Annotated in this window: 40 protein-coding genes and 1 riboswitch; of the genes, 32 read left to right on the plus strand and 8 right to left on the minus strand. The window is 39.6% G+C overall.

Features of this window, described 5'->3' with window-relative positions:
* Positions 1 to 93: 93 nt before the first annotated feature.
* The 17 genes from NHH15_RS12820 to NHH15_RS12900 all read left to right on the plus strand — a co-directional run bounded on the left by NHH15_RS12820 (position 94) and on the right by NHH15_RS12900 (position 18,065).
* Positions 94 to 1,284, plus strand: a complete 1,191-nt coding sequence (locus NHH15_RS12820) for an acetyl-CoA C-acetyltransferase (RefSeq protein ID WP_262067051.1) — start codon at positions 94 to 96, stop codon at positions 1,282 to 1,284.
* Positions 1,285 to 1,287: 3 nt separating this feature from the next.
* Entirely contained in the window at positions 1,288 to 2,043 is a 756-nt protein-coding gene (locus NHH15_RS12825) for an enoyl-CoA hydratase/isomerase family protein (protein WP_262067052.1), read from the plus strand.
* 16 nt (positions 2,044 to 2,059) lie between these two features.
* Positions 2,060 to 2,893, plus strand: coding sequence for a 3-hydroxyacyl-CoA dehydrogenase NAD-binding domain-containing protein (locus NHH15_RS12830; RefSeq protein WP_262067053.1), 834 nt, complete (start codon positions 2,060 to 2,062; stop codon positions 2,891 to 2,893).
* Positions 2,894 to 2,904: 11 nt separating this feature from the next.
* Entirely contained in the window at positions 2,905 to 3,336 is a 432-nt protein-coding gene (rpiB, locus tag NHH15_RS12835) for a ribose 5-phosphate isomerase B (protein WP_262067054.1), read from the plus strand.
* A gap of 15 nt (positions 3,337 to 3,351) precedes the next feature.
* Positions 3,352 to 4,575: a 6-phosphofructokinase gene (locus NHH15_RS12840; protein WP_262067055.1), complete on the plus strand. Its 1,224-nt coding sequence runs from the start codon at positions 3,352 to 3,354 to the stop codon at positions 4,573 to 4,575.
* A gap of 16 nt (positions 4,576 to 4,591) precedes the next feature.
* The gene (gene fba / locus NHH15_RS12845) at positions 4,592 to 5,527 is read left to right on the plus strand and encodes a class II fructose-1,6-bisphosphate aldolase (RefSeq protein ID WP_262067056.1); all 936 of its coding nucleotides are present in this window, start codon (positions 4,592 to 4,594) and stop codon (positions 5,525 to 5,527) included.
* 156 nt (positions 5,528 to 5,683) lie between these two features.
* Positions 5,684 to 7,165 (plus strand): sugar ABC transporter ATP-binding protein, encoded by a 1,482-nt coding sequence (locus tag NHH15_RS12850; RefSeq protein WP_330639240.1) that lies wholly within the window; start codon positions 5,684 to 5,686, stop codon positions 7,163 to 7,165.
* A 9-nt stretch (positions 7,166 to 7,174) separates the two neighbouring features.
* Positions 7,175 to 8,137 (plus strand): ABC transporter permease, encoded by a 963-nt coding sequence (locus NHH15_RS12855; protein WP_262067057.1) that lies wholly within the window; start codon positions 7,175 to 7,177, stop codon positions 8,135 to 8,137.
* Between the two features lie 48 nt (positions 8,138 to 8,185).
* Positions 8,186 to 9,157 carry a substrate-binding domain-containing protein gene (locus NHH15_RS12860; protein ID WP_262067058.1) on the plus strand — a complete coding sequence of 324 codons (972 nt, stop codon included), beginning with the start codon at positions 8,186 to 8,188 and terminating at the stop codon, positions 9,155 to 9,157.
* Positions 9,158 to 9,172: 15 nt separating this feature from the next.
* Complete coding sequence (locus NHH15_RS12865; RefSeq protein WP_262067059.1) at positions 9,173 to 9,940, plus strand: GolD/DthD family dehydrogenase; 768 nt, start codon at positions 9,173 to 9,175, stop codon at positions 9,938 to 9,940.
* Positions 9,941 to 10,041: 101 nt separating this feature from the next.
* Positions 10,042 to 11,805, plus strand: coding sequence for a sensor histidine kinase (locus NHH15_RS12870; RefSeq protein ID WP_262067060.1), 1,764 nt, complete (start codon positions 10,042 to 10,044; stop codon positions 11,803 to 11,805).
* Between the two features lies 1 nt (position 11,806).
* Positions 11,807 to 13,345, plus strand: a complete 1,539-nt coding sequence (locus tag NHH15_RS12875; protein WP_262067061.1) for a response regulator transcription factor — start codon at positions 11,807 to 11,809, stop codon at positions 13,343 to 13,345.
* Positions 13,342 to 14,280 carry a substrate-binding domain-containing protein gene (locus tag NHH15_RS12880; RefSeq protein WP_262067062.1) on the plus strand — a complete coding sequence of 313 codons (939 nt, stop codon included), beginning with the start codon at positions 13,342 to 13,344 and terminating at the stop codon, positions 14,278 to 14,280. The genes NHH15_RS12875 and NHH15_RS12880 overlap by 4 nt, the downstream gene beginning before the upstream one ends.
* Positions 14,281 to 14,384: 104 nt before the next feature.
* Positions 14,385 to 15,380: a dihydroxyacetone kinase subunit DhaK gene (locus NHH15_RS12885; protein WP_262067063.1), complete on the plus strand. Its 996-nt coding sequence runs from the start codon at positions 14,385 to 14,387 to the stop codon at positions 15,378 to 15,380.
* Between the two features lie 12 nt (positions 15,381 to 15,392).
* The gene (gene dhaL / locus NHH15_RS12890; RefSeq protein ID WP_262067064.1) at positions 15,393 to 16,022 is read left to right on the plus strand and encodes a dihydroxyacetone kinase subunit DhaL; all 630 of its coding nucleotides are present in this window, start codon (positions 15,393 to 15,395) and stop codon (positions 16,020 to 16,022) included.
* 159 nt (positions 16,023 to 16,181) lie between these two features.
* A complete protein-coding gene (locus NHH15_RS12895) occupies positions 16,182 to 17,381 on the plus strand; it encodes an AAA family ATPase (RefSeq protein ID WP_262067065.1) in 1,200 nt (399 codons plus the stop codon).
* On the plus strand, positions 17,382 to 18,065 hold the full coding sequence (locus NHH15_RS12900) for an RloB family protein (protein ID WP_262067066.1): 684 nt from the start codon (positions 17,382 to 17,384) through the stop codon (positions 18,063 to 18,065). It begins immediately after the preceding gene.
* 79 nt (positions 18,066 to 18,144) lie between these two features.
* Here the strand turns inward: NHH15_RS12900 and thiE are convergent, their stop codons facing one another.
* From thiE to NHH15_RS12920, 4 genes are all read right to left on the minus strand, one after another.
* Positions 18,145 to 18,792 (minus strand): thiamine phosphate synthase, encoded by a 648-nt coding sequence (thiE, locus tag NHH15_RS12905; RefSeq protein WP_262067067.1) that lies wholly within the window; start codon positions 18,790 to 18,792, stop codon positions 18,145 to 18,147.
* Positions 18,776 to 19,600, minus strand: coding sequence for a hydroxyethylthiazole kinase (thiM, locus tag NHH15_RS12910; protein ID WP_262067068.1), 825 nt, complete (start codon positions 19,598 to 19,600; stop codon positions 18,776 to 18,778). Before thiM ends, thiE begins: the two co-directional genes overlap by 17 nt.
* Positions 19,601 to 20,416 (minus strand): bifunctional hydroxymethylpyrimidine kinase/phosphomethylpyrimidine kinase, encoded by an 816-nt coding sequence (gene thiD / locus NHH15_RS12915; protein WP_262067069.1) that lies wholly within the window; start codon positions 20,414 to 20,416, stop codon positions 19,601 to 19,603.
* A 57-nt stretch (positions 20,417 to 20,473) separates the two neighbouring features.
* Positions 20,474 to 20,573, minus strand: a riboswitch (TPP riboswitch).
* 85 nt (positions 20,574 to 20,658) lie between these two features.
* Positions 20,659 to 21,270: a PBECR4 domain-containing protein gene (locus NHH15_RS12920; RefSeq protein WP_262067070.1), complete on the minus strand. Its 612-nt coding sequence runs from the start codon at positions 21,268 to 21,270 to the stop codon at positions 20,659 to 20,661.
* Positions 21,271 to 21,618: 348 nt separating this feature from the next.
* Between NHH15_RS12920 and ade the strand changes: the two genes are divergently transcribed.
* From ade to NHH15_RS12945, 5 genes are read left to right on the plus strand one after another with little or no spacing between them, the layout of a single operon-like run.
* Positions 21,619 to 23,307, plus strand: coding sequence for an adenine deaminase (gene ade, locus NHH15_RS12925; protein ID WP_262067071.1), 1,689 nt, complete (start codon positions 21,619 to 21,621; stop codon positions 23,305 to 23,307).
* Positions 23,308 to 23,325: 18 nt separating this feature from the next.
* Complete coding sequence (locus NHH15_RS12930; protein WP_262067072.1) at positions 23,326 to 24,024, plus strand: TIGR00266 family protein; 699 nt, start codon at positions 23,326 to 23,328, stop codon at positions 24,022 to 24,024.
* 29 nt (positions 24,025 to 24,053) lie between these two features.
* Entirely contained in the window at positions 24,054 to 25,406 is a 1,353-nt protein-coding gene (locus NHH15_RS12935) for an APC family permease (RefSeq protein ID WP_262067073.1), read from the plus strand.
* Positions 25,396 to 26,304, plus strand: coding sequence for a helix-turn-helix transcriptional regulator (locus NHH15_RS12940; protein WP_262067074.1), 909 nt, complete (start codon positions 25,396 to 25,398; stop codon positions 26,302 to 26,304). The genes NHH15_RS12935 and NHH15_RS12940 overlap by 11 nt, the downstream gene beginning before the upstream one ends.
* 60 nt (positions 26,305 to 26,364) lie before the next feature.
* Positions 26,365 to 26,817, plus strand: a complete 453-nt coding sequence (locus tag NHH15_RS12945) for a GyrI-like domain-containing protein (protein ID WP_262067075.1) — start codon at positions 26,365 to 26,367, stop codon at positions 26,815 to 26,817.
* Between the two features lie 53 nt (positions 26,818 to 26,870).
* On the opposite strand, the gene NHH15_RS12950 is transcribed toward NHH15_RS12945, so the two are convergent.
* Positions 26,871 to 27,587, minus strand: a complete 717-nt coding sequence (locus tag NHH15_RS12950) for a pirin family protein (RefSeq protein ID WP_262067076.1) — start codon at positions 27,585 to 27,587, stop codon at positions 26,871 to 26,873.
* Between the two features lie 129 nt (positions 27,588 to 27,716).
* Between NHH15_RS12950 and NHH15_RS12955 the strand changes: the two genes are divergently transcribed.
* Positions 27,717 to 28,031, plus strand: coding sequence for a winged helix-turn-helix transcriptional regulator (locus NHH15_RS12955; RefSeq protein WP_262067077.1), 315 nt, complete (start codon positions 27,717 to 27,719; stop codon positions 28,029 to 28,031).
* Between the two features lie 60 nt (positions 28,032 to 28,091).
* On the opposite strand, the gene NHH15_RS12960 is transcribed toward NHH15_RS12955, so the two are convergent.
* A complete protein-coding gene (locus NHH15_RS12960; protein WP_262067078.1) occupies positions 28,092 to 29,474 on the minus strand; it encodes a hypothetical protein in 1,383 nt (460 codons plus the stop codon).
* A gap of 224 nt (positions 29,475 to 29,698) precedes the next feature.
* Here NHH15_RS12960 and NHH15_RS12965 point away from each other — a divergent pair, with 224 nt between their 5' ends.
* Positions 29,699 to 30,901, plus strand: coding sequence for an MFS transporter (locus NHH15_RS12965; protein WP_262067079.1), 1,203 nt, complete (start codon positions 29,699 to 29,701; stop codon positions 30,899 to 30,901).
* On the opposite strand, the gene NHH15_RS12970 is transcribed toward NHH15_RS12965, so the two are convergent.
* Together NHH15_RS12970 and NHH15_RS12975 are read right to left on the minus strand one after the other, a co-directional pair.
* Positions 30,898 to 32,262 carry an ABC transporter ATP-binding protein gene (locus NHH15_RS12970; RefSeq protein ID WP_262067080.1) on the minus strand — a complete coding sequence of 455 codons (1,365 nt, stop codon included), beginning with the start codon at positions 32,260 to 32,262 and terminating at the stop codon, positions 30,898 to 30,900. The two genes, NHH15_RS12965 and NHH15_RS12970, sit on opposite strands and share 4 nt — an antisense overlap.
* The gene (locus NHH15_RS12975) at positions 32,259 to 32,870 is read right to left on the minus strand and encodes an energy-coupling factor transporter transmembrane component T family protein (protein ID WP_262067081.1); all 612 of its coding nucleotides are present in this window, start codon (positions 32,868 to 32,870) and stop codon (positions 32,259 to 32,261) included. Before NHH15_RS12975 ends, NHH15_RS12970 begins: the two co-directional genes overlap by 4 nt.
* A gap of 23 nt (positions 32,871 to 32,893) precedes the next feature.
* Here NHH15_RS12975 and NHH15_RS12980 point away from each other — a divergent pair, with 23 nt between their 5' ends.
* From NHH15_RS12980 to NHH15_RS13015, 8 genes are all read left to right on the plus strand, one after another.
* A complete protein-coding gene (locus NHH15_RS12980) occupies positions 32,894 to 33,697 on the plus strand; it encodes a helix-turn-helix domain-containing protein (protein ID WP_262067082.1) in 804 nt (267 codons plus the stop codon).
* A gap of 109 nt (positions 33,698 to 33,806) precedes the next feature.
* On the plus strand, positions 33,807 to 35,576 hold the full coding sequence (locus NHH15_RS12985) for an ABC transporter ATP-binding protein (RefSeq protein WP_262067083.1): 1,770 nt from the start codon (positions 33,807 to 33,809) through the stop codon (positions 35,574 to 35,576).
* On the plus strand, positions 35,557 to 37,260 hold the full coding sequence (locus tag NHH15_RS12990) for an ABC transporter ATP-binding protein (RefSeq protein ID WP_262067084.1): 1,704 nt from the start codon (positions 35,557 to 35,559) through the stop codon (positions 37,258 to 37,260). Before NHH15_RS12985 ends, NHH15_RS12990 begins: the two co-directional genes overlap by 20 nt.
* 44 nt (positions 37,261 to 37,304) lie before the next feature.
* Positions 37,305 to 37,436 (plus strand): hypothetical protein, encoded by a 132-nt coding sequence (locus NHH15_RS12995; protein ID WP_262067085.1) that lies wholly within the window; start codon positions 37,305 to 37,307, stop codon positions 37,434 to 37,436.
* Positions 37,437 to 37,531: 95 nt separating this feature from the next.
* A complete protein-coding gene (locus tag NHH15_RS13000; RefSeq protein WP_262067086.1) occupies positions 37,532 to 37,891 on the plus strand; it encodes a metal-dependent transcriptional regulator in 360 nt (119 codons plus the stop codon).
* An 18-nt stretch (positions 37,892 to 37,909) separates the two neighbouring features.
* Entirely contained in the window at positions 37,910 to 39,283 is a 1,374-nt protein-coding gene (locus NHH15_RS13005) for a sodium-dependent transporter (protein WP_262067087.1), read from the plus strand.
* Positions 39,284 to 39,308: 25 nt separating this feature from the next.
* On the plus strand, positions 39,309 to 39,602 hold the full coding sequence (locus tag NHH15_RS13010) for a hypothetical protein (RefSeq protein ID WP_262067088.1): 294 nt from the start codon (positions 39,309 to 39,311) through the stop codon (positions 39,600 to 39,602).
* Positions 39,603 to 39,685: 83 nt separating this feature from the next.
* Positions 39,686 to 40,195, plus strand: a complete 510-nt coding sequence (locus NHH15_RS13015) for a CarD family transcriptional regulator (protein ID WP_262067089.1) — start codon at positions 39,686 to 39,688, stop codon at positions 40,193 to 40,195.
* The last annotated feature ends 314 nt before the right edge of the window (positions 40,196 to 40,509 follow it).

The raw sequence follows: 40,509 nt of genomic DNA on the forward strand, positions 1-40,509 counted from the left end.
TGTAGCAGACTATGGAATTGTAGGAGACTACAGTAAGATTGTTCCAATGCTGACAGAACGAATAAAAGCAAAGGCAGTAATGGAGGCGTAAGTATGGAAAAGAAGATTGTAATTGCAGGAGCGGTAAGAACGGCGATTGGCAGCATGAGTGGAAGCTTAAGTACTGTTCCGGCGGCAGAGTTAGCAGGAATTGTCATCAAAGAGGCAATCAAGCGGACAGGAATCAAGGAAACAGACGTGGATCATGTCTACATGGGAAATGTAATCCAGGCGGGACAAGGACAAAACGTGGCAAGACAAGGGGCAATGAAAGCAGGAATACCAGTAGAAACACCAGCAGTTACAATTAACGTAGTGTGTGGTTCAGGTTTGAACTGTGTGAATATGGCAGCCCAGATGATAAAAGCAGGAGAAGCCGATGTAGTGGTAGCAGGAGGAACGGAGAACATGTCTCTTGCTCCTTACTATCTGGAAAAGGCAAGGACAGGATATCGTCTGGGAGATGGAGCAATAAAAGACTCCTTAGTAAACGATGCACTATGGGATGCGTTTAATGATTACCATATGGGAATTACTGCAGAGAATGTAGCAGAGAAGTGGAATATCACGAGAGAGATGCAGGATGAGTTTGCTTACAAAAGTCAATTGAAAGCATCTAGATCCCTTGCAGAAAATGTATTTAAAGATGAGATTGTACCAGTTGAGGTAAAAAGAAGAAAAGATACAGTGGTATTTGACAGAGATGAAGGTCCAAGAGTCGATGCGACATTAGATAAAATGGCAAAGCTCCGGCCTGCATTTAAAAAGGACGGAACTGTTACAGCTGGAAATGCCTCCACCATTAATGATGGGGCGGCAGCTCTTATTGTAATGAGTGAGGAGAAAGCAAAAGAATTAGGGGTTACTCCAATGGCTACCTATCTTTCTGGTGACCTGGCGGGAGTGGATCCTTCTATCATGGGAATTGGACCAGTTGCTTCTACAAAGAAGACCTTAAATAAGTTGAATTTGACTATAGAAGATATGGATTTGATTGAAGCAAATGAAGCCTTTGCCGCACAGGCATTAGCAGTAAAGGAAGAGCTTCAGATATCGGAAGATAAGTTAAATGTAAACGGTGGAGCTATTGCACTGGGACATCCGGTAGGTGCATCAGGAGCCAGAATCTTAGTATCTCTGCTTCATGAAATGAGACGGAGAAAAAGTAAAAAAGGACTGGCAACCCTGTGTATCGGCGGTGGCATGGGATGCAGTGTGATTGTGGAGGAATACAAAGAGGGTTAAAATATGAAGTATATCAAAATACAGAAATTTCCAGAGGAAAAGACAACGTTGCTAACTATTTCAAGAGAATCCGCTCTAAATGCTTTGAATATGGAGGTTTTAAAAGAACTGGATTTGGCTTTGAATGAGGTTGATACGAATACGTGCCGTTCCATCATTATTACTGGAAAGGGAGAAAAATCCTTTGTAGCTGGTGCAGATATTGGTTATATGCAGAACTTCTCGAAAGAGCAGGCCCAGGATTTTACGATTTTTGGCTCTGGTTTGTTTAAAAGAATTGAAAGATTTACCATTCCCGTGATAGCAGCGGTGAATGGATATGCTCTAGGCGGCGGTCTTGAACTGGCTCTTGCCTGTGACTTCCGGATTGCCTCAGAAAATGCAATTTTCGGACTTCCGGAGCTGGGACTGGGAATCATACCAGGGTTTGGGGGGACGCAAAGACTGATGCGTACCATACCAACAGGAAAAGCCAAGGAAATGATTTACACAGGAGCAAAAATCGATTCTACTATGGCAAAACAGCTAGGGCTGGTAAATGGGGTTTATCCCATAGATGAGCTGATGGAGCATGTTAAAATGCTGGCAAAACGTATTGCAAAAAATGACGCGGAAGCAGTTAAGATTGCAAAGAAAGCCATGAATGAAGGGATTGATCAAACGATTTCCACAGGACTTGAAATTGAATCCATTATGTTTTCTCAGTGCTTTGAGCGAGAAGAGCAGCAAAATCGAATGAAACGCTTTTTAGAAAAATAAGGAAGTAGGTGTGCATATGAAGATAGGCGTAATCGGAGCAGGGACAATGGGGCAAGGCATTGCACAAGCTTTTGCTCTGAATCAAGAATATCAGGTTGTACTTTGTGATATTTCGGAGGAGTTTGCTAAAAAAGGGAAAACCTTGATTGAAAAACAATTAAGAAAGCAAGAAATGAAGGGACGATATACAAAGACCGAAGTAGATGGTATTGTAGGGCGTATACAATATGGATTAGTAAAAAAGGTATCGGATTGTGATTTGGTCATTGAAGCTGCAGCAGAAAATATGGAAATTAAGAAAAACGTATTTGTGGAATTGGATGAGCTGTGTAAAGAAGAAACCATGTTTGCTACCAATACCTCATCTCTTTCTATCACAGAGATATCCAATCAAGTAACGAGACCAATCATAGGAATGCATTTCTTTAATCCCGTACCGGTAATGAAGCTCGTGGAAGTGGTACGAGGTGTGGATACACCGGACTCTATGGTAGAAGAAATCACTAGGATTGCAGCGAGTATTGGAAAAGTGCCGGTAGAGGTATCGGAGCAGCCAGGATTCGTCGTGAATCGTATCCTGATTCCGATGATTAATGAGGCAATCGGCGTCTATGCTATGGGAGCCGCATCGATTGAAGATATTGATATTTCTATGAAGCTTGGAGCCAACCATCCGATTGGGCCTCTTGCCCTGGGAGATCTGGTGGGATTGGATGTATGTCTTGCGATTATGGAGACTTTGATGGAAGAAACGGGAGATCCTAAGTACCGACCAGACCCACTTTTGAAAAAGATGGTTCGGGGAGGATTACTGGGAAAGAAAAGCGGAAAAGGATTCTATACCTATTAGGAGGGTGAAAAATGATAGCAGTTGGAAGTGACCATGGAGGTCTTGAATTAAAGAAATTCATCATGAAATATTTAGATGAAGCTAAGATTGAATACAAGGATTTGGGCACATATACTTCGGGTTCTGTCGATTATCCAGTGTATGGAAAAAGAGTTGTAGATGCAATCTTAAGCAAAGAGTGTGACAAAGGAATTCTCATATGCGGAACAGGAATCGGGATTTCCATAATGGCAAATCGTTATAAAGGAATCCGGGCAGCTCTTTGTTCCGATTGCTTCAGTGCAGAAGCAACAAGACTGCATAATGATGCCAATGTTTTAGCCCTTGGAGGGAGAGTATTGGGAGAAGAATTAGCCCTTAAAATTGTAAAGACTTTTTTGGAAACTCCCTTTTCAGAAGATGAAAGACACAAACGAAGAGTAGAAATGCTGGAAAACTTTTAAAGGATGGATAAAGAGATGAAAAATATATTAGTAGCGCAATCAGGTGGTCCAACAGCAGCAATCAATGCCACCGTTGCAGGAGTGGTAACTGTAGCCCTCTCCAGCAAGAATGTTGGGAAAATCTATGGAGCAAAGAATGGGATTCAGGGAGTTTTGGATGAAACCTTTATTGATTTGCGGGAAAAGATTAAGAACAATGAAGATTTGGTACTTTTAAGTCATACTCCAGCGGCAGCTTTAGGCTCTTGCCGTTTGAAACTAAAAGATTTAAATAAGGATAAAGCCCAGTTTGAGAAGATTGTAGAGGTACTTCGTAAGCACGAGATTAACTGCTTCGTATACATCGGAGGAAATGACTCCATGGATACGGTGGATAAGCTTTCTCAGTACTGTAAAAATCACAATATTACAGACATCACAGTAGTGGGTGCTCCTAAAACAGTGGACAATGACTTAGTAGGAACGGATCACTGCCCGGGCTTTGGCTCAGCAGCAAAGTACATTGGTGTTACCTTTGCAGAGCTGGAAAGAGACTGTAATGTCTATAAGACAAAGGCCGTTACCATCGTAGAGGTAATGGGAAGAAATGCAGGCTGGTTAACAGCAGCAGCATCCCTTGCCCGGGTGAATGGTGGAAAGGGTCCGGATTACATTTACTTATGCGAACCGGCATTCTCAACGGAGAAATTCATTGAAGATGTAAAAGCAAAGCTGGACAGTCAGGATTCCGTATTAATTGCCATCAGTGAAGGAATCAAAAACGAAAAAGGACAGTACGTATCGGAGCAGGTGCAAAGCGGAGCAGTGGATGCATTTGGACACGCCTATATTGCAGGGTCGGCAAAGGTATTGGAAGATCTTGTAAGGGAAAAAATCGGATGCAAGGTACGTTCCATTGAACTGAACCTCATGCAAAGATGTGCCGGACACATCGCCAGTGCAACAGATATAGAGGAGTCTAAGATGCTTGGGATGAAGGCATGCCAGTGTGCACTGGAAGGTGAGAATGGTGTAATGGCATCCATCAAAAGAATCAGTGATGCCCCATATGTTGTGGAATATGAGGCAGTGCCAGTGAGTCAAGTGTCAAATGAAGAAAAGACGGTTCCGAAGGACTTTATGAACAAAGAAGGAAATGATGTAACAGAGAAGATGATGGATTATCTAAAACCTCTGATTCAAGGAGAAGTAAGCCAGAATTATAAGAATGGTATCCCAAAACAAATGATATTATATTAAAAAAGGAGATGAGAAAATGGCATTAGTAACAACAACAGAAATGTTTAAGAAAGCCTACGAAGGCGGCTATGCAATTGGAGCCTTTAACGTCAACAACATGGAAATCATCCAGGGAATCACAGAAGCGGCAGGAGAGCTGAAATCTCCAGTAATTCTTCAAGTATCCAAAGGAGCAAGAGCCTATGCAAACCATACTTATCTGGTGAAGCTTGTGGAAGCCGCATTAGAGGTCAATGACATCCCAATGGCACTGCACTTGGATCATGGTCCGGATTTTGAAACGTGTAAATCTTGTATCGACGGCGGATTTTCTTCCGTTATGATAGATGGCTCCCATCATGATTTCAAGACCAATATAGAGCTCACCAAAAAGGTAGTAGATTATGCCCATTCAAAAGGTGTGGTCGTAGAAGGAGAGCTGGGACAGCTGGCAGGAGTGGAAGATGATGTGAATGTATCGGCAGAGGATGCATCTTACACAAACCCGGATCAAGTAGAGGAGTTTGTAGATAAGACAGGAGTAGACTCTCTTGCAATCGCAATCGGAACCAGCCACGGAGCGTTTAAGTTTAAGCCAGGTCAAAAGCCACAGCTTCGCTTTGATATCTTAGAAGAAATCGAAAAGAGACTTCCTCAGTATCCAATCGTACTTCATGGAGCATCCAGTGTATCTCAGGAATACGTAAGAATCATTAAAGAGAACGGTGGAAAGATGGAAGATGCAATCGGAATCCCGGAAGATATGTTAAGACAGGCGGCAAAGTCCTCTGTGTGTAAGATTAACATTGACTCCGATTTAAGACTGGCATTTACAGCCGGGGTAAGACAAGCACTGGTAGCAGACCCTACTGCGTTTGACCCAAGAGCATACTTAAAGGTGGCAAGAACAAACATCAAAGAGTTAGTTGCCCATAAGATTACCAATGTATTAGGTAGTAATAACGTATTATAGAATTCAAAAGCACTTATACCATAGATGATTAAAAGTCATGGTGTAAGTGCTTTTCTTTTGTCTTTTTTGAACTTAATTCCAAATAATCAAACCTTTTTCCAAAGGAAAGAACAGTAAGATAAATAAAACAAGGAAAGAGGAAGGAAGTGAGACGGGTTGCAATTACTGGAAATGCAAGGAATAGAAAAAAGTTTTAACTCTGTGCAGGTGTTACAAGGAATAAATTTCTGCTTGGAACAAGGAAGTGTTCATGCTTTGATGGGGGAAAATGGTGCCGGAAAATCCACATTAATGAAGATACTTGCAGGGATTTATAAAAAAGACAAAGGAACAATCAAAATAAAAGAATCAAATGTAGATATTAATACACCGAAACAGTCACAAGAATTAGGAGTAGCTATGATTCATCAAGAGCTTTCTCCAATACCAGAGATGACAGTTGCAGAAAATATTTATCTGGGAAGAGAGCCAGGAAAAGGACTGTTCTTAGACTATAAGGAAATGTACCAGCAAACAGAAGAACTTTTAAAAAGCTTAAAGATTCAAGTCAGTCCAAGAGCAGTAATGAGAAACTTAAAAGTAGCAGATCAACAACTGGTGGAAATTGCGAAGGCCATATCTTTAAATGCGGAGATAATCGTTATGGATGAACCGACATCTGCTATCACTGACAAAGAGGTAAGTAACCTTTTTGAAATCATTGAAGATTTAAAGAAGCATGGAAAAGGAATTATTTACATTTCCCACAAGATGGATGAGATTTTCCAAATAGCAGATGATATAACAGTACTTCGGGATGGCGTCTATGTGAATACATGGAAAGCAAAAGACATTAATCAAAACACATTAATCAAAAGCATGGTGGGTAGAGAACTAACAGAAATCTATCCCAAAGAAATTGTTCCAATAACAGAGGATATGCTGGAATTACAGAATTTTACGAAAAAAGGGAAGTTCGAGGGAATTAATTTCAAAGTAAAAAAAGGTGAGATATACGGTATTGCAGGTCTTGTTGGAGCAGGAAGAACAGAGCTGATGCACGGACTGTTCGGACTGGATAAGTTGGATACAGGAAAGGTGATTTTAGAAGGGAAAGAGGTAGAAATCAAGAGTCCTAAGGATGCAATTGCAAATCGAATTGCCTATGTAACGGAGGATCGAAAGCTGGAAGGGTTAGTCTTAGAGATGAGCGTGGGACAAAATATCACCCTTCCCTCCATGAAGAAGTTAAGCAAAGGCCTTTTTGTCCAAGAGAAAGAAGAAAGAACGATTATAAAGGAACAACGGGAGGCACTGCGAATCAAGTGCAGCAGTGAAAGGCAGCTGGTTAAGCTTCTGTCTGGTGGAAACCAGCAAAAGGTAGTGTTGGCTAAATGGCTGATTAAGAGTCCCAAAATTCTAATCTTAGATGAACCTACAAGGGGAATTGACGTAGGAGCAAAGGCAGAGATTTATAAACTGATGTGTGAGTTTGTTGGTAAGGGGAATTCCATTATCATGATTTCTTCTGAAATGCCAGAAGTAATGGGAATGGCAGATCGGATTTTAGTTCTCAGCAATGGAAAAGCAAGTGGCGAACTGAGTCGGGAAGAATTTACCCAGGAGCATATTATGAAGATGTCAGTGGAGCATATATAGGAGGATGAGATGGAAAAAGACAAGGAACAAAAAATAGGTGTAAAAACCTTTATTGCAAAATATGGAGTAATTGTTGGGTTAGTAATTATCATGGTTTTCTTCACTGTAATGAAGGCAAAGTTTTTAACGGTAGAAAACATGCTAAATATGTTAAGGCAGACATCCATTAACGGATTGTTGGCAATTGGTATGACCTTTGTCGTGTTAACGGGAGGAATTGATTTATCTGTAGGATCAATAGTGGGTGCTTCCGGCATGTTTGCAGCGTTGGTTGCAAGAACAGAGGTGGGGATGCCTTGGTATCTGGCACTTTTGGTGGGCTTGTTGGTAGGCTTGCTGTTAGGGGCGGTGAATGGAGTTATTATTTCTTATTTGAGAGTGCCGGCATTTATTGCAACCTTAGGAATGCTGAGCATAGCGAGAGGAATCACTTTTATGGCCAGTGACGCAAAGCCTGTACCTGGATTGAGCAAGGGCTTCTTAAGTATTGGTGGAGGAAGTGTAGGATTTTTTCCGATACCCATATTGATTTTAATTTTTGTACTTATTATTTGCTACATTACTCTTTACAAGACCAGATATGGAAGGTACGTTTTTGCAACCGGAGGAAATCCAACCTCGGCAAGAGTGTCTGGTATTAATGTGAAACTAATCACTTGCTCTGTGTATATGATTTCAGGATTATTATCTGGCTTGGCAGGAGTCATCCTGACATCCCGTGTGACCTCAGGGCTTGCACAAAGTGGGAACGGATATGAGGTTGATGCCATTGCGGCAGCAGTTATTGGTGGAAATAGCTTAAGTGGTGGAAGAGGAAGACTCTGGGGAACCATCATAGGGTTTTTGATTATGGGTGTTATGAACAATGGACTGGATATGATGGCGGTATCTTCGTACTGGCAGTTGGTTATAAAAGGAATCATAATTATCGGAGCAGTAATGTTGGATTCTCTAAACGAGATTAAGGAATAGGAAATAAAAATATGTAAATATTTTTATAAATAAAAGGAGGATTAAAAAATGAAAAAAAGACTAATTGGGGCACTATTGGTAGTATCTATGGCAGCGACTATGCTTATCGGATGTGGAGCAGCAGACAAGGACGCAAAAAAAGAGAGCAATACCGAAGATACACAAACAGAGGGTAAGGTCAAAATCGGAATGACACTTTACAGTCTGAAGAATGAGTTTACAGTACGTTTGGCAAATGCAGCAGAGGCAAAGGCGGAAGAATTGGGAATTGAACTGGTTGTATATGATGGGAATTATGATCCAAGCACACAAATCAGCCAAGTAGAAACTATGATTTCAGATGGCTGTGACGGAATTATTTTAAATCCCCAGGACGCAGAAGCTTGTGCACCTTGTGTTGATAAGGCGGCAGACGCAGGCATTCCTGTTGTCGGTGTAAATACCCGGGTGAAAAGCGATAAGCTCACCAGCTATGTTGGTTCTATAGACGTAACTGCAGGTGAAATGGAAATGCAGAAAATTGTTGATCTATTAGACGGAAAAGGAAATATTGTTATTATTGAAGGTCCAATGGGACAGTCAGCTCAGATTGAAAGAAGAGAAGGAATCCAAAACATCTTAGACAAATATCCGGATATCAAGGTTCTTGCAGAAAAAACAGCAAACTGGTCAAGATCAGAAGGTATGACAGTAATGGAAAACTGGCTTCAGGCATTTGACAATATTGATGCAGTAGTTGGTGAGAATGATGAGATGGCATTAGGAGCAAGAGAAGCAATTAAGGCAGCAGGAAAAGATATTCCGGCAATTGGTGTGGATGGAATCACTGATGCACTGAATGCAGTAGAAGAAGACAATCTTGTAGCTTCAATTTTCCAGGATGGTGCAGGACAAGGAAGCAAGGCCGTGGAGGTATTGCTGGATGCAATTAATGGAGAAACAGTAGAAGAGAATTACTGGATTGACTTTGAAGAAGTAAACAAAGATAACGTAGAGGAATTCAAACAAAGAGCACAGTAGAAAAAGGAGGAGCTTATGTTAGAGTATTATGGCGCTGACCCGGAGTATTCCTTAGAAGGAAAGACAGCACTCATAACCGGTGGAGCAGCAGGCATTGGTCTTGCTACAGCAGAGTTTTTTGCAAAAAAGGGTGCAAATCTAGTTCTTGCAGACTTAAATCCAAATGTGAATGAGGTGGCAAAGAGGATATCCAAAAACGCAATTGGTGTGGCGGGAAATATCACTAAGCAAGAGGATCGGGAAGCAGTTCTTGAAGAAGGAATAAAAGCTTTTGGAAAAATTGATATATTGGTCAACAGTGCAGGTATTGTTGCTCTTGAGAGTGCAGAAAAGATTGAGGAGTCGGATTGGGATAAAACCATAGAAATCAATCTGAAAGCTACTTTTATGCAGTCTCAGCTGATGGGTAAATATTTTATTGAAAACAAAATCCCAGGTACAATTGTAAACATGGCATCCCAAGCAGGAGTAATTGCTCTTGATAAACATGTGGCATATTGTGCATCAAAGGGCGGCGTAATTGCAATGACAAAGGTTCTTGCCTATGAATGGGGTAAATATGGAATACGTGTGAATGCAGTATCACCTACAGTAGTTTTGACTGAGCTTGGGCATAAAGCCTGGGATGGTCCGGTGGGAGATGCCTTTAAGGAAGAAATGCCATCGAAACGCTTTGCAGAGCCAGATGAGATTGCAGGTGTAATCGCATTCCTCTGCAGTGGAGCAGCGGCAATGATTACAGGCCACAACTTATTAGTTGATGGTGGATTTACAATAAAATAAAATTCGAATTAGCAGCTGCTCTCCCCCATATAAGCAGCTGCTAAATTCTATTTAATTTGCTATACTTAAGGAAGAGAAAAAAGGTTTGAATAGGAGGGGCTATGTTTTCACGATTAATGAGAAAAGGACTGGTAGGGAGAATTACACTGACAATGTCTTGTGTCTTAATGATACCTACATTTTTAGTTTGTGTTTTTTATTACAAATCCTATACGAATTCCCTAAATGAGAATGCGGACACCTCTCTGCGTCAAAGCAATACGCGTATGGAAAATACGATGAGTACAAACTTAAAGTTAGCTGGAGATGTATTGGATCAGTTAGGGTATAGCCAGGAATTTCTTTATTTTTTGGATGGCAATAATATTTTAAGTGAAAGAGAGCAAAGACATTTTTTAAAGGAGCTTCAAGAGGAATGGATTAACATTAGCTATATGTATCCAAGCTTTTTTGAGGAGATGAATATTTATGCCTCTAATAAGCAGCTCCAGTCCAACGCAAGTCTTAAATTCAATATGCACAGCCTTGAAGAATTTCCCCATATGGACCAAATCGAGAAGAATGGAGCTATTTGGTTTGGTGATGTTCAACAGCTGAATGGAAATGCAAGTAACAGGCAGTTTCAGGTGGTTAATGATAACAAATATGTTGTTCCGGTCTGTTTGTTTATTCGAAGTGTCAATACAGAGGAAATAATTGGTGTTGTGGAATTAGATGTTTTGTTTGAAAAGATTATTGATTCCAGAGGATTAATAGATACGAGAGAGATGGAGGATTACATTTTCTTGAATGAAGCAGGAGAGGTGGCATTTCAAACGGGAAACTTTACAGCGAAAGAGATAAAGAATTTAAAAGATCCAGATACTCCAAGTGAATACCGTATCATCAAAAGCAAAAGTCAGAAGGCCAATATTAACAGCTTTGTTCTTATGAAGAACGAAACCATTATAAAAGCAGCGAATAATATGATTTGGCGCGTGGGACTTATCGCTATTTTAAGTGCATTTATCATGGTGTTTTTATCTTATATGGTTGTAAAAGCTTTGCTGAAGCGCTTGGTTGTTATGGATGAGGCGATGAAGCAAATTGAGTTGGGACATTTTGATGTGTTTATTGAAGAGGACAAACAAAATGATGAGATATCAAGGCTTAAGGAGCGCTTTAATCTTATGGCACATAAGTTGAATGAGACGATTCATGAGGTTGTTGAAAAGGAGAATGCGCAAAAAAATGCAGAGCTAAGAGCGCTTCAGGCACAAATCAACCCTCACTTTCTGTTTAATACACTGGAAACAATGCGTATGCAATGTGAGGTGGATCGATACTTTAAGATTAGTTATGCACTTACAGCGTTAGGAGATATTTTCAGATATACCATAAAATGGGATGGAAACACAGTACCTTTTCAACTGGAATGGGCAAACTTGGAAAACTATATTTCTCTAATGACACTTCGACTGGATGATGATTTTTCTTATGAAATGGAGATGGATGAAAGAGCGGAGAATATAACGGTACCCAAGATGTTTTTACAACCCATTGTGGAAAATAGCTTCGGACATGGTTTTAAACAGGTACCTGCACCTTGGCACCTAAAGGTGGAAGCAAGGGTAGAGCATGGAAGACTGCGGATAATTATTACAGATAACGGTGGAGGAATTGAAGAAGGTAAGTTAAAAGAGCTCCAAGACCGTATAAGACACAGAAAGTCCTTTGGTCTGGATACAGAAAATAATCAGTCTATTGGAATCATTAATGTATTAAAGAGAATGGATATGATTTGTTTGGAAGGCAGCAATATTTTCATCCGAAATAATAAGGAACAAGGGGTAAGGATTGAGATATTGATTGTAACGGAGGAATGAGATGTTTCGGATATTAGTAGCAGATGATGAAAAGGTGACGCGAAAAGGAATTGTTACTATTTTAAAAAGAGGAATCAAGGAAGAGATTGAAGTTCTTGAGGCGGCGAATGGGAATGAAGCTTTAGACATTGTTTCGAATCAAATGGTGCATTTAATTGTGACAGATATTTGTATGCCTCTTTGTACAGGCTTAGAGTTTGTCTCTAAGCTTCGGAATAATGATGAGGAGATGAAGGTTATTATTGTTTCGGGATATGAAAATTTTGATTATGCAAAGCAAGCATTAAAGCTAGGCGTAGAAGATTATATTACAAAGCCAATTCAAAAGGAAGAGTTCTTGGGACTTGTAGAAAAATGTCTGGTATCAGTAAAAAATAAGCAGCAACAGGCTAAGCATACTTATATGGAAAAGAGAGCCAGTGAGAAAGTATTGGTGGAAGTGAAAAACGATGCACTTCGAAATATTCTGTTGGGTGAAAAAATGGAGTCATCTCTCAATCGACTGGATACCCTTCGGTTGTCTTTGGAATCAAATTTTTATGGAATTGGGGTTGTGGAGTATGAAAGAAGTGAAGAGCTAGAAGAATTAGAGGACTTTATAGTAAAGAATATTGTGGATGAAGAATTGGAAAAGAGAAATTTAGCAGCATTTATTAGCATTACTATGGATCATGGGAAGCTTGCACTTATTTTTCTCCTCCATTCAATTAAGGAAAAGGCAGAGCTTGAAAGTCAATTGCGCAGATGTACCGAGTTGGTGGAAAAGTATGCACGGATAAAGACCGTTGTTGGCCTTGGAAGTGTGGTATATAGTGTGCAGGAACTAAGCAAAGCTTTTCGCGAGAGCCAGTTGGCAGGGGATTTCAAAATTTATAATAGAGGAGAGAAGATTATTGATTTTGAAAATTTGAAAAATGGAAAGATACCAGACAAACAGCCATTAGATTTTCGGAAAATAGAGAAAGAAAATGAAAAATTTATTCAAGATTATTTTCACAACCTGTTACAAGAGAAGGCGTCAATACAGAGTCTTCAGTATATTAGAGGAGAGTATTCCAATTTATGTAAAAGTATATCTAAAAAGACAGGTTATGCATGTAAGGACTTCTCAGAGTTATGGAGTGAGTTTAATCTTCGGAAAGAAATTAAAGACATGATTCAATATACTTCTAATATTGAAGTCGTCACCAAAGAAAGTGAAAACTCTCAGATTGTAGAGGATATTATTGATTTTACTCTTCAACATGTTACGGAGGATATTGATTTAAACTTTATTGCAGATCAGTTTGGCCGGACCCCTGGATACATTGGAACACTTTTCCGGAAAAGCAAAGAGCAAGGGTTTAATGAATTTGTTACAGAAGAGAGAGTTCAGTTAGCTAAAAATATGCTCAAGGATCACCGACTTTCTGTGCAGGAGGTTGGAGAAAGATGTGGATACCACAATCCAAAGTATTTTTCAGTGGTATTTAAAAAAGTTACTGGAATAAGTCCAAAAACGTTTCAGAAGCAACAAGGTTTCAGTGGGGAAGATGTATGAAAAAGAAGAGACGTCTAATTTTTCTTTTTGTATTTTTGATGCTTATATGCATAGGATGTGTACAGAAGGAACGAAAGGTAGAAGAAGAGGAATCTTCTGCTAAAATTTGTTTGGGTATGAGCCTATATAGTCTGAGAGATGAATATACAAAGCGATTTGCAAATGTGGTAATTCAATACGCAAAAGCAGAAAATATTGAGTTGAAAATATACGACGGAAACTACGATGCGGCACGTCAAATCACTCAAGTTGAAGAGATGATAAAGGCAGATTTAGACGGAATTATTTTGATTCCTCAAAATGCCAATGAATGTATCCCTTGTGTGGATAAGGCTGTGGCGGCGGGAAAGCCGATTATCTCAGTAAACACAAGAGTGAATAGTGACGAAATCACGAGCTACGTTGGTTCTGATGATGTTCAGGCGGGTGAGTATCTTATGGAATATGTGGCTCAAACCTTAGAAGGGAAGGGTAATATTGTGATTCTTGAGGGGCCTATGGGACAATCAGCCCAAATTGAAAGGATGGAAGGAATCAAAAATATATTAACGCAATATCCGGAAATTAAGGTGATTGGCAGTAAGACGGCTAATTGGTCCAGGCTGGAGGCAGATGTAGTAATGCAAAGCTGGATGGAGACTTTTGATCAGATTGATGCTGTAGTTGCAGAAAATGATGATATGGCATTAGGAGCAATTGATGCTTTGGGAAGAAATGGGCAAGAGGTAGTTGTAGTTGGAATTGATGGAGCAGAGAAAGCATTGAGAGCAATTGAGGAGAAGAAACTCTTGGCAACGGTTTTCCAAAATGCAGAGAAGCAAGGAGAAAAGTCAATCGAAATTATGCTGGATTATCTTGAGGGAAAAGAGATTGATAAGAACTATCAGATACCTTTGGAAATTGTAGATGAGAGAAATATTGCGGATTATTTGTAAGGATTCGTATTTTTTAAACCTTTTTAAATATTATTGAACCTAAAAGGGTGGTGTATAAAGCTATAGTAGAGACAAGAACTTTTCAAAAAAAGGAGGAAGAATGAATGCAGCGTATACTAAATGATCCAGATAATATTGTGGATGAAATGTTAGAGGGTTTCTTAAAAGCACATGGAGATATTGTTGAAAAAACTGGAAATAAAAGAGTGGTTAAGGCGAAAAAGATAAAGGCAGACAAGGTGGGGGTTGCCACAGGTGGCGGTTCCGGACATAAACCGGCCTTTATCGGCTATGTGGGTGAAAACATGTGTGATACAGCAGCTGTGGGGGAAATATGCTCTTCGCCAACGGCAGCAGCATTTTTAGATTCTTTTCGGGAAGCAGATCAAGGCAAAGGGGTAGCATGCCTATACGGAAATTACTCTGGAGACAATATGAACGTAAAGATGGCAGTGAAAATGGCAAAGCGAGAAGGTATTACGGTAAAGACTGTAGTAGCGAATGATGATGTGGCATCAGCACCAAAGGATCAGCCAGAAAAGAGGCGGGGAGTAGCGGGTGAGATTTTCATGTGGAAGGCAGGCGGTGCAAAAGCGGCGCTTGGAGGAACTTTAGATGAAGTGATTGCAGCAGCTCAAAAAGCAATCGACCAGACCAGAAGTGTGGGAATAGGATTGACACCTTGTACGCTTCCAGCAGTCGGTCATCCAAACTTTGAGATTAAAGAAGGTACTATGGAGGTGGGAATTGGTCATCATGGTGAACCGGGAATTGAAGTGTGTCCTTTAGAAAGCGCTGATCAAATGGCGAAACGTATGGTGGACATTGTGATTGGAGATGTGCCTTTTGAAAAGGGAGATGAGGTTGCTGTGTTGGTATCTGGTCTTGGAGCTACACCGGTGATGGAGCTTTACGTACTTTATAATGAAATTGAAAAATTAATCGGAGGCAGAGGAATTAAGATTCACAGAAGCTATGTGGGAAATTACTTTACTTCATTGGAAATGATGGGAGCTACATTAACGGTGATGAAGCTGGATGATGAATTAAAGGAATTAGTAGATCTTCCAATTGAAACTATGGGATTGACACAAATTTAGAGGAGAAGAGGAATGGGCACATTTTATAATAAAGATGGAAAAAGTGTATTACAAACAGTGGTTAAGGGAATACAGGAGAATAAGGCATACTTAGGTGAGGTGGACGGTCTGATTGGTGATGGTGACCACGGAATGAATATGAACAAGGGATTTTCCCTGTTTGAAACGCGATTTAAAGAGGAAGAGTTTACTTTTGCAGAAGGTCTTTATGAGCTTGGAAATATCTTGTTTTCTGAGATTGGTGGTTCCATGGGTCCCATTTATGGAACGATTTTAATGGATGCAGGAGAAGCAGGAGAGGATTTTGATGCTATTGGAACCAAGGAATTGGCTCAGATGCTTGAAACCGGATTAGAGGGTCTTTATGATATTGTAGAAGCAAAAGTAGGAGATAAAACCTTGGTGGATACTTTGGCTCCCGCAGTCGAGGCCTTAAAAGCCTCAGATGGAGATTTTAAATCTGCTCTTCAAGATATGAAGGCTGCAGCGGAAAAGGGACGGGATGCCACGAAAGATATGGTGGCAAAATTTGGACGTTCCAGTCGTCTTGGAGAACGTTCCAGAGGTGTACTGGATGCAGGAGCTACATCTTGCTGCATTATCCTGACAGCTATGGCAGATGGAATATTGGAATATTTGTAAGTAGTGTATAAACCTCTAAGCACTGTAAGGAAATTACAGAGTTTAGAGGTTTTATAAAGGGATAATTGAAAATAGAAATATAAAATTACGAAAATCACACAAAAACTTGACTGAAAAAGCTGAAAATGCTATATTTACAACATAAGGAGGTGCTATGGTATGCTTGTACAATTTATGTTGAAAAATGTTTTGTCTTTTAGGGAAGAAACAAGATTGGATATGAGTGCTATTCATGCATATAAAGAGCATGAGAGTAATTTGATTGATTTCGGAGGGAAGGAAAAGATTCTCCGAGTTGCAGCAATTTATGGTGCAAACGCAAGCGGAAAATCAAATTTATATTTAGCGATGTCTTATTTCCAAAAAATAGTCAAGGAGTCTCTAAACAATGTAGAGGATGGGTTTGACTCGGCAATCAAAAAATATTATAACCCCTTCTTTTTTGAACGTGGAGAGGGAGAGGAATCTGAATTTCAAATCATAGAGATTATTGATAATTCAGAGTATAGGTATGGATTTCAGTATGATTCAGAGCGAATCATAACAGAATGGCTCTACCAAAAGAGTTTAAAAACAAATCGAACTAAAATTATTTATGAACGAATGAATGATAGGGTAGAGTTTGGACAATCGGTAAGAAAAGAATGTGAAGTATATAAGGAACAATTACCAAAAGAAACATTGGTATTATCCTTCTTTAATAAACTGAAGTTGAAAACGAGTATATTTAATAATGTATATTCGGGAATCATGGATACTTTTGTTGTTCCACCGGATTTTTGTGAAGATATTGGAATCATGGAAAGATATCTGCCGCTGGTTATAGATCAAGGAAAAAATGATTTAGTAGAGTTTCTCAAGGCTATTGATGTTGGAATTGAAGATATTGAATATGAAGACAATGACGAGAGTGGAATTGAATTTTTTACATTGCATAGAGGGAAAAATGATGATGAGTATTTGCTAAATTTGTTCAATGAATCAGAGGGAACATTGAAAAGTATTATCCTATTTATTTATGCACGAATTGCTATTCTTAACAATCAATCTTTATTTGTTGACGAATTAAATATCAAGCTTCACCCACTACTTTTAAAATTTGTTGTTGATTTATTTTATAATGATGAATCGACAGCGCAATTGATTTACACAACTCATGACACAACGTTAATGGATAAGAGATTTTTCAGACGAGATCAAATTTGGTTTGTTCAAAAGGATGAATTCGGATATTCTGAATTGGTTGCTCTATCTGATTTTAAAGTGAGATCGGATGCATCTTTTGAGAAGGATTATTTATCAGGGGTTTATGGGGGCATTCCCCTTCTTCAAGATTTTAATATGAAAGAAGGGGTGTAGGTGGGAAAAGACGATTTTTTTAAAAAGAAACGATTATCTCAGGAAAAGAGAAAACATGACTATAAAAGACCTAGAGCCAATTCTTTTCTAATTGTAACGGAAGGTAAGCGAACAGAACCACTATATTTCAATGGAATAAAGAAGATTATTCAAGAAAAAAGTGGTGGTGTGATAGATGTGTATGAAAGTCCTGTAATTGAAATTTGTGGACAAGGGTGTTCAACAGGAAAGCTAATTGAAGTAACAGAGAGAATTGTTAAAAATGCAAAGGTGAATTATCAAAATGTATGGGTAGTATTTGATAAGGATGATTTTGAGGATTTTGATCAAGCAATAAAAGAAGGTGAGAAGAAAGGGTATAAGATGGCGTGGAGTAATCAATCCTTTGAGTATTGGCTTTATTTGCACTTTAATTACAGTGATGCGGCACTACACCGGAGTGAATGGAATAAAAAACTCGACGAAATATTCAAACGATACAATCTAGGAACAGGAAAGTATCAAAAAAATTATGATGATATTTATCAAATAGTCAATAGAAATGCCGGCGTTAATGCTGCAATCAGGAAGGCAAAACGCAGAATGGAAAGTATTGAATTAGGGAGATATAAGCCATCTGAAGTCAACCCAGGAACAACAGTATACAAGCTTTTGGAAGAATTAAAGAGATTTATAGATAAGTGATATGAAGTCTCTGGCATATTAAGGTGGAGAATTGTAAAAAGCACTAGACAAAAGTGTGTTTTTGCCTAGTGCTTTAGAATTAGAAGCGGATGCTGTCTCGTGGGTCTCTTATTAGCTGTTTCAATTCTTTCGCCGCAGCGGTCACATCTTTCTTTGCAACAATGGCAGAGACGACAGCCGCCCCATTTATTCCTGTTCCAAAAAAGGTCTGAATAGTATGTTCATTAATTCCACCAATGACGACAATTGGAAGAGGAATTTCTTGGCGAATTAATGCAAGCTCGTCTAAGGTGGTGACGTCGGCATCCGTTTTTGTATTTGTTGCATACATTGCACCGACACCTAAGTAATCGGCACCATCTTCTAAGGCCTTTCTGGCATCTGTTAAATTCCCGGCTGATACGCCAATAATCATATCAGGCCCTACAATCTTACGTATGATATCTGCGGGTAAATCTTCTTGTCCCACGTGAATACCATCAGCTTTCACCGCCAATGCAATGTCAAGGCGGTCATTTATGATGAGAGGAATGTGATATTTATCTGTGATTTTCCGAACCCGAAGAGCCATTTCATAAAAAGTACGGGAATCACTATTTTTCTCACGTAACTGTACTAAGGTGACGCCACCTTTTATTGCCAGTTCTACCGATTCTTCCACGGTATCCGTACTCATTAATTCGGAATCGGTCACAAGATAAAGAGAGTAGTCAATTTTCGTTTTCATATATTTTTGCCCTTTCTAAAAGAATGCTGGGTGTGAGAGTACTGATGGCATCATGAAGTGCCATATGGAAGCTTCCATTGCCAAGTTGCCCCGCTTTTTCAAATGCTATTTCTCCGGCAATTCCCATGGAGAGCAGAGCGGCAACAGTGGCAGCAAAAGGTTGCTCTTTATGAGCACCACAATAGGAACCAATTAGAGAGGAGCACATGCAGCCAGTTCCAGTTAAAGCAGAAAGCATTGCCACGCCGTTTGCGACAGAAACTGTCGTTTTTCCATCTGAAATCACATCGGTTTCTCCAGTAATCGCGATAACGCAATTGAGCTTTTGGGCACATTGCTGCGCTAATTGAATGTTGTTGGAAAGATTCATTTGATCTTCCAGAGAAGCATCCACACCCTTTGTATTTGCCTGCAACCCAGAGATATATCGTATCTCGGAAATGTTTCCTCGTATAACGGCAAAGGAGATATTAGAAATAAGTTGGGATACTGTGTCGTTCCGAAGTTTTGATGCACCGGCACCAACAGGATCCAGGACGACAGGGATATCTGCTGTGTTAGCAGCTTTTCCGGCTGAAAGCATGGAGGGGATTGTGCGTTCGTTTAAGGTACCAATATTAAGAACCAGTGCAGAAGCAATGGATGCAATTTCCCCGGCTTCATTACAATCATCTGCCATGATTGGAGATGCCCCAATACCAAGGGTGATATTAGCACAGTCATTCACTGTTACATAATTAGTAATATGATGAATTAAAGGTTTGGTCTGGCGTACCTTCTCAATTTGTGTAAAATAATCTCTAGCCATCTATATACCCTCCTTAAAGTCTGTCAATCCATTTTTGTACAGATTATAGAAGTGGTGGGTTGGTCCATGGCCTTTCCCAATAGCAAGAGAATGACGAATGGCAGTTGTGACATAAGCCTTTCCATTTTCAACCGCTTTATTTACAGGATGACCTAAAGCCAGGTTAGAAGCAATAGCGGATGAATAGGTACATCCGGTACCATGGGTATTTTTGGTTTGAATGCGGGGCGAGGTGTAGGAGTAAAAATCTTTTCCGTCAAAGAGAACATCCGTTGCATCGCCAACACTATGACCGCCTTTTATCAGAACAGAGGTGCATCCCATTTCATGGATAATCTTTGCTCCTCGTTTCATGTCCTCAATGCTATGGATTTCAATTTCGGCTATCTTCTCTGCCTCTGGGATATTCGGTGTCAGCATGTAGGCAAAGGGTATAATTCTTGAAATGAGTGTATCGATAGAATCAGGAGCCATAAGTGGACAGCCATTCTTTGCATACATTACGGGATCTATTACAATGTTTGTCATATCCCATTCATGAATTTTTTTTGCAACTGCGAGCATGGTATCCACTTGTGAAAGCATTCCTATTTTTACTGCATCTGGAGGAATATCCTCAAATACGGCATCGATTTGCTTTTCAATTATATCAGGAGTGATATCTTGGATGTCGATGACACGGCTGGTGTTTTCAGCAACGACGGATGTGATAACGCTCATACCAAATACGCCGTGAGCCGAAAATGTTTTTAAGTCTGCTTGAATACCGGCGCCACCGCTACAGTCAGAGCCGGCAATACTTAGTGCTTTTTTCATTTCATTTCCTCCATATAAAAAACAGGTATTTCTCCACACATAGAGAAACACCTGTAAGTTTAGTGTTTTGATGCCTCCCTACGCTGGTTTTAACCAACAGGTTCAAAGGGTCAGGTTTTACCTTCTCAACTCTAAGTGAGTCCCCCTGCATATAACTTCTTAAGTATAGTTTGTTTTATTATAAAGTTCAAGAGCGAATCAAAATATTAAGGGAGTAGAACTGGGAATTTTTATTTTTGGCTTTAGTTTTGAGATGATAATTTGTCTAAAAGAATAGCAGATGAACCTGAATTAATATGAATGCGCTCCTTTTTTAATAAAACACGCGGACGTTGATTTGATTCATAATTGCGTTCACCTTGCTTGAAAGTTGAACAACATAAATAATTACACTGTGCAGAGTCATCTACATAAGATTGAACTATGAAGACCAAGCTTACAATATCTGAGTGGTGAGAAATGAGATAATCAGCTTTTATCTGTGTGTGAAAGGGGTACTTATCAGGCATATATGAAAAAAGATTAAAATCATTATCAAGAGCGTCTTTTATTTGAACGAGTACTTCTAGTCTGGGGAGTACCATTTTTTCGTATTGAGTAGCTTTTTGGATTTGTTTCAGATTTAATGTTCCGTTAAGAATTCGAGAAAGTATTTTACTGCGGTTATACTTTGGAAGAGCGAGATCTTTGAGATATTGAAATCCTGCAAGATGAGGAAAGTCGTTAGGTGAAAAGGTGAGGTTTATTTCATAGAGTTTGTTTTTATAGCCATAGGTGAGGCTGTATTTGTATTCTGATAATTTGTTCCATACGGAAGCAGCTTGATACAAGATATCATTTGTCACATCAATCACATATTATCCTCCATTCAAAAATAATATAGGACCTTGCACGTGCAAGATCCTAATAAAGCGTTTTCATTCGATTCTTAAGAATCTATTCGGTTTGTGGTTGCCGCATAACCCACGATTCAGCTCCACAGCTGGCTGCATACCGACACAGTCAACTGCTTCAACGCTACGATAGCTGATCATCGCCGCTATCCTCTACAAGTATTATAGCATAAATAAGCTTTAGGTCAAGATGTCAAAAATATTAATGGCAATTAATAAGACTACATTTTATCCTTTTTTCATATAAGATAAATAGTAATCGGTATGAAAAAATGATAGAATAGAGATAATTTTTGAAAGAGGTATGTTATGAAGAAATATAATGAAATGTCTTTGGGAATAAAAAAGGCAGAAACAGTGATAAAGGGCGGAAGCATCGTAAATGTTTTCACCAAAGAAATATACAAAGCAGACGTTGCACTTGCCGGTGGGATGATTATAGGTGTAGGCAATTATCAAGGCGAAAAAGAGATTGATGCAACAGGAAAGGTGATATGTCCAGGGTTTATTGACAGCCATCTTCACTTGGAGTCCACCTTAGTATCTCCAGTGCAGTTAATCGAAGAGGCCTCAAAATGGGGGACAACCACCTTTGTAGTAGATCCCCACGAAGCCGCAAATGTAGCAGGGCTGGAGGGAATCAATTATATGCTGGATGCAACAAAGGACGCAGCGGCTAATGTCTACGTGATGATGCCATCCTGTGTACCGGCAATTGAGACAGAAGATAATGGAGCGGTGATACTGGCAAAGGATATGCTTTCCTATAAAGACAATGAAAGAATTCTTGGTCTTGGTGAGGTCATGGATATACAAAGCGTCTTGGATGGAAAAGACGAAATGCTTGAAAAGATTGAGGTATTTAAAGATAAAACGATTGATGGCCATGCAGGTTTTTTGTCTGAAAAGGAAATTATGTGTTATCGATTGGCAGGGATTGAAACGGATCATGAGTGTATTGACTTTGAAACTGCGCGGATGGAAGCAAGGGCGGGAATTTCCGTGTTGATACGTGAAGGAACTGCCGCGAAAAATTTGGATGCAATCGTAAAGGGAATTTTAAAGGAAGGAATATCAACTTCCGACTTTGCCTTCTGTACGGATGATAAGCATATTGATGATATTAATAAAGAAGGACATATCAGCTATAATATTAAAAGAGCAATAGAGTTGGGAATGAAGCCGGTTGATGCGATAACAATGGCTACATATCACGGAGCAAAAATCTATGGACTCAAACACTTAGGTGCAATTGCGCCAGGATATCAGGCTGATTTGGTAATACTTTCGGATTTAGAAAGGGTAGAAATTGAAGCGGTTTTCCATAAGGGCGAGCCTATTTCCAGAGAAAATCATGGTAAAATAGAAGAACCATCCAAACAGCTTCTTAATACGGTACATATTGAAAAGTTTCGAAAGAAAGATCTTAAGCTGAAATTGACCAAAACAAAGGCACCGATTATTAATTTGATTGAGAATCAAATACAAACAGCACTTAGTTTGGAAGAAGTGCCAAGGAATGGAGATGTATTTACTGAAAATGCGATTTATAACAAGGTTGCAGTTGTAGAGCGTCACCATAATACAGGGAAAATCGGAGTAGGAATCTGTAAGGGATACGGTATAAAAGGTGGTGCAGTTGCAACAACCTTTAGCCACGATTCCCATAATCTTGTGATGATAGGTGATAATGATAATGATATGTATCTGGCGGCTAAAGAATTGGAGAAAAGCGGAGGAGGATATGTAATTGTAAGTGGGGGAAAAGTAGTACATCGATTAGATCTTCCTATTATGGGATTAATGAGCAACAGAAATCATGAGGAGGTTTCAAAGAATCTTTCTCTGATGATAGATGCGTTAAGGAATATGGGGGTTCCAAAGGGTGTGGATCCATTTATTACCTTGTCATTTCTGGCACTTCCAGTCATTCCGGAAGTACGAATTACAACGAGAGGTGTGTATCAAGTGGGCAGGAGCAAACAACTAGAATTTTAAGAGAAAAGGAGACTTAGTATGAAGTACAAATTGACAGACAGCACAGCATTTCAACTGGCAGAGATAGCACTTTCAAGAGGTGAAGAAATTCGGATCGAGCGTGGGGCTATGGTTTACCACAACGGTGGAATCTCTTTAGAAGGGAAGATGAACAGCAATGGCTCTGGTGGATTAGGTGGTTTAGTCAAAGCAATCGGCCGCTCAGCAGTAAGTGGAGAAAGCATGTTCATTACTTCGGTTACAGGGATGACAGATGATGGAATTATTGGGATTGCACCGGGAGCACCGGGAGTAATCAGAGAACTTCCAATCGGTGAAAAACAATGGAGAATTAACGATTCTTCATTCCTTGCAGGAGATGCGTCTGTTACTTACGAGATGAAAAGACAGAGCTTTGGAAAGGCCATGTTTGGGGGAACGGGCGGATTCTTTATTATGGAAACAAAAGGAAGTGGAACGATGCTGGTAACAGCTTATGGGGATATTATGGAGTTTGATTTAGATGGCAGCAGACCATTTATTGCAGACAACACACATGTTGTTGCCTGGAGCAGAGAATTAGATTATGAAATTAAGGTGGCCTCAGGAGCTTTTGGATTTACCAGTGGGGAAGGTCTTGTAAATGAGTTCAGAGGAGTAGGAAAGGTATTGCTGCAGACAAGAAATGTACAATCTCTTGCAGAGGTACTATCGCCATTTATGCCTTCGGGTAAATAAGGGGAAATGGACAGAAAGGGTGTCATTGAGTGAAAAAGAAATATGGATTACTGACCGCCATTACATTGGTGATTGGTATTGTAATTGGCAGTGGAGTCTTTTTTAAGGCCGAACTGATTCTAAATGCCACAGGGGGAGATTTACCCTTGGGCATTTTAGCTTGGGTTATCGGGGGACTTATTATGATAATCTGTGCGAATGTTTTTGCGTCTATGGCTTCAAAATATGAGTTTGTCAATGGAGTGGTAGACTATGCAGAGGTAACGGTGGGCAAAAAATATGCTTATTATGTAGGTTGGTTTCTGAGTTTCATTTATTATCCGGCTATCACGTCGGTTCTTGCATGGGTATCGGCCAGGTATACTTGCACTTTTTTGGGAATTCCTATTTCAGGAGGAGAGTGCATGACAATTGCAGGTGTATACTTGATTGCTGTCTGTGCAATGAATCTCTTGTCTCCAATTCTAGCTGGAAAATTTCAGGTTTCTACTACATTTATTAAGTTGGTACCACTGCTGGGAATGGCACTTATCGGGACAATAATAGGACTGAAAAACGGAGTGATGATTGAGAATTTTACTACTGTTGTTTCGGCAGATGTAGAAGGGAATCCGCTGTTTACTGCAGTTGTTTCTACCGCGTTTGCCTATGAAGGATGGATTGTAGCAACTAGTATTAATGCAGAATTGAAAGATGCCAAAAAGAATCTTTCAATTGCGTTGACGTTGGGAACGCTTATTATCATAGCGGTTTATATTCTGTATTATGTGGGCCTGGCAGGAGCATTGCCAAATCAGCTGATGATGGAAATGGGAGAAGAAGGAGTACTGATGGCTTTCAAAAATATCTTTGGTCCTTTCGGAAACCTGTTGTTTCTCTTTGTCATAATTTCCTGTCTTGGGACATTAAATGGCCTTATGATGGGAACAACCAGAGGGACCTATGCTTTGGCAGCAAGGGGGATGGGATTGAAACCGAATACGTTTCAGCAGATTGATCCAACCACAGATATGCCAGCTAATTCTGGAATAATGGGATTGTTTTTAACATCCTTATGGTTGTTTTTCTTCTATGGATCAAACTTGACAGATCAGCTTTTTGGAGACTTTGGATTTGATTCTTCGGAGCTTCCAATCGTAGCTTTATACGTATTTTACATACCGATGTTTATTCAATTTATGAGAAAAGAGAAGGAGTTTTCAATTCTAAAGAGATTTGTAATGCCTTCATTGGGAGTATTATCCTGTTTGTTTATGATATATGCAACTTATTTTGCCCATGGAAAAGATATTATCGATTTTATGATTGTGTTTGTATTGGTGATGGGTTTTGGAGCAGTACTTGATTTCAGGTTTAGGAAAAGGAAGAAAAATGAAGATTGACCGTCTGATAGGAATTTTATCCATTTTATTGCAAAATGAGAAGGTGACAGCACCAAGTCTTGCGGAAAAATTCGAGGTTTCCAGAAGAACAATTAATAGAGATGTTATAGATCTTTGTATGGCTGGAATACCGATTGTTACAACCCAGGGACAAAATGGAGGTATCTCCATAATGGAGGGATATAAGATTGACAGAACATTGCTGACCTCCTTTGACATGCAAGCTATTTTGGCAGGATTAAAAAGTTTGGACAGTGTATCAGGAACGAACCGGTACCAACAGCTTATGGAAAAGTTGAAAGTGGGAACTTCCTCTGTTCTGACATCAAACAATCATATCTCCATTGATTTGTCTTCGTGGTATAAACAAAGTCTGGCACCAAAGATTGAAAGTATTCAAAGCTGTATTGAGAAGAAGCACATACTCTCATTTACCTATCATGGGCCAACAGGTGAGAGCTTCCGTAGGATTGAGCCTTATATACTGGTATTTAAATGGTCTTCATGGTATGTGAAAGGTTTCTGTCTTGGGAAAGGCGACTTTCGTTTGTTTAAGCTCAACAGAATGACAGGAGTAAAGGTTGAGGAAGACAGCTTTGTTCCAAGGAGAATGACAGAAGAAGCGTATAGGAACGATTATGTGTATGGAAGAAATATCCATCTTACGGCACTATTTTCACCAGCAGTCAAATGGCGTCTAATTGATGAATATGGAGTAGAAACTTTCCAAGAACTGGAAAATGGGAAATTATTATTTGAGTATACCTTTGCTGAAAAAGAGGGAATGTTCTCATGGCTGTTAACCTTCCGAAATGAAGTGGAGATTCTGGAGCCGGAGGAAATACGGAATGAATTTAAAGATATTATTAATCAAATAATAGAAATTTATCAAAGATGACATACAGATGTCGTGATTCCCATGGTAATCTTATCTCAAAAAGAAAAGAGGTAAGAAGATATGGAATATGAAGTGATAAAACTGAAAGAAAAAATAGTGGCAGGAGTGGAAAGCAGAACGAATAATGCTTCTCCAGATATGAACATGGTCATAGGCGGACTTTGGCGAGATTTCTACGAAAAAGGGATCCATGAATCCATTCCCAATAAGTCAAACAAAAAAGCACTCGGAATCTATACAGATTACGCAAGGGATGAGTCTGGAGATTATACGATTGTAGTTGCCTGTGAGGTAGAGAAGGAAGAGTCAAATGAAAATGTGGTATTTCGTAGAATACCGGCTGGATCTTATGCAAAGTTTGTTGTTCAGGGAGATATGGTTCAGGCGGTAGCGGATTTTTGGCAGAAGCTTTGGAAAATGGATTTACCAAGGGCTTATACTTGTGACTTTGAAGAGTACCAGGATGAATCTATGGATAATGCTACTATTCATATGTATATTGCATTAAAATAATAAAATTAAAACCCCGATAACCTATCCTAAGAATAAGGTTTCGGGGTTTTTGACTAGTCTCTGGTTGAGTCCTTCTTCATTTCTATAATAAGAAAATGGGCATTTTCTTCTGCTTCTATAGTGATGCTTTCTTCAGTGATTTCAAGAGCATCCCGCATTTTCATGTTAATGTCTCCTACTTTTGCCGCCCCTTCTATAAGAACCAGGTAAGCTTGTCTGCCTTCATTTACGATAAAGGACTGGGACTTACCGGCATCGATTTCAGTAGCATACATATGAATGTCCTGATGTATCTGTATCGGGAAATTCACATCACCATCACCGGAAGCAATAGGGAGCCACGCATTTTTTCTTGCTTCCCAGTTGAAACGAAAGTCTCCGTAGTTTGGTGCATGGTTGGCTTGATCTGGTAAAATCCAAATTTGCAGGAAGCGAAGGATATCCGTATCATGATGGTTATACTCGCTATGATACACACCTGTTCCAGCACTCATATACTGTACCTGGCCTCTGGAAAGAGAATGCTCATTTCCCATACTGTCTTTATGTGTCAACTCTCCATCTACAACATAGGAGATAATCTCCATATCTTTGTGAGGATGTGTATCAAATCCTGTTCCAGGTTGTACTAAATCATCATTCATTACTCTTAAGGCACCAAATCTTATATTATCAGGATTGTAGTATCCAGCAAAAGAGAAGTGGAATCGACTGTTTAGCCAGCCTAAATTACTTCTGCCATAGTTAGAACTATCTAAATATCTAATCATAATTAACAACTCCTTTTTTATTGATTATTTTGTATATCTGTAATATACTACCATTAGTAACTAAATGCAAGTAGGCACTTTTTTGTAACCCAGGTACCTTTTGGTAACCTGTAAGAAGGAGATGGAAATATGGAGCAAACGCAGATGGACTGTCCGATAGAGTTAACCGTACAGCTGATAGGTAATAAATGGAAGCCGATTATCATACATCATTTGTTAGAAGGAAAAAAGAGATTCAATGAATTAAAAAGATTGCTTCCTAATATCAGCCAGAAAATATTAACGGATAATCTAAGAGCACTGGAAGAAGATGGGATTATAACAAGGACAGTATACCCCGAAGTTCCGGTGCGTGTAGAATATGAATTGACGGACATAGGGAGAAGATTGTATAAGGTGATTGATGAAATGAGAGATTGGGGAGAAGAGTATCGGAAAGATTGATTCCAGTACGTATAAAAGCGACTCAACGCCAGCATTTGGTGTCGAGCCGCTTTTTATAAATTATTTGAATTTTCTTTTAAGAATAAAAATAATAAATCCGCCGGACAGAGCGAGCAGAGATATCATGTCCACAGGCCTTGCAGAATCTCCAGTTTGTACTGCTTTCTGTTTCACCGATGCAGGCTTAGGGGTAGCTGCAACGGGTGTTTGTGGTGTTGAGCTTACACTTGATTCCTCGGTTGTTGTTTCAACACTGTGTGGCTTGACAACTAAGGTATCCCGATACTCAGTTGACTGGATACCGTTGGCATTAATCACAATCAAAGAAGTCTCATAAGTTCCTGCTGCCAGATGGTAATCGGAATAAGGAGAATCACCCGTATAAACTTCGGCTCCATCCTTATAAACGGTCCATACTCTCGTTGTAATTGGTGAGTTCTCACAGGTTGATAAATCAGGTGTTGTTACAGGAGATGCCACATATGTTTCTGCCACCTTTTCACCTTTGGCATTATGATATTCGAATTTAGGATTCAATACATCTTTGCTGGAGGTCGTAAAGGATAGACCCATAAAGTGTGCATCCGGATTACTCGTTGCAAATGGACCGAAGCTGCCGGCTTTAACGGCCGCTGTAACGGTGGTCAGCAAGGTGTCATCCAAATAAATGTTCACACTGGATTCCTTCACAGCAATCTTTACACGGTGCTGCGTATATGCGCTGCCAATGTTTGCTGGCATATCACCACACTTAAGAACTGTTCCCGTTGCAAAGCCTACCTTTCCGGTTCCGCCATTATGATCACTGTATTGGCCGTCACGGGCATCAATTGTACCGTGATACAACGGACCTTGATGAGAGCGAATCGAATCGGCCGGTCGCCAATCATTAATATAGGCAACGGACCACTTTCCATGGCCGCATTCTTCAAAAGCATAAAAAGAGTAAGTGGGGTTCGTTGCGGTTCCTCCAGTCTGCATTCCCCAGGCAAATCCTAAGGGATCAAAATTGCGGGTTTGCATTTCAAATTCAAATACGCCAGTGGTAAAATCTGTAATGGCAGGATTGTAAAAACCGGTCCAACCTACATTTGCATCCGTATTTAATCCGGCGGCAGCATCGTAAGACCATTTTGCATCATAAGCATAGCCGAGGGCACTGCCTGGATAATTGATCCAGCTGGAAAAAATCTCATTCATATCAATTGAACCTGCCACACTTTGAGGGTGAAGCGGCACATCAGCTTCTATACTCATCTGCTGCTGGAGATCTTGTTCATCCTCTACTTCAGAGGAAACGTCACTTAAAGCAGATGTATCCGACGCATCTTCCGTTACAGTGACTTCTTCATTTGCCAATGCAACATTGATATCACTCGCAACGACAGGCATTAATCCGACTATGAGTGCCGAACAAATCGCTGCAATTCTTTTTGTCATCATTCTCATTTTTCCTTTCTTTATTCATTTTTACGAGAATATTATATCATAATGTACGAATAAATTTTCATGAAGTTTAAGAGTTTTTTATGAGAATTGAGTTTTTTACGAACGATGTTAATAAGAGTTTTCATGAAAAGCGAAATAGTATATACTCAAAAAGATAGACGAATATATCTTGGGTGTTCTATATCATAATCTTATAATTTTAGACTAGGGAGTATTTTATGAAATACAATTGGAAACGAAACACGATTATCTTTTTGGCAAGCCAATCCATCAGCCTTTTTGGCTCATCGGTTGTGCAGTTTGCCATAACTTCTTATATTACAGTAACAACGAAATCCGGCTTATATGCCACCCTATCAATTATTTGCGCAATCCTTCCCATGTTTTTCTTGTCACCAGTGGGAGGAGTGTGGGCAGATAAATATAATCGAAAGATGTTGATTGTCCTTTCGGATGCGGGAATAGCGCTTTGTACCCTGGGAGTTGCTATTGCATTTTTAATGGGAAAGGAATCCATCGCATATCTTTTCATTGCACTGATTATTCGAGCGGTTGGAGGAGCCATACAAACACCTTGTGTGGGGGCAATGCTTCCGGATATTGTGCCTCCGGAGCATCTGGCGCGAATCAATGGGATTAACGGAACCCTACAGTCCGTTTTTACTCTGGCATCTCCCATGCTTGGAGCGGCACTTTTGCCGATTGCACCTCTTGGGGTAATCTTTTTTGTAGACATTATAACGGCAATGATAGGGGTTACTATTATGGTAACTGCATTTGTTCTTCCTCAAAAAGAGCGAATAGATAAGAAGGCAAGTGATTTTTTTCAGGATATAAAGCTTGGGGTTCGCTATATTAGAAACACAAGATTTTTAATGGAGTTTTTCTTGTTTTGCTTGATATTTTTTATCATGATGGCTCCAGCAGCCTTTTTAACTCCAATTCAAGTGGTGCGTAATTACGGAGATGGGTATTGGAGACTTTCTGCAATCGAAGTAGCATTTTCTGTGGGAATGATTGTTGGTGGAATCCTTATCACGATATGGAGTGGATTTAAAAATAAAGTCACCACGATGATAGCAGCTGCATTGATTATGGGCATGTGTACGATTGGACTTGGGATTCCTATGCCATTCTTTCCTTATACCATTATCATGGGAGCTTTTGGTCTGGCGATGCCGATTTTAAACACTCCGGCCATGACGCTTTTACAAGAAAAGGTAGACCCGGATTATATGGGGAGGGTATTTGGCGTAATGACGATGATTAACACCGCCATGATGCCACTGGGAATGGTGATTTTCGGGCCATTGGCCGATGTGGTTTCAGTAGAAATCTTATTGATTGGAACCGGTGTGATTACGGTTGCGGCTGCAGTGATGATGAGAGCAGCGAAGGCTCTCATCAAAGAAGGGGTTTAAGATAAGAGTCCCGAAAGCACTTTGTCATGGGTAATAATGGCAACCATGCGGCCTTCAGATAATAATTCCTGAATAAATGTCGCTACTCGCTTTACATTATGATAATCCAGGCCACTGGTAGGCTCATCTAACACAATTATTTTTGCATCAGTACAGTAAGCACAAGCAAGAGTCAGCCTCTGTTTTTCTCCACCAGAGAGAGCAGCAGGGTGTTTTTCTTTTAGATGTGTTAACTGAAAGAGGTCTAGAGCTTTATATGCTCTTGCCTTTATCGCATCAGTAGCTTTCCTTCCTAAAAGTAGTTCATTTCCAACACTATCGGTATAAAGCTGATAGTCTGCATCCTGCATAACAAAATAGCTAAGGGAGCGTCTCTTTTTCCGGGAGAGCCTCTGGTTTTTATAGGTAACCTGCCCGCTTTTCTCTTTTAGAAGTCCACATAGAATTTTAGCAAGGGTGGTCTTTCCAACACCGTTTTCACCAGTAATAAAGCATACTTTGCCGGATTCCAGTCCAAGACAAGTGTTCACATGAACGGGCAAAGCTTTTTTGTAATAAAATCCAATATTTTCCAGGGATAATTCATTCCGCTCCGAGGAATTTGGGAAATCCTGCTCCATTTCTTTGTGGCGCAAACCATAACGTCTGGCAGCATCCAAAGATAAAGAGGAAAACTCATCCGCAAGCCATTCCTTTTTCAGCAAACCATCTTCTATAAAAAGATAGCGGTCAGCAACCGGGAGAAAAGGGTGTAGTCGGTGATCACTGATGATGATGGTAATACCATCTTTTTTTAAATCAATTAATAAATGAACCAGCTCCTTTACAGAGGCAGCATCCAGATTTGCGGTAGGTTCATCCAATAATAAAATAGAAGGAGATAGAAGCATGGCAGATGCAATGGCAACACGCTGTTTCTCACCACTGGAGAGATGATTAATATCCTGGGAGAGCAGGTGGGTGATGTTTAATTGTGCACTCAAGGTTTGAATTCGATTCAGGATTACTTCCTTGTGGATTCCTAAATTCTCTCCGGCAAAGGAGAGTTCACACAGAACGTTATTCATGAAGAACTGACTGCGTGGATCTTGAAGCACCATACCAAAGGTAGAGGCAGTCATATTAGAGGTATAGGATTCAATAGGAATACCTTGTACCAGAACACTGCCGGTCTTTGTTCCATCATAGACGGAAGGAATCAATCCGCTAATCAGTCTTAGCACAGTGCTTTTTCCACAGCCGGAGGGACCACAGAAAACGATGCATTCACCTTCCTTAATATAGAAATCCATATTTTGAATGGAGTCTTGGTTACGTTGCTTCTCCTCATAAGAAAAGGAGACATTTTTTAATTCAATCATAATATTACTCCCATTTGAAAGATGGCGACTTCGATTCCTGCAAAAAGGAAGAAGGCAACCTGATCTTTTCGAATTGTCTTTCGTTCATAAATGCAGATTCTCTTTCCTTCTGCTTCCATTCCCCGAAAGCGCGCAGCGCATGTTAATTCTTCAGAGAGACGGAGACTTCGCACGATGAGAGGAAGGACGATACCTTCGTAGGTGAAGGGAAAAATTCCTCTGGAGCGCATTCCTAAAATAATGTCTTTTATTTCCAACCGGATAAGAGAAAGAAACCGGAATAAGATGCATATCATCCAGAGAATCTTCTTGGGTAAATGATATTTTTCCCCTTCCATCATAATTAAATTGACAGGAGTAGAAGCGAAAAGAGAAGCAATTGAAAACATGGGGTACATACGAAGAAACAAGAGGAACATATATTTTCCTGTGCCCGCTTTTTCTGGAAGTATGTATAAGAGCCCCAATAAAATCAGATACAGTAAAAGGTATTTTAAGGCTTTTCGATACTCCTTGTAATAGAGAAAAATAAGGATGGTTTCCGTCATCAGCAAGTGAACGGTTCTCATATCCTTTGCAAGAAGAACACCAAGAGCAATGATTAGCATCAGTCCCAAAATGATGAAGGGAGATGAATTATTGGCTGTATACGGAGAAAGATTTATTTACAATAACAATCAGTGATATTGAACTGAAAGCAGACATGGTTAAGAGCTTCCCGATTTATGATTTTGTAGGAATCTATTATTATGATTCCATTCATACAAAAGATTTTATAGAAGGGAAAACCGGAGCCTTTATAGGGGGAGCAGGAACTTATACAGCGAAATACAAAAGTGACAAACCGATTTCAGGAGTGGCAATTAATATTATGCCAGAGTATTATGACATGTATTTGGCAGATATTCTGCCAGGTGGCTTCGAGGCACTAAAGGAGGCTTTTTTGTATGTAAATGAATCTCCCAATATACCAGAACTCCTTTTGGTATTACGTCAAATTGAACGATGTAGAATTGAAGGGGCAGGGACACCACTCTATTTTCAAGGAAAGGTCAATGAGGCGGTAGCGATTGTGCTTGCAAATGCAAAAGAAAAGAAAGGAGTGTCTCAAAAACCTAATCGGGAAGAGCTGATGGTGCTGGAAAAGTATTTAAGAGAAAACTATCAAAAGGATCTGTCTCTTGAAACTTTATCAAAGATCAGTTGTATGAGTGTGAGTAAATTGAAATATTCCTTTAAGGAAACCTATGGTGTAAATATTTCGGAATACATCCGGAGTATACGTATTGAGAAGGCAAAAGAATTGCTTATAACAGGAAGATATCCAATCAGTAACATTGCTTCTATGGTAGGGTACAAAACCCAGGGAGCACTGTCAAAGGTGTTCAAGGAAAACACTGGGTTTTGCCCGAAGGATTTTAAAAAAAGTCTTTGATTAGTTCCATTTTTTGTTTGAAAAGCCAACAACTCATCCAATCTATTGTTTTTCATAAAAAAAGGATTTATCCTTGGTGAAAAATAGTAGAAAGGATGAGTTTTTAATTATGAATATTTTTAAAAAGGTGTATTCCTTTGCAGAAAAAGGAACAGCTCTTATGGGAAGGGCAGTGATTCTTCTAACGATTAGCACTTTATTCAGCATCATACCTTATTATGTGATTTATCAATTTATACATCTAATCATTGAAGGAAAATTAGGAGTGGAACAGATTTTAACCTTAGGAGGAATTGCATTAATTAGCTTGCTCCTTAAGAACATAACGAATGAGTTCGGACTTCGGTATTCTCATGAACTTGCGTATACGACATTGATGGGAATGAGAAAGAAGGCAGCCGAAAAGCTTATGAAGCTTTCCATGGGGAAGATAAATGTTTATGGAAGCGGAGAATTAAAGAAGATATTTGTAGAGAATATTGAGGATATGGAATTGATTCTCGCTCATGCAATCCCGGAAGGAGTCTCCAATATTATTGGAATGATTACGGGAATTATTTTGCTGTTTTGGGCAGATGTTCGTCTGGCATTACTGTCTTTACTGGTGCTGCCAATCGGTATTATTTTAGTTGGAATGATGAGCAGAGCAGGTATAAGCAAGCTTTCTAAATATTACCAGAGCTCCAAGGAAATGAATAATCAGATTGTTCAGTATATCAGAGGAATGGAAGTCATCAAGATTTTTACAAGAGGAGACACTTCTTTTTCAAAGTACAGAATATCTATTGAAAACTACAAGAATTTCACTTTAGACTGGTATCGGTCAAGCTGGAAGTATATGGCTATGTATGGTGTAGTATTGCCGGCATCCATTGCATTTGTGCTTCCATTTGGTGTGTTGTTTTATCTGGGAGGAAGTATTTTACTTCCAAAGCTGGTCTTAAGCTTCATGCTTTGTCTGGCTCTTGGTCCATTCTTTAACCGTGTTGTTATGTTTATCCCGGCATTTCCAAATCTTACCCAGAAATTTAAGCGTATTGAGGGGCTTTATGAAGAGGAGGAGCTGGTAGAAGGAAAGCAAAATACAGCGGTAAAAAGCGCAGATATTGCATTCGAGCATGTTACGTTTGCATATCAATCGGCAGATGTGCTAAGAGATGTTTCTTTCCAGACAAGAAGTGGGAGCTTGATTGCCTTTGTAGGAGAATCAGGAGCAGGTAAGTCAACGATTGCGAAACTAATCACCCGGTTTTGGGATGTGGATAAGGGAAGAATCACACTGGGAGGAAGAGACATTAGAGAATTCAGCATGGAGGCTTTAATGGAACAAATTAGCTACGTTTCCCAAGACAATTTTCTGTTTAATACGACGATTATGGAAAATATTCGTATTGGAAATCCCAAAGCCACAGATGATGAGGTAATTGAAATGGCAAAAAGAGCTAAGTGCCACGACTTTATTATGGGACTTCCCAAGGGATATGAGACAGAAGTAGGGGACAGTGGTGATCGTCTAAGTGGAGGACAAAGGCAAAGAATCACTATTGCAAGAGGAATCTTAAAGAATTCTCCAATCGTAATCCTTGATGAAGCAACGTCTTGCACTGACGCAGAAAATGAAGACTTAATTCAAGAGGCATTAAATCAGCTATTGATTGGAAAAACGGTGCTTGTCATTGCCCACAGACTATCTACGATTACAAAGGCAGATGAAATTTTCGTATTAGACAAAGGCGAGATTACAGAGCATGGAACCCATGAAGAGCTGATTAAAAAATCAGGCAGTTATAAGAAAATGTGGAATACGTATCAAAATGCCAGCGGCTTTGAATATACCAGTAAAGAAGGGGAGGAAAAGGATGTTAAGATTTGTGGTTAGAATGGTAAAATTTTCGGGGAAATATAAAAGGATGCTGCTCCTTTCTTTCCTTCTTAGTTTCTTGGAGGGTATCTTGCAAAGTGTACCAATCCTTTGCATCTGGCAGGCGATTGATGGCGTTTTGAATCAGACGATGAATCCGGATAAAGTCAAGATGATAAGTTTTGTTCTCGTGGGCTCGTTGTTGGTCCGAATGGTGCTAAGATACTGGTTTAATGCACTGGAAAGTGGTGCTGGCTTTGAGATTTGTGAAAGAGAAAGACTCTCTCTGGGAGAAAAGCTGAGACATTTTCCTATGGGATTTTTTACCGAAGGGAATCTTGGGAATGTGACATCTGCCCTATCGATAGACTTACCCTTCATTGAAGAACATGGAATGGATGCCCTTGATAAAGTAATTAATGGATACGTTACTTCTTTTATCGGAACCTGTATGCTATTTTATGTGGATGTACGAATAGGGCTCGTAACGCTTTGCACTTTTCTAGTGGCAATATTCTTACTCAGATGGATTGACAAGATTTCGAAGGAACAGTCAAAGACCCGTCAATACCAACAATCAAAGCTTGTGGGAGCGGTACTGGAGTATGTGCAGGGAATCGGTGTGATTAAAGCCTTTCACATGGGCGAAGAAAAGGCTCAGAATGTAACAGAGGCTATTGAAAGCACGAAAGAGCATTCCATTGGATATGAAGAGGCACTAACCATTCCTTACTTTATTTACAAAGGCTGGTTTAGTGTTGGGATTGCACTGACAATTACTTTGTCTGCGTATCTGATTTCAACAGGTCAGTTAAATACCTCGATGGGAATCGCAGTTTTCATCTTTATTTTCAGTCTTTATACTCCAGGGATTGCTTTTGCATCACTGAGTGCACAGGTGCGTGTAATGGAGGCGGGGCTGAACCGCTATGAGAATGTAAGTAAGGTTGAGGAAATGCAGGAAGGACGTGTAAAAGAAGTCCGGAATAAAAGAGAAATAGAATTCAAAGATGTAAACTTCTTGATTGAGGAAGGAAGTACGACAGCTTTGGTCGGTTCCTCAGGAGGTGGAAAGACCACAATTGCGAATCTGATTGTCCGCTTCTGGGACGTTCAGAAGGGTGAGGTAAAGTTTGGTGGAACCAATATTAAGGATTTGAAAACAGATACATTGTTATCTCAATTTAGTATGGTGTTTCAAAATGTTTATCTTTTTTCGGACACCATAGAAAATAATATTAAGTTTGGAAACCCAAAGGCATCGAAGGTTCAGATAAGAGAGGCTGCAAAAAAAGCGAGATGCCACGAGTTTATTATGGAACTAGAGAATGGATATGATACAGTAGTCGGGGAAGGTGGTTCTACACTTTCGGGAGGAGAAAAGCAAAGGATATCGATTGCAAGAGCGATGCTAAAGGATGCTCCGATTATTATTTTAGATGAGGCAACCGCCAGTGTGGATCCGGACAATGAATATGATATTCAGATGGCATTGGATGAACTAATCAAAAACAAAACCCTCATAATGATTGCTCATCGTTTATCCACCATCAAAAATGCAGATCAAATTCTTGTAGTGGAAGAGAAGCGTATTATTGAGAGAGGAACGCATGAGGAATTATTGAAGCGTGAGGGCAGATACAAGGTACTGTGGGACAAGAGAATGAAAGCTTCCAGCTGGGAAATTGCACAACAAGTGTAAAATGTGCTATAATGATATCATTATGGCGCAAGGAGGCTTAGCACATGAAAGAAAGAAAATCAAAATCCGTCAGCATTGTTGGGATTGTCAGTATTATGTCTATGGTTTGTGTTGCTGTTGTATGGATTGGTTTAATGGTTGCACCGCCGTGGGAATCAAAAGCATGTGAAAAATAAGTAGGAATAAGTAACGCTCCGCAACCGCCAAAGGCGCGAGAATTTGCGGAGCGTAAATCTATTTCTGAATACATTATTTGCAAGGAGGTAAAAATTTGAAACTATATACATCAAAAGAAGATTATTTGGAAGCCATTTTTCTTTTAACCAAGAATAACCAGGAAGTGCGCTCCATTGATCTGGCAAGACATATGGGCTTTTCAAAACCGAGTATTAGTAACGCAGTTGCAGGTTTGAAAGAGGATGGATTTCTGACAGTAAATGAAGAGGGACATTTGAAACTGACAGTGGAAGGTGAGAAAAAAGGCCGGGAAGTATATGAGAAGCATATCTATTTTAAGGAAATGCTTGTAGGGGCTGGTGTAGATCCTGAGCTGGCGGAAAAGGAAGCATGTGGCATTGAGCACGTTGTAAGCTATGATACCTTTCAAAAAATTAAGAAAAAATTAGATTAGAAACAGAGGAAAATGAGAGTGGAAAAGAGAGAAAAATTTTCATCGAGATTAGGATTTGTCCTAATCTCAGCGGGGTGCGCAATAGGACTGGGAAACGTATGGCGATTTCCTTTTATCGCAGGAAAGTACGGCGGCGGAGCCTTTGTGCTTTTGTATTTGATTTTTTTAGTTATGATGGGACTGCCAATTGTAGCAATGGAATTTTCAGTCGGAAGGGCCAGCCAAAAGAGTGTGGCAAAATCTTTTGACGAGTTAGAGCCGAAGGGAAGTAAGTGGCATATTTACCGCTATTTTGCTATGGCAGGGAATTACTTACTTATGATGTTTTATACGACCATCGGTGGTTGGATGATGGCTTATTTCTTTAAAATGCTGCAAGGTAAATTTGTTGGTGCTACACCAGAAGGGATTGAAGCAGTATTTGGAGAGCTGACGTCGAATCGTAATGAGATGCTATTTTGGATGATTTTAATTTCTGTAATTGCACTTATTATCTGTTCAGGAGGGCTGCAAAAAGGGGTAGAGAAAATCACAACAGCTATGATGGTAAGTCTTCTGGTAATTATGATTATATTGGTGATTCGTGCAGTTACACTAAAGGATGCTGCAGAAGGATTGAAATTTTATCTGCTGCCGGACTTTGGAAAAATGATGGAAGCGGGAATTAATAATGCTATCTTTGATGCGATGGGACAAGCATTTTTCACTTTAAGTGTGGGTATTGGCTCCTTGGCAATTTTTGGAAGCTATTTAGGTAAAGAAAGAAGTCTGACAGGAGAAGCAATCAGTGTTACGATTTTAGATACCTTTGTGGCAATTACAGCAGGGCTTATTATATTTCCAGCGTGTTTTGCTTTTGGTGTGAACCCAGGGCAAGGTCCCGGACTTGTCTTTGTAACACTTCCAAATGTTTTCGGTGAGATGCCGGGAGGACGTATTTGGGGGGCATTGTTCTTCCTGTTTATGACCTTTGCAGCACTTTCAACCATTATTGCAGTGTTCCAAAACATCATTCAATTTGCCAGAGACTTATGGGGATGGACATTGAAGAAATCAGTATTAGTGAATGGAGTTCTTTTGATTGGATTAAGTATTCCATGCATACTAGGTATGACAGACTGGGCTGGATTCAGTCTGTTTGGAAAAAGCATTATGGATATTGAGGATTTTATCGTAAGTAACAATTTATTACCCTTGGGATCGCTGGTGTATCTTATGTTTTGTGTGACTCGATATGGATGGGGCTGGGATTCTTTTACTAAAGAAGTAAATACAGGGAGTGGTATTAAATTCCCGAACAATAAAGGCGTTCGCATTTATTTAACCTTTATATTGCCACTCATTGTATTGGCGATTTTTGTACAAGGATACTTGGGTATGATTCGGGGATAACTTTTTAAAAGGAGGTTTTTATAAAATGAAAGTGTATGATACAGTAAAGAAAGAAGAAGTAGAGGTTGGGGAAAAAGATTTAATTGAGCTTATGGCATCAGGAGGAAGGCAGGTTGATTTACATTTAATCGGGAAAAAGTCTGATGAAGATGGGTATCTAACATGGGATGTGGAGCATTGGTCCAGCATCGACGGGAAGAGATTTATTCGCACCTTCACTCTGGAGGGAAGAGAGCTTGGAGAATCAACAGGACACAATATTTATGATCTCTATAATGAGTTTAAACCATTAGAAGCAAAGAAAGTTGAATTAAGCTAAAAAAAATCTTCTTACATTTAGAATTGAAAAAGATGTATAATTGATTTATGAGCTAGTGGATTGAGTAGAATGTAGGAGGAAAGATGTATAACATAGGTGAATACATTGTTAGTGGTAACAGTGGAGTTGGTCAAATAGTAGACATAGTAGACAGCACAAAGATTGGTGGGACGGATAAGAAGAAATTGTATTATATCGTACAGCCTTTAAATGATGGAAAAGGGCTAAACTATGTATTGGTTAACAGTAAACGTATCCCGGTACGAAAAGTAATATCCAAAGACGAGGCAGAGACATTGGTCAAGGAGATTCCGGGAATTGAAAAGCTTGCCCTTGGAAGTCAGCGCAGCAATGAAGCAAAGTACAAAGAGATATTAAGAAGCGATGACTTTTATCAATGGATTCAACTGATTAAAGGACTGAATTTGAAGAATGAAGAGCGTGTAAGTGATGGAAAAAAAGTTGGATCATTAGACGAACGTTACATGAAAATGGCGAAAACAAAGCTATACAGCGAATTAGCTGTAGCTCTTGAAATTGAGACAGATGAAGTTGAGGACTACATTCGCAGTGTGAATAATATTACGGATTAGGTTCGATCAAGAAGCAGGATACACAATAGAATAATAATGGCGCCTGCAATGGAAGCAAGTCCCATCCTTTCATTTAATAAAAACATCAAGAATTCTCCTTCCTCTATAGGGAGTGAGATGAATTGATTTACTTGCCTGTCGGCAATGAAAAGGTTTTTGACTGAAATCTGATTTTGGAAATATCTTGGCGTAGCTACCATAAACTATTACAAAAAATAATATACAAACGACACCAGAACACTTGTTCTGGTGTCGTTTGTGTGATATAATAAACTCAGTAGAAAAGATGAAGGAGTTGGATAATAATTCACATT

Origin of the sequence: Aequitasia blattaphilus (assembly GCF_024721305.1) — a bacterium.
Lineage (GTDB): Bacteria > Bacillota > Clostridia > Lachnospirales > Lachnospiraceae > Aequitasia > Aequitasia blattaphila.

Excerpts from the sequence above, each read along its gene's own strand:
- NHH15_RS12820 (WP_262067051.1), top strand. The coding sequence starts at position 94 with ATGGAAAAGAAGATTGTAATTGCAGGAGCGGTAAGAACGGCGATTGGC.
- NHH15_RS12825 (WP_262067052.1), top strand. The coding sequence starts at position 1,288 with ATGAAGTATATCAAAATACAGAAATTTCCAGAGGAAAAGACAACGTTG.
- NHH15_RS12830 (WP_262067053.1), top strand. The coding sequence starts at position 2,060 with ATGAAGATAGGCGTAATCGGAGCAGGGACAATGGGGCAAGGCATTGCA.
- rpiB (WP_262067054.1), top strand. The coding sequence starts at position 2,905 with ATGATAGCAGTTGGAAGTGACCATGGAGGTCTTGAATTAAAGAAATTC.
- NHH15_RS12840 (WP_262067055.1), top strand. The coding sequence starts at position 3,352 with ATGAAAAATATATTAGTAGCGCAATCAGGTGGTCCAACAGCAGCAATC.
- fba (WP_262067056.1), top strand. The coding sequence starts at position 4,592 with ATGGCATTAGTAACAACAACAGAAATGTTTAAGAAAGCCTACGAAGGC.
- NHH15_RS12855 (WP_262067057.1), top strand. The coding sequence starts at position 7,175 with ATGGAAAAAGACAAGGAACAAAAAATAGGTGTAAAAACCTTTATTGCA.
- NHH15_RS12860 (WP_262067058.1), top strand. The coding sequence starts at position 8,186 with ATGAAAAAAAGACTAATTGGGGCACTATTGGTAGTATCTATGGCAGCG.
- NHH15_RS12865 (WP_262067059.1), top strand. The coding sequence starts at position 9,173 with ATGTTAGAGTATTATGGCGCTGACCCGGAGTATTCCTTAGAAGGAAAG.
- NHH15_RS12870 (WP_262067060.1), top strand. The coding sequence starts at position 10,042 with ATGTTTTCACGATTAATGAGAAAAGGACTGGTAGGGAGAATTACACTG.
- NHH15_RS12875 (WP_262067061.1), top strand. The coding sequence starts at position 11,807 with ATGTTTCGGATATTAGTAGCAGATGATGAAAAGGTGACGCGAAAAGGA.
- NHH15_RS12880 (WP_262067062.1), top strand. The coding sequence starts at position 13,342 with ATGAAAAAGAAGAGACGTCTAATTTTTCTTTTTGTATTTTTGATGCTT.
- NHH15_RS12885 (WP_262067063.1), top strand. The coding sequence starts at position 14,385 with ATGCAGCGTATACTAAATGATCCAGATAATATTGTGGATGAAATGTTA.
- dhaL (WP_262067064.1), top strand. The coding sequence starts at position 15,393 with ATGGGCACATTTTATAATAAAGATGGAAAAAGTGTATTACAAACAGTG.
- NHH15_RS12895 (WP_262067065.1), top strand. The coding sequence starts at position 16,182 with ATGCTTGTACAATTTATGTTGAAAAATGTTTTGTCTTTTAGGGAAGAA.
- thiE (WP_262067067.1), bottom strand. The coding sequence starts at position 18,792 with ATGAAAACGAAAATTGACTACTCTCTTTATCTTGTGACCGATTCCGAA.
- thiM (WP_262067068.1), bottom strand. The coding sequence starts at position 19,600 with ATGGCTAGAGATTATTTTACACAAATTGAGAAGGTACGCCAGACCAAA.
- thiD (WP_262067069.1), bottom strand. The coding sequence starts at position 20,416 with ATGAAAAAAGCACTAAGTATTGCCGGCTCTGACTGTAGCGGTGGCGCC.
- ade (WP_262067071.1), top strand. The coding sequence starts at position 21,619 with ATGAAGAAATATAATGAAATGTCTTTGGGAATAAAAAAGGCAGAAACA.
- NHH15_RS12930 (WP_262067072.1), top strand. The coding sequence starts at position 23,326 with ATGAAGTACAAATTGACAGACAGCACAGCATTTCAACTGGCAGAGATA.
- NHH15_RS12940 (WP_262067074.1), top strand. The coding sequence starts at position 25,396 with ATGAAGATTGACCGTCTGATAGGAATTTTATCCATTTTATTGCAAAAT.
- NHH15_RS12945 (WP_262067075.1), top strand. The coding sequence starts at position 26,365 with ATGGAATATGAAGTGATAAAACTGAAAGAAAAAATAGTGGCAGGAGTG.
- NHH15_RS12950 (WP_262067076.1), bottom strand. The coding sequence starts at position 27,587 with ATGATTAGATATTTAGATAGTTCTAACTATGGCAGAAGTAATTTAGGC.
- NHH15_RS12955 (WP_262067077.1), top strand. The coding sequence starts at position 27,717 with ATGGAGCAAACGCAGATGGACTGTCCGATAGAGTTAACCGTACAGCTG.
- NHH15_RS12960 (WP_262067078.1), bottom strand. The coding sequence starts at position 29,474 with ATGATGACAAAAAGAATTGCAGCGATTTGTTCGGCACTCATAGTCGGA.
- NHH15_RS12965 (WP_262067079.1), top strand. The coding sequence starts at position 29,699 with ATGAAATACAATTGGAAACGAAACACGATTATCTTTTTGGCAAGCCAA.
- NHH15_RS12970 (WP_262067080.1), bottom strand. The coding sequence starts at position 32,262 with ATGATTGAATTAAAAAATGTCTCCTTTTCTTATGAGGAGAAGCAACGT.
- NHH15_RS12975 (WP_262067081.1), bottom strand. The coding sequence starts at position 32,870 with ATGCTAATCATTGCTCTTGGTGTTCTTCTTGCAAAGGATATGAGAACC.
- NHH15_RS12980 (WP_262067082.1), top strand. The coding sequence starts at position 32,894 with ATGAATTATTGGCTGTATACGGAGAAAGATTTATTTACAATAACAATC.
- NHH15_RS12985 (WP_262067083.1), top strand. The coding sequence starts at position 33,807 with ATGAATATTTTTAAAAAGGTGTATTCCTTTGCAGAAAAAGGAACAGCT.
- NHH15_RS12990 (WP_262067084.1), top strand. The coding sequence starts at position 35,557 with ATGTTAAGATTTGTGGTTAGAATGGTAAAATTTTCGGGGAAATATAAA.
- NHH15_RS12995 (WP_262067085.1), top strand. The coding sequence starts at position 37,305 with ATGAAAGAAAGAAAATCAAAATCCGTCAGCATTGTTGGGATTGTCAGT.
- NHH15_RS13010 (WP_262067088.1), top strand. The coding sequence starts at position 39,309 with ATGAAAGTGTATGATACAGTAAAGAAAGAAGAAGTAGAGGTTGGGGAA.
- NHH15_RS13015 (WP_262067089.1), top strand. The coding sequence starts at position 39,686 with ATGTATAACATAGGTGAATACATTGTTAGTGGTAACAGTGGAGTTGGT.